Origin of the sequence: Kitasatospora phosalacinea, from assembly GCF_000717185.1 — a bacterium.
Taxonomy (GTDB): domain Bacteria; phylum Actinomycetota; class Actinomycetes; order Streptomycetales; family Streptomycetaceae; genus Kitasatospora; species Kitasatospora phosalacinea_A.
Genome location: NZ_JNYE01000110.1, coordinates 1 through 43,503, shown reverse-complemented (window position 1 = coordinate 43,503; position 43,503 = coordinate 1). Strand labels below are relative to the sequence as shown.

At 73.3% G+C, this 43,503-nt stretch carries 38 protein-coding genes; 19 read left to right on the top strand and 19 right to left on the bottom strand.

Annotated elements, in window-relative coordinates:
- Positions 1–135 precede the first annotated feature (135 nt).
- Together OO57_RS32715 and OO57_RS32710 are read right to left on the bottom strand one after the other, a co-directional pair.
- Positions 136–1,038: a deoxyribonuclease IV gene (locus OO57_RS32715; RefSeq protein ID WP_033256387.1), complete on the bottom strand. Its 903-nt coding sequence runs from the start codon at positions 1,036–1,038 to the stop codon at positions 136–138.
- A gap of 414 nt (positions 1,039–1,452) precedes the next feature.
- Positions 1,453–2,649, bottom strand: coding sequence for an MFS transporter (locus OO57_RS32710; RefSeq protein ID WP_033256371.1), 1,197 nt, complete (start codon positions 2,647–2,649; stop codon positions 1,453–1,455).
- 85 nt (positions 2,650–2,734) lie between these two features.
- Here OO57_RS32710 and OO57_RS32705 point away from each other — a divergent pair, with 85 nt between their 5' ends.
- From OO57_RS32705 to OO57_RS32690, 4 genes are all read left to right on the top strand, one after another.
- A complete protein-coding gene (locus tag OO57_RS32705; protein WP_033256370.1) occupies positions 2,735–4,042 on the top strand; it encodes an ROK family transcriptional regulator in 1,308 nt (435 codons plus the stop codon).
- Between the two features lie 292 nt (positions 4,043–4,334).
- Positions 4,335–4,748 carry a TOBE domain-containing protein gene (locus tag OO57_RS32700; RefSeq protein ID WP_033256369.1) on the top strand — a complete coding sequence of 138 codons (414 nt, stop codon included), beginning with the start codon at positions 4,335–4,337 and terminating at the stop codon, positions 4,746–4,748.
- A gap of 203 nt (positions 4,749–4,951) precedes the next feature.
- Entirely contained in the window at positions 4,952–5,653 is a 702-nt protein-coding gene (locus OO57_RS32695; RefSeq protein WP_324606812.1) for a glycerophosphodiester phosphodiesterase, read from the top strand.
- 377 nt (positions 5,654–6,030) lie between these two features.
- The gene (locus tag OO57_RS32690; RefSeq protein WP_234337607.1) at positions 6,031–7,053 is read left to right on the top strand and encodes an AI-2E family transporter; all 1,023 of its coding nucleotides are present in this window, start codon (positions 6,031–6,033) and stop codon (positions 7,051–7,053) included.
- A 68-nt stretch (positions 7,054–7,121) separates the two neighbouring features.
- Here the strand turns inward: OO57_RS32690 and OO57_RS32685 are convergent, their stop codons facing one another.
- The gene (locus tag OO57_RS32685; protein WP_234337606.1) at positions 7,122–8,075 is read right to left on the bottom strand and encodes an alpha/beta hydrolase; all 954 of its coding nucleotides are present in this window, start codon (positions 8,073–8,075) and stop codon (positions 7,122–7,124) included.
- 187 nt (positions 8,076–8,262) lie between these two features.
- Between OO57_RS32685 and OO57_RS32680 the strand changes: the two genes are divergently transcribed.
- The gene (locus OO57_RS32680; protein WP_051778545.1) at positions 8,263–9,108 is read left to right on the top strand and encodes a spermidine synthase; all 846 of its coding nucleotides are present in this window, start codon (positions 8,263–8,265) and stop codon (positions 9,106–9,108) included.
- A gap of 73 nt (positions 9,109–9,181) precedes the next feature.
- Here the strand turns inward: OO57_RS32680 and OO57_RS32675 are convergent, their stop codons facing one another.
- Complete coding sequence (locus OO57_RS32675) at positions 9,182–10,189, bottom strand: GNAT family N-acetyltransferase (RefSeq protein ID WP_051778544.1); 1,008 nt, start codon at positions 10,187–10,189, stop codon at positions 9,182–9,184.
- A gap of 653 nt (positions 10,190–10,842) precedes the next feature.
- Entirely contained in the window at positions 10,843–11,058 is a 216-nt protein-coding gene (locus tag OO57_RS32670) for a heavy-metal-associated domain-containing protein (protein WP_033256367.1), read from the bottom strand.
- A 376-nt stretch (positions 11,059–11,434) separates the two neighbouring features.
- Here OO57_RS32670 and OO57_RS32665 point away from each other — a divergent pair, with 376 nt between their 5' ends.
- The gene (locus OO57_RS32665) at positions 11,435–12,760 is read left to right on the top strand and encodes an MATE family efflux transporter (RefSeq protein WP_158715306.1); all 1,326 of its coding nucleotides are present in this window, start codon (positions 11,435–11,437) and stop codon (positions 12,758–12,760) included.
- 119 nt (positions 12,761–12,879) lie between these two features.
- Here the strand turns inward: OO57_RS32665 and OO57_RS32660 are convergent, their stop codons facing one another.
- Positions 12,880–13,440 carry a GNAT family N-acetyltransferase gene (locus tag OO57_RS32660; protein WP_033256365.1) on the bottom strand — a complete coding sequence of 187 codons (561 nt, stop codon included), beginning with the start codon at positions 13,438–13,440 and terminating at the stop codon, positions 12,880–12,882.
- Positions 13,441–13,727: 287 nt separating this feature from the next.
- Here OO57_RS32660 and OO57_RS32655 point away from each other — a divergent pair, with 287 nt between their 5' ends.
- The gene (locus OO57_RS32655) at positions 13,728–15,893 is read left to right on the top strand and encodes an NB-ARC domain-containing protein (protein ID WP_234337605.1); all 2,166 of its coding nucleotides are present in this window, start codon (positions 13,728–13,730) and stop codon (positions 15,891–15,893) included.
- Positions 15,894–16,018: 125 nt separating this feature from the next.
- Here OO57_RS32655 and OO57_RS32650 read toward each other — a convergent pair whose 3' ends face one another.
- Positions 16,019–17,722 carry a hypothetical protein gene (locus OO57_RS32650; protein ID WP_033256364.1) on the bottom strand — a complete coding sequence of 568 codons (1,704 nt, stop codon included), beginning with the start codon at positions 17,720–17,722 and terminating at the stop codon, positions 16,019–16,021.
- Positions 17,723–18,021: 299 nt separating this feature from the next.
- Between OO57_RS32650 and OO57_RS32645 the strand changes: the two genes are divergently transcribed.
- Positions 18,022–18,738, top strand: coding sequence for a carbon-nitrogen hydrolase family protein (locus OO57_RS32645; RefSeq protein ID WP_081974126.1), 717 nt, complete (start codon positions 18,022–18,024; stop codon positions 18,736–18,738).
- A gap of 31 nt (positions 18,739–18,769) precedes the next feature.
- Here OO57_RS32645 and OO57_RS32640 read toward each other — a convergent pair whose 3' ends face one another.
- Positions 18,770–19,264 carry a DUF5709 domain-containing protein gene (locus tag OO57_RS32640; protein WP_063737690.1) on the bottom strand — a complete coding sequence of 165 codons (495 nt, stop codon included), beginning with the start codon at positions 19,262–19,264 and terminating at the stop codon, positions 18,770–18,772.
- A 238-nt stretch (positions 19,265–19,502) separates the two neighbouring features.
- Between OO57_RS32640 and OO57_RS32635 the strand changes: the two genes are divergently transcribed.
- A complete protein-coding gene (locus OO57_RS32635) occupies positions 19,503–22,550 on the top strand; it encodes an AAA family ATPase (protein WP_418909933.1) in 3,048 nt (1,015 codons plus the stop codon).
- 323 nt (positions 22,551–22,873) lie between these two features.
- Here OO57_RS32635 and OO57_RS32630 read toward each other — a convergent pair whose 3' ends face one another.
- Both OO57_RS32630 and OO57_RS44310 read right to left on the bottom strand, forming a co-directional pair.
- Positions 22,874–23,140, bottom strand: a complete 267-nt coding sequence (locus OO57_RS32630) for a hypothetical protein (RefSeq protein ID WP_033256362.1) — start codon at positions 23,138–23,140, stop codon at positions 22,874–22,876.
- Positions 23,141–23,154: 14 nt separating this feature from the next.
- Positions 23,155–23,313: a hypothetical protein gene (locus tag OO57_RS44310; RefSeq protein ID WP_158715305.1), complete on the bottom strand. Its 159-nt coding sequence runs from the start codon at positions 23,311–23,313 to the stop codon at positions 23,155–23,157.
- Between the two features lie 253 nt (positions 23,314–23,566).
- Between OO57_RS44310 and OO57_RS32625 the strand changes: the two genes are divergently transcribed.
- The gene (locus OO57_RS32625; RefSeq protein WP_033256361.1) at positions 23,567–23,851 is read left to right on the top strand and encodes a hypothetical protein; all 285 of its coding nucleotides are present in this window, start codon (positions 23,567–23,569) and stop codon (positions 23,849–23,851) included.
- An 80-nt stretch (positions 23,852–23,931) separates the two neighbouring features.
- On the opposite strand, the gene OO57_RS32620 is transcribed toward OO57_RS32625, so the two are convergent.
- Both OO57_RS32620 and OO57_RS32615 read right to left on the bottom strand, forming a co-directional pair.
- A complete protein-coding gene (locus tag OO57_RS32620) occupies positions 23,932–25,161 on the bottom strand; it encodes a glutathionylspermidine synthase family protein (RefSeq protein WP_033256360.1) in 1,230 nt (409 codons plus the stop codon).
- 4 nt (positions 25,162–25,165) lie between these two features.
- Positions 25,166–25,504, bottom strand: a complete 339-nt coding sequence (locus OO57_RS32615) for a hypothetical protein (protein ID WP_063737688.1) — start codon at positions 25,502–25,504, stop codon at positions 25,166–25,168.
- Between the two features lie 149 nt (positions 25,505–25,653).
- On the opposite strand from OO57_RS32615, the gene OO57_RS32610 reads away from it, so the two are divergent.
- The gene (locus OO57_RS32610; RefSeq protein WP_033256358.1) at positions 25,654–26,076 is read left to right on the top strand and encodes a DUF350 domain-containing protein; all 423 of its coding nucleotides are present in this window, start codon (positions 25,654–25,656) and stop codon (positions 26,074–26,076) included.
- Positions 26,077–26,187: 111 nt separating this feature from the next.
- Here OO57_RS32610 and metX read toward each other — a convergent pair whose 3' ends face one another.
- The 3 genes from metX to OO57_RS32595 form a co-directional block, all read right to left on the bottom strand.
- Positions 26,188–27,342 (bottom strand): homoserine O-acetyltransferase MetX, encoded by a 1,155-nt coding sequence (gene metX / locus OO57_RS32605; protein ID WP_081974125.1) that lies wholly within the window; start codon positions 27,340–27,342, stop codon positions 26,188–26,190.
- On the bottom strand, positions 27,339–28,658 hold the full coding sequence (locus tag OO57_RS32600) for a bifunctional o-acetylhomoserine/o-acetylserine sulfhydrylase (protein ID WP_033256357.1): 1,320 nt from the start codon (positions 28,656–28,658) through the stop codon (positions 27,339–27,341). The genes metX and OO57_RS32600 overlap by 4 nt, the downstream gene beginning before the upstream one ends.
- A gap of 289 nt (positions 28,659–28,947) precedes the next feature.
- On the bottom strand, positions 28,948–29,832 hold the full coding sequence (locus tag OO57_RS32595) for a LysR family transcriptional regulator (protein WP_033256356.1): 885 nt from the start codon (positions 29,830–29,832) through the stop codon (positions 28,948–28,950).
- Between the two features lie 81 nt (positions 29,833–29,913).
- Here OO57_RS32595 and OO57_RS32590 point away from each other — a divergent pair, with 81 nt between their 5' ends.
- Complete coding sequence (locus OO57_RS32590) at positions 29,914–30,885, top strand: EamA family transporter (RefSeq protein ID WP_033256355.1); 972 nt, start codon at positions 29,914–29,916, stop codon at positions 30,883–30,885.
- Between the two features lie 48 nt (positions 30,886–30,933).
- On the opposite strand, the gene OO57_RS32585 is transcribed toward OO57_RS32590, so the two are convergent.
- Positions 30,934–31,980 (bottom strand): C40 family peptidase, encoded by a 1,047-nt coding sequence (locus OO57_RS32585; RefSeq protein ID WP_033256354.1) that lies wholly within the window; start codon positions 31,978–31,980, stop codon positions 30,934–30,936.
- A 270-nt stretch (positions 31,981–32,250) separates the two neighbouring features.
- Here OO57_RS32585 and OO57_RS32580 point away from each other — a divergent pair, with 270 nt between their 5' ends.
- From OO57_RS32580 to OO57_RS32570, 3 genes are all read left to right on the top strand, one after another.
- Entirely contained in the window at positions 32,251–33,099 is an 849-nt protein-coding gene (locus OO57_RS32580; RefSeq protein ID WP_051778541.1) for a GNAT family N-acetyltransferase, read from the top strand.
- 126 nt (positions 33,100–33,225) lie between these two features.
- Positions 33,226–34,104: a DUF4253 domain-containing protein gene (locus OO57_RS32575; protein WP_051778540.1), complete on the top strand. Its 879-nt coding sequence runs from the start codon at positions 33,226–33,228 to the stop codon at positions 34,102–34,104.
- Positions 34,105–34,339: 235 nt separating this feature from the next.
- Positions 34,340–35,797, top strand: a complete 1,458-nt coding sequence (locus OO57_RS32570; RefSeq protein WP_081974124.1) for an oxygenase MpaB family protein — start codon at positions 34,340–34,342, stop codon at positions 35,795–35,797.
- 55 nt (positions 35,798–35,852) lie between these two features.
- On the opposite strand, the gene OO57_RS47050 is transcribed toward OO57_RS32570, so the two are convergent.
- On the bottom strand, positions 35,853–36,575 hold the full coding sequence (locus OO57_RS47050; RefSeq protein WP_051778539.1) for an ABC transporter permease: 723 nt from the start codon (positions 36,573–36,575) through the stop codon (positions 35,853–35,855).
- A 353-nt stretch (positions 36,576–36,928) separates the two neighbouring features.
- On the bottom strand, positions 36,929–37,981 hold the full coding sequence (locus OO57_RS43110) for a hypothetical protein (RefSeq protein WP_063737687.1): 1,053 nt from the start codon (positions 37,979–37,981) through the stop codon (positions 36,929–36,931).
- A gap of 109 nt (positions 37,982–38,090) precedes the next feature.
- Here OO57_RS43110 and OO57_RS32550 point away from each other — a divergent pair, with 109 nt between their 5' ends.
- Positions 38,091–38,441 carry a 5-carboxymethyl-2-hydroxymuconate Delta-isomerase gene (locus tag OO57_RS32550; protein ID WP_033256352.1) on the top strand — a complete coding sequence of 117 codons (351 nt, stop codon included), beginning with the start codon at positions 38,091–38,093 and terminating at the stop codon, positions 38,439–38,441.
- 178 nt (positions 38,442–38,619) lie between these two features.
- On the opposite strand, the gene OO57_RS32545 is transcribed toward OO57_RS32550, so the two are convergent.
- Positions 38,620–39,168, bottom strand: coding sequence for a hypothetical protein (locus OO57_RS32545; protein WP_033256351.1), 549 nt, complete (start codon positions 39,166–39,168; stop codon positions 38,620–38,622).
- A gap of 576 nt (positions 39,169–39,744) precedes the next feature.
- Here OO57_RS32545 and OO57_RS32540 point away from each other — a divergent pair.
- The 3 genes from OO57_RS32540 to tpg form a co-directional block, all read left to right on the top strand.
- A complete protein-coding gene (locus OO57_RS32540; RefSeq protein WP_033256350.1) occupies positions 39,745–40,206 on the top strand; it encodes a hypothetical protein in 462 nt (153 codons plus the stop codon).
- Positions 40,207–40,392: 186 nt separating this feature from the next.
- Positions 40,393–42,723: a telomere-associated protein Tap gene (gene tap / locus OO57_RS32535; protein ID WP_063737686.1), complete on the top strand. Its 2,331-nt coding sequence runs from the start codon at positions 40,393–40,395 to the stop codon at positions 42,721–42,723.
- A gap of 141 nt (positions 42,724–42,864) precedes the next feature.
- On the top strand, positions 42,865–43,503 hold a 639-nt coding region (gene tpg, locus OO57_RS32530; RefSeq protein WP_063737685.1), incomplete at its 3' end, for a telomere-protecting terminal protein Tpg.

Here is a 43,503-nt window from a genome sequence, read left to right as displayed (position 1 = left end):
GGGGCGGGGGCGGGGCTGGTCGCCTCGGCGGTGGCGGTGGCGGTGGCGGGGCTGATGGCGGTGGGCGCGGCTATCGGCTGCGGGGCGGACACCCCGGGAGCTTAACCGGCGCGGGGCGGGCGCGGGGAGGACGTCTCAGGAGACGGGGCGGCGCAGCCGCTTGAGCAGGGCGATGTCGGCGGAGTGGCGGGCGCCCTCGACCCGGGCGGGGTCGTGGCGGCCGTCCGGGGTCTCGATGATCAGCGGGACGCCCTCGGTGGCCGGGTGCGCGAGCAGTGCCTCGAACGCGGCCGCGCCGATGTGGCCCGCGCCGATGTTCTCGTGGCGGTCCTTGCGGGCGCCCGCGACGTCCTGCGAGTCGTTGGCGTGGATCAGCCGCAGCCGGCCGGGGCCGACCGCCCGGTGCAGGGCGTCGAAGAGTTCCTCGACCCCGTCCGGTGCGGCCAGGTCGTGCCCGGCGGCGAAGGCGTGGCAGGTGTCCAGGCAGACGCCGACCAGCGGGTGGCGGTCGAGGGCCTCCAGGTAGGCGGCGAGGTCGTCCATCCGGGAGCAGAGCGAACTGCCCTGACCCGCGGTCGGCTCCAGCAGCAGCCACGGGGCGTCGGCGCCGTACCGGTCGAGGCCGTCCAGGATCGGTAGCACCTGCTCGCGGACCTGGGCGAGCGCCTCCGCCCGGGTGCCGCAGAGCGCGGACCCGGTGTGCACGACCGCCCCCAGGGCGCCGATCGCGGCCGAGCGGTGCAGCGAGTGCGTCAGCGACTCGGCGGAGCGCTCCCGGGTCGCGGCCGAGTCGGAGCCGAAGTTGATCAGGTACGGCGCGTGCACGTACGCCGGGACGCCCCGCTCGGCGCAGGCCGCCCGGAAGGCCAGGTCGTGCGCGGGGCTCCCGGCCGGAGTGGCCCACCCGCGCGGATTGGCGACGAACACCTGCACCGCCTCCGCCCCGACCTTCTCGGCGTAGGCCAGCCCCGTCCCGACCAGCCCCTTCCCGGCGACGGGAACGTGGGCACCGATCGGGTTGCGCGGGGCGAAATCCATGCCCAGGAGCATCGCACGCCAGGACGGAAGCGCAGACCACCAGGGTCGGCGCCCACCCGGGGCGCTGCGCCGCCGACGCCCCGGGGCCGGCGGGACGAGTCGGCGGGACGAGCCGATGGGACTGGGCGCCGACCGTGAAGCCGCGGCGGGCGGGGAGGAGGGCAAGCCGGTCCGTACGGTCGTCCGGGAGGTCCGTGAAGCGGTGTGCGTGCACACGCTGTCCCGTACGGCTCTGCCGGTCGCCGGACCGGAGTCGACCGGCGGGCGCGGCGGTTCCTGCGGTCCGGCGGCACCCGGTGGGGCGTTCGGACGGGACGTGCCGGGGACGGGGAGGAGGGGAAGGTGCCGAGGGGCGCGGGAATGGATTTCCCGCGCCCCTCGACGGACGTCCGTCCGCCCATTGTCCGGCGTCCGTCAGTGGGTCGGCTCCAGGGAGCCGTAGGTTGCGACGGGGGCGTCGACCGGCTTGCGGTGCCGCATCGCCGTCGCGAAGGGGATCAGGGCGGCGGCCAGCAGCGTGACCGCGATGAAGGAGACGGTCAGCGAACTGGCCTGTGCGATGCCGCCGACCACGGCCGGGGCCACCAGCCCGGAGGTGTAGGTGATGGTGGCGACACCGGCGATGGACTGGCTCGGGTTGCTGCCCGCCCGGCCCGCGGCGGCGAACGCGAGCGGGACGACCACGGCGATGCCGATGCCGATCAGGGCGAAGCCCGGAATGGCCACGTACGGGCTGCTCGCGAACACCACCAGCAGGCCGCCCGCGGTGGCGACCACGCCGCTCAGTCGGACGGCGCGCACCGGGCCGAGCCGACGGACGACCGCGTCACCAGCCAGGCGGGCCGCGGCCATGGTCGCGGCGAAGGCGGTGAAGCAGGCAGCAGCGACGGAGGAGGAGGCGCCGGTGATGTCGCGGAGGTAGACCCCGCTCCAGTCCATCGACGCGCCCTCGGCGAACACCGCGCAGAACCCGACCAGGCCGATGACCAGCGCTTCCTTCGGCGGCAGGGCGAACCGCGGCGGGGCCTCCTCACCGGCGGTCGGTCGGACGTCCAGCACCCCGAGGGAGACCACCTGGGCGAGCACCACCAGGATCGCGGCGGTCACCGCGTACTGGACGCGGGCGTCCACGTGCTGATGGGCGGCCAGGACACCGAAGGCGGAGGCCACCAGACCGCCGACGCTCCACATGCCGTGCAGACCGGACATGATCGACCGGCCGAGCCGTTCCTCGACCTCGACGCCCTGCGCGTTCATCGCGACGTCCGACATGCCCGCCGTGGCGCCGTAGAGGAACAGGGCCAGGCAGAACACCACCAGGTGCGGGGAGAGCGCGGGCAGCGCCAGCGACAGGCACCACAAGGTCAGCAGCCCCTGCAGCGCCGTCCGGGCGCCCAGGCGGTGCACGATCCGGCCGGCCAGCGGCATCGCCACCGACGCGCCGAAGGCCGGGAACACCAGAGCGAGGCCGAGCTGGCCCGGGCTCAGATCGAGGTGGTCCTTGATCCACGGGATGCGGGTGACGAAGGTGCCGGTGACGGCGCCGTGGACGGCGAAGACCAGCGCCACGCTCATCCTCGCGCGCTGGACGTCCTTGAGAGTCTCGCCCATGCTGGGCTCCCCCTTGAGGTCGGTCGGATGGCAATAAACTATCAGGGACCCTGCCTGATAGAAACCTCTGGAAGGATGCAGGCTCATGACGACCGCTCGCACCGCCACGCCGAGCACCGCCCGGGCCATCAATGACCGGCTCGCCCTCGACCTGCTGCTCGAACGGGGCCCGCTCACCGCATCCGACCTGCGCACACTCACCGGGCTCTCCCGGCCCACCGTCGCAGACCTGCTGGAGCGGCTCCAACGCAGCGGCCTGGTCGCCCACGCGGGCGAGAGCGCCGCACTGCGCCGCGGCCCCAACGCCCGCCTGTACGGCCTGGTCGCCGACCGCGCCCACCTCGCCGGGATCGACATCCGCTCCACCGGCGTCAGCCTGGTGGTCGCGGACCTGACCGGCCGGACCCTCGGCACGGCCACCATCGCCGCCTCCGACTCTGCCCCCGACACGGGCACGGGTACTGGGGCGGGTGTTGCGACGGGCGTCAAGGAGGACGTCGAGACCGGGGCCGGGGCGGACGACGGCGACCTGCTGGTGAAGCGGACCGTCGAGACGCTGCTCGCCACCGCGGCCGAGGCCGGGGCGGCGGAGTTGCACACCGTGGCCGTCGGCGCACCGGGCTTGGTCGACCCGATGACGGGCATGCTCAACAACTCCGGCAAGCTGCCCGAATGGCACACCAAGCTGCTCACCGCCCTGCGGTCGCGTCCCGGCACGGAGGTGATCCTGGAGAACGAGGTGAACCTGGCCGGGATCGCCGAACACCGCATCGGCGCGGCCCAGGGCCGCCGGGACTTCGCGCTGATCTGGCTCGGACACGGCGTCGGCGCCTCCGTGGTGCTGGACGGACGCCTGCGTCGCGGGGCCTCCGGCGGCACCGGGGAGATCGGCTTCCTGCCCGTGCCCGGGACCATCAGGCTCCCCGACTCCAAGAAGTGCGACGGCGGCTTCCACTCCATGGTGTCGAGCGCGGCCATCTGCGAACTCGCTGCTCGCCACGGGCTCACGACCGGGCCAGTGGCCGGGGCCGGGGGCAGGGGCAGGGGCAGGGGCGCCAGTGCGGCCGAGGAGCAGGAACCCGCGGCCGCGGCCGTGGTCCGTCGGGCCGTCGAGACCGGCGCCGACGACTTCCTGGACGAGCTGGCGCTGCGGATCGCCCTCGGAGCCTCCTCGATCTGCGTCGTGATCGACCCGGGCTGCGTGGTGCTGGGCGGTGAGATCGGGCAGGCCGGAGGCCCGGAGCTGGCCGAGCGGGTGGAACTGCACCTCTCCCGCCTCTCCCCGCTCGCCACCGAAGTGCGGGCGGGCGCCGCAGGCGGCGGCGCCGTCCTGGCCGGTGCGGTGCTGACCGCGGGGGACGCGGCGCGGCAGGAACTGTTCGGCGGAGACTGACGGCGCAGCCCTCAGCTCCCCGGCCCGCAGCGCACCGTGCCGAGTGCCGCGGCCGAGGACTGCCGTCGACGCCCCGTCAGCCGTGTCGAACCGTCGCCCTACCCGTCGGCGCCGTGCCACTGTGCGGCACCCGTTCCGCCGTCGAGCGGTGCGTTCCGCTGCGGTGGCGGTCCGTTCCCCGTGCAGGTGGCTGCCTGTCGGCCGGTGGTGGGGTGTGCATGGGGACGAGCACCGGTACGGCAGGATGGCGGGGTCCGCCAGTCCGTTCTTGAATCGCCCGGGAGCCGCATCGATGGTCATGTCCGACCGGCCCGTCCACCCGTACCGCATCGGCGAGGCTGCCTCGATGCTCGGGGTGAGCGCCGACACCATGCGGCGGTGGGTGGACGCGGGCCGGCTGCCGGCGATGCGTGACGAGCACGGCCACCGGATCATCGCCGGGGCGGAGCTCGCGGCCTTCGCCCGGGAACTGGCCCGTCCGGAGAACAACGAGGTGGAGGGGCGCTCGTCGGCCCGGAACCGGTTCCCCGGGATCGTGACCGCAGTCGTCCTGGGGGACGTCGCCGCACAGGTGGAGATCCAGGCCGGCCCGTTCCGGGTGGTCTCCCTGATCAGCCGCGACTCGGCCGAAGAACTCGGCCTCGTCCCCGGAGCACCCGCCACCGCGGTGATCAAGTCGACCAACGTCGTGGTCGAGCGGCGCTGAGGCCGGGCCCGGCCGTACCCTCCTCGTCCTGCCCCCGGAGCCGGTCCGACCCGGAGCGGCTCCGCTGCCCGGCTGTCCGGGCGGTACCGGTGGCCGGGAGCGGGAGGCGAACTGACGCCGCCTAGGATGCGGAGGCCCGCGGCCGAGCGGTGGCGAGGCGGCCAGTGCTGTGAGTATCCCGACCGTGTGAGAGGACGATTCCGTTGAAGAGCCGCGTGCGCGCCGTTGCCCACCGTGGCGACCCCTACCTGCACCGCGAGAACACCCTGCCTGCGGTCAGGGCGGCCCTCGCCGCAGGAGCCGACGTCGTCGAGGTCGACGTCCAGCTCACCCGGGACGGGGTGCCCGTGCTGCTGCACGACCACACCCTCGAGCGCCTGTGGAACGACCAGCGCCGGATCGACCGCGTGACGCTCGATCAACTGGAGGAAGTGGCCGTCTCCGGGATCCGGATCCCCACCCTCGCCGAGGCCCTGCAGGCCGTTGCCGCCGCGGACGGCGCGAGGCTGATGATCGACCTGGACGAAGCCCGCCCCGCTGCTGCTACCTGGCAGGTCGTCAGCGATCTCGGGGCAGCGGACCGGGTTGCCTTCTGCGGACCGGTCGCCGCCATGCTCGCGGTGCGCGAACTGGCTCCCGAAGCGGAGATCTCCCTGACCTGGAACCGCCTCCAACTGCCCAAGCAGCGGTTGCTCGCCGAACTGCGCCCCAGCTACCTCAACCCGCCCTTCGGCCTGGTCGACGAACGGCTGGTGGACTCCGTCCACGATGCCGGGATGGGCCTGGCGACCTGGACGGTGGACCTGCGCCGCACCATGCGGCGGATGCTCGCCCTCGGCGTGGATTCGTTGACCTCCAACCGCATCGCACTGCTGCGCCGGACGATCGACCAGCATCAGGCCTGAACCACCGGGAGCGGGGCGGTCGACCCGGGCGCCACGCCACGCCCACAGCCCTTCCCTGCCGGTGGGACCGTCATCTGTTGGAATAAACCGATCATGGTGGTGCGTCGGCTGCGGAGGTGGCGGTGACGGCAGAGGGCTCCCCGAATCCGCAGGACCCGGGCGACCGCCCAGACCCCTCCACGCCCACGAAGGGCGGAGACGGGGGAGGAACCGGAACAGGGCGACAAGGAACATCAAGTGGGGATCCCTCCTCGGGGAGTGGTGCCGCGTCAGGAACGGTCTCCGTGACGAGCGCGACCGGTGGGGACCCGGACGACCGGAGGCCGTCCCAACTGCTCCCGGTGCCGGTCCGGTCCGCCGCGGCCTGGTCGGCCGCGGTGATCCTCTTCATCACCGTCGCCGCATTCGTCGTCTTCGTGGTGGTGGAACTGCGGGCCGCGACGATCCCGATGGTGATCGCGCTGCTGGCCACGGCTCTGCTCTACCCGGTGATGCCCTGGCTGGTGCGCCGGGGCGTCAAACGAGGTGCTGCCGCCGGGCTGACCTGCACGATCCTGGTGCTGGCGGTCACCGGGGGGATCGCACTACTGGTCAATTCCCTGGTGAACAGCGCGCCGCAGATCGCTTCAGGACTCCAGCAGGCGGGCGACCGCATCGCCTCCTGGCTGGGTCCGCTCGGAGACAAGATCCAGTACGCGCTGAAGGAGAGCTCCGGCTCAGGGAGCACCCTGGTGGACTCGCTGGCCAACGGCGTCTTGTCCGGGCTGGGACTGGTCACCCAACTGCTGACCGGAGGAGTGCTCTCCCTCGCGCTGGTCTTCTTCTTCCTCCGGGACGGGCACCGCTTCGGCGACGCGATGCGCGAGCTGATTCCCGGTCGGCACTCCGAGACGGTGATCGCGTGCGGTCAGCAGGCGTTCACCGCGATGGCGGGCTTCATGCGGGGCACCACCCTGATCGCACTGATCGATGCCACGTTCATCTCCATCGGGCTGCTGGTCCTGGGAGTTCCGGGCGCGGCCGGGCTCGGCGCGCTCGTCTTCATGGGTGCCTACATCCCTTTCGTCGGTGCCTTCCTCTCGGGAACGGTGGCCGTGCTGGTGGCCCTGGCGAACGGCGGGTTGGGTACTGCTCTGTGGGCCCTCGGGGTGGTGCTGGCGGTGCAGGCGATCGAGGGGAACATCCTGCAGCCCCTCATCCAGAGCCGGACCGTCGAGCTCCACCCGGCCACCATCATGATCGCGGTGGTGGCCGGATCCGGGATCGCCGGAATCATCGGTGCCCTGCTCGCCGTGCCCGTCAGTGCCGCCGGACTCGGTGTGGTCTCCGTCCTCCGGGGCACCGCAGGGAGCCCGGACCTGCTGGGCGGCCGTCGAAAGCGCCACCGGATCGAGTCCTGAGCAATCGCGGACCCCGGCCCGTCGAACCTCGTTCCTGCGGCCCCGTACCGGGGCCTTCGGGCGGAGGGTCAGGGGGCGGGGAAATACGCGGTCGTCCAGCGGTCCAACTCGGCGAACACCTCGGCCCGGACCGGGTCGGCCGACAGGATCAGGTCGTGCAGGCCGCCCTCGATCCGGACGGTGGTGACGTGGCGGCCGAGACGCGGTGCGAGTGCGGCGATGTCGTCGGTGCGCAGTACCGCATCGGTGCGGGTCAGGGCCGGGTCCCACCGGTTGGTGACGGTGGAGGCGGTCGAGGCCATCAGCAGGACCGGGCAGTCGATCGGGAGCCCGCGGCGCACCTGTCGGTGGCCGCGTTGGATCGCCGCCAGCCATCCGGCGAACAGCGGGAAGCCCTCGGCCGGCTTCAGGGCCAGGTCGAACTCCCAACTACCGCGGTGGCTGCGGTGGAGGCTGTGGACGTAGTGCGGGTTGAGCGGTGCGGGCAGCCTCCGAGTGGGTGCGGCCCGCCCGATGGCGTCGAGCGCGGGAGCACCGAGAGTCCGTACGGCCAGGGCTGCAGGCATCGAGAGGAAGGGACTGTTGAGGAACAGGCCGTCCACCAACCCGTGCCCCGCCCGACGGGCAGCCCACAGGGCAGCCACCAGTCCGCCCGTCGAGTGTCCGTTCACCAGGAGCCGGGTGTGGCCGTCGAGCTCCCGGATGATCCGGACCGCTTCGTCCAACTCCTCGTCGTACGCGACGAGGTCCCTGACGAAGTTGGGGGAGTGGTGCGGACGGAGCGACCTGCCGTACTTGCGGAGGTCCAACGCGTAGAAGGAGAAACCTGCAGTCGTGAAGTGGTCCGCCAGGTGGGTCTGGAAGAAGTAGTCGTTGTAGCCGTGCAGGTACAGCACGGCCTGACGGGACCCCTCGACCAGCCGACGGACCAGGGTCGCGCTGACCTCCCCCTCCTCGTCCGGGAGCAGCGGAAGCTCCGCCGCCTCGTACGGGGCACCTAGGATGTCTTCACGGAATTCCACGCCAGCCACATCCATTTCCCGCTCCGTCGCGTCGTCCGGGCCCATCCCGGGCGGTACCACCTCGGCGACCATACCGGTCGGTAGCCGCCTTCGTTTGGGAAGACTGCCCTGAGGGGGCCTAAGCTGCCCGCATGGCTGTCCCTTCGTCGATCGTTCTTCGCCCCGGCACCTCACGGAGGCCGGCCCGATGAGCGGCATCGCTGCCGACGGCTCGGAACCGCGACCGGTGGAGCGCCGGGTGGCGCTGGGAACCGCCAAACTGATGCCCGACATCGACCTCGACGGTGGCTGGCTGCTCACCCTCGACGGGACTCCGCAGTCGTACGTCGACCTTCAGGACCCGACGCACCTCGAGTTCGAGTACGTGCAGCGGATCGCGCACCTGCTGGACGTGGTCGCCAGCCCGGGCGAGCCGTTGGACGTGCTGCACCTGGGCGGTGGCGGGCTCACCCTGCCCCGCTACCTGGCGGAGACCCGGCCGGGCTCGCAGCAGCAGGTGGTCGAACTGGACGGCCCGCTGACCGAGTTCGTCGCCGAGCACCTCCCCTGGCCGTCCGGCATCGACGTGACGGTGGGGGACGCCCGGGCTGCGCTCGCGGCCGTGGCGCCCGCCAGCGTCGACGTGGTGGTGGCCGACGTGTTCCGGGGCTCGCGGACACCGGCGCACCTCACCAGCGTCGAGTTCGTGAGGCTGGCAGCCGCAGTGCTCCGCCCCGGGGGCTGCTACGCGGCGAACCTGGCGGACGGCCCGCCGCTCGCCTTCGCCAAGGCCCAGACCGCCACGGTCGCGGACGTGTTCGCCCACGTCTGCCTGGTGGCCGAGCCCGCGGTGCTGCGGGGGCGGCGCTACGGGAACGTGCTGCTGATCGGTTCCGACGTGCCACTCCCCACCGGGGAGTTGACCCGACTGCTGGCCTCCGATCCGTTCCCCGCCAGGCTGACGGAAACGCCGGAGCGGGCGGCAGAACCGATCACGGATGCGACGGCCGAGGACTCGCCACCCCCTCCCAGCGGAGCCTTTTCGCTGGGCTGAGGCAGCTCGACCGGGCAGTGGGGTGCTGTGCTGGAAGTCGTACCTGATGGGAGGTTCTCCTCTCGGGTGCGGGTCAGGTGGCGGAGAAGACCAACCGGCGGGTGCCGTCGCGGTAGCCGACCAACTCGAGGGCGGCGACCGCGGGGTGGTTCGAGAGGTCGGTTTCGGCTCGGATCACATCGGCCCGGGTTTCGGCAGCCAGGATCCGGGTGCTCTCGGCGAGGATCTCTGCCGCGAAACCCCGGCCCCGGAACTCGGGCAGGACCCCGAGGTATCCGACCACCGGCACGACGGAGTTGTGCGAGGGGATGGCGAAGCCGACGACCTGCCCCGCTGCGGTTCGAGCTATTCGCCACCAGGAGCGTCGGCCGCGCATCTCCCAGTGGTGGAACGCGACCTCGCTCCGGGCGTGCGTCTCCGCGCCGACGAGCAGTGCCTCGCGGATGGACATCACGTCCAGGCTCCTCGGCAGGGACCGGCGGAAGAGGTCGACGAAGACTTCGTCGTCCGGCTCCGGGGCGAAGGACAGCCGGTCCGACAGGGCGGGAACGGGCCGGTCCGTCGGCCGCTCGAATCGGAGCCGTTCGGCGGTGAGGCGTAGACCGGCAGCTTCGGCGGCCCTGCGGCGCCAGGCGACCGAAGCGGCGACCTCTGGGCGGTCACGCCAGTCGGACGGCAGGAAGAGGTGGTAGTCGGGTGCCGGGACCAGCCCGTCGGCGGCGAACACCTGGTGGGCGGCCGTGAGCAGGGCGGCCGCGACTGCACTGCGCGGGTCGGTGATCGGCCGGGCCGGGGAGAGCGTTCCCCGACGGGAGCCGCTGGGAGCCCAGATCGGATCGGAGCGGGCGAACAGGGCGTCCAGATTGCTCGGATGGACGTCGGCGGGGCTGCCCCACCAGATGGCGACGGCCAAAGGCGCCTGGCCGGGAGTGGGTTCCGCCACCCAGATCCAGCCGGGGCGGTACTCGCCGTCGGCCAGGCGGGCGCGGACCGTGTCTGCCGAGACCGCGGTGGACGGGTCGGGCCGAACCTGGGCCAGTACGGAGTTGAGTTCCTGCAGGACGATCGGACGGAAGATCACAGTGCCTCCGGAGAAGGGAACGGGAGACGCTGAACCCGATCGTGGTGGTCCGCCGCAACTAGTGTGCGGGAGGGGACCAGCGGCAAAGACCGGCGATCGGGAGCGCCACGGGACGGCTGCGGATTATCGGAACCATCGCGGAACTCCTCTCGGAACAAGGCGCTGCGAGAACTCGGACGGGCAGCAGTGGGACCGCGTCCGCTGCCATCGATGGCCAAAGAGTAGGAGGACCGGCGGATCGCCTGCAAATTATTATTTCGGGCGGTGATTCTCCGGCCATGTCGGCGGGTGCCACCGACCGCCTCGTACGCGTACCGGCGGGTCTTCCCGGTCCTCGCGGCCCCTGAACTTCGGCCTCGTCGACGGCTTTGCGGGCATGTGAAGAGCTGCCGTGACAGGCGTGCGCCCGGGTGGTCCGCAGGGGCGCGGACCACCCGGGCGCAGGTTACGCACAATCGCCCGAAAGAGCGGATGCGTGGATTCTGAGTCCAGGGACGATTATTCGAACCGCGTGGCGGCAATGGAGAGGGCAGCGGCGGAAAGTCGGGAGGGGAGGAGGGCGAGCCGTGGTGTGAAGAGGAAGAAGGAAGCGGCGAGACCGTGCGACCGGTGGCCGCCGCGGAGTTTCGAGAGTTCGCGGCCCGTCAATGCCCTCAGGCCCGGCCGACCAGCGCGAAACCGGCGCCGGTGACAGCGGAGCGGATCTGGTCGTCCTGGAGGGGCTCGGTGGATTCGATGGTCACCCGGCCGGCCTTCGCGTCGGCGGTGACGTTGGTGACTCCGCTCAGTGCGGTCAATCCGGCGGTGACGGTCCGCTCGCAGTGGCCGCAGCTCATTCCCTCGACAGTGAAGACAGCAGTGGTGGACATGGATACCTCCGTTGAACGGGCAGGACTGGTCGGGCGACCGCGCAGGGCCGTGGGACGCCGTCCAGCACAACGCACCCGATCGGGGAGCGGCATCGGGACACGCCGAGGGATGCCCCCAACGAGTGGCGCCCTGAAAGGGAGTTCACCACGGTCCGGGCGCTGGTGGCCGGCGGGGACGGGGCAGGGCGGGTGTCCGTCGGCCGGCCGGGCTGCTGCCCTCGTCGCCCCGGCGGTCACCAGGATTTCGGATCAAACCTTGACAAGGGTGGAGGAATTTCATTTGTTGAATTCTTAAAAATGTCCCGCTACGGTCGGCCGCATCGATATCCCCGGTGGCCGGTGGACGGTCCCCGGTGCAGCAGGAGGGGGAGCCGTGATGGGGGACTCTGTGGCGACGGCCGAGCAGCGGAAACCCGCGCCCGCATCGTTGGATGCTTCGGCCGGGCGGTTCGCCGTCTCCATTCTGCTCGGCCTGCTGGCCGGGCTGGTGTTGCAGGCGTGGACGGTGGCTTTCCTGGGCCGGCTCGGTCCCGAGGCGCTCTACGTCCGTTCGGTGTATACACCCGTCGGTTACCTCGTGCTGGCGGTGACGGAGGGGCTGGTGGTGGCCACCCAGGTTTCCGCCGGGATTGCCGCCCGGAACGGCCGGAGCCGGGACGCGCTCAGGTCCGTACCGACGTTCTTCGCCGTGGGCGCGGGGTTGCTGGTGCTGCAAGCCGTTGTTGCGCTGGTGGCGTCCGGCCCGATCCTGACCGCTCTCGGGGCGGCCCCCGAAGCCCGGCACACGGTACTGGTCTTCATCGTGACTCTCGCCCTGGCCAGCGTGCCCGGGCTGATCCCCTACCTCGGGACGGGGGTGCTGCGCGGCCTGGGCCACACCGGCCCGGCCGCCTGGCTCGGAGTGGTGTTCACCGTGCTGTCCATCGCCGGAACGGTCGTGCTCCACGCGGTCACGGGGCTCGGTGTGCTGGCGGTGCCGATCGGGGGACTGCCCGCCACCGTGATCGTCGGTGCGGCCGTCGCGGCCGTCCTCCGGAAGAAGCAGGTCACCCGGCCCCTACTGGTCGGTGACCGGACGGCAGCGCGCGAACTCCTGAGCCTCGGTGCGCCGGTGGCGGGCACCTTCCTGCTGCTGTCCACGGTGACCTTCGGCTATCTGCGGGTGCTGCACGAGGCAGGGCCGACCGAGGTCGCGGGATTCTCCCTCGGACAGATGGTCGTCGGCCTGCTGATGGTCGTCGCGATGGCCGTCGGCTCGGGCGCGGCGATCGCCGTCACCCTGCAGCCGGGCGAGAGCCGACGGGCTCTCAACCACACCGGTCTGATCACCGCCTTGCGGCTCTCCCCCCCCCCGTACCTGCTGCTCGGCGCGGCGACGTTGCTCCTGAGGGGGCCGATCACCGAAGCCCTCACCACGGACCGGGCCGCGGCTCCCGTCGCAGCCGGGTACTTCGCCTGGGTCGCCCCCACCCTCGTGTTCTTCGGCGGTTCGCTCGCACTGCTCAGCTACCTGGAACAGATCGGCCGCGCGGGAGTGGCCTTCCTGCTGAACGTCGTGTACTTCGCGGTGATGCTGGCCGCCGCGTTCCTCATACCCGGGCCCGTGGACGCAGGAGACCTGGCGAAGTTGATGGCAGCGGGCAACGTCATCGGATTCGTCAGCCTGTGGTTCAGCGCCCGCTACCTCGTCCTGCGCCGATGACGCGTTGAGGTCGCGGCGGCAGCGATGCGGCACCGCGGACGGTGCAGCCCCAGTTCGACGGGCGCGGCCAGGAGGGAGAGGGGCCGTGGGCTGCATCCGGGCGGCGCCGGTACGGCAGGTCAGTTCCCAGTCAAGTCACCGGGCACGAGGGAGAAGACGAACAGGTCCACGCGGCCGCCATGGACGTAACCGGCGTTCCGGAGGATGCCCTCCCGCTGGAACCCGGCCTTCTCGGCGACCCGTTGGGAAGCGGTGTTGCCGGTGGCGGCGAACAACTGCAGCCGTTGGAAGCCCTGCTCGCCCAGCAGCCATTCGCCGAGGGCCCGGGTCGCCTCGGCCGTCACCCCGCGGCCGCGGGCCCACGGCGCGCTCCAGTAACCGACCTCGCTCACCCGGGCCGGCCAATCGGTCTTCTTGAGTCCGACCGTCCCGAGCAGTTGTCCCGAACCGGCGTCGGTGACGGCGAAGTGGATGCCGTCACCGGACGTACGCAGACGGTGGGACACCTCGGTGCACCACGACGTCGCGTGCTCGATGGTGTAGGGGGAGGGCAGCGGAAGCCACTGCTGGGTCAGTTCGTCCGAGCAGGCGATCCTGGTGTCGTCCGCGTCCTTCGAGGTGAAGGGTCGGAGCAGCAACCGATCGGTGTGCAGAACGGTTTCGGGAAAGACGGGTGGCACGTGGAACTCCCGGTGGCAGCCGGAACCGGCGGGTTCGGGCGCCCAGTGTGTCGGTGAGTCGAAGTTTCGAATGTGTCCTGACGCTGGATCGTCGGCAGGCGGCCTGCTGTCGTGAGTCCGCAGACCGCGGCAGCGCCCGTGGCCGCCCACCCTACTGGGTGCGGAAAGCCGACTTCCACCGAGGACGAACCAGTGCCCCGTACCGTCGAATCCAACGTCCGGCAGGGTGGTTTCCAGTACCGTGGCAGCCGAGAGCCGGTGCGGAGAGAGCGGGGACGATCGGCGTGGTGGACGACGCGGAGACCTCGGCGATGCGGGTCGGCAACACGATGTCGGGCACCGTGCAGGGCACTTCGATGCAGGTCGGAAGCGTCCACGGGGGCATCGCCTTCCACTACGCGGCAGCCCCGACCGCCGGCACCAGGCCCGACCAGGTGCCGAAGCCGCCCCGCCGCTTCGTCAACCGCCGCGCCGACCTGGCCCGCCTGGACGGACTGCGCGCCGAAGGAGCGAGCGCCGTGCTCAACGGCATGCCCGGCATCGGCAAGACCTCCACGCTCTACCGCTGGGCGCACGACAACCAGCAGCATTTCCCGGACGGCCAACTCTTCGTCGACTTCGCCAAACTGCGCTCCACCACCGGCGCGGACCTGTCCGAGGCGCTCGTGATGTGCCTGCGCGCCCTCGGAGTGCCCGAGGAACGGATCGGCAGTGGAACGGCCGAACTGGAGAGCGCCTTCCGTAGCGAATCCGCGAAACGGCGACTTCTGGTGGTGCTCGACGAAGTCACCGAACCCGGCCACGTACGGAGCCTGATCCCCAAGGGCGAAGGCAGCATCGTCCTGGCCACCTCGAAGCGGAGGCTCGGCGAACTCGTCCTGGACGACGTCGAACTGGTCGAACTCGACGTCTTCGACCCGGCCGCGGCCAAGGAACTCCTCGGCGAGCTCTGCGGACGTGCGGCTGTCGACGCCGATCCCCGTTCCGCGGAGCGCCTCGCCGAACTCTGCGGCGGACTCCCGATCGCGCTGCGCATCGCCGCCGCCCGCCTGCACAGCGACCGGCTCACCCTCGCCCAACTGGCCGACGAACTCGCCGACGAGCGTCAACGCCTCGGCCGACTCACCGTCCAAGGGGCCGACACCACCGGCGTCTCCGCGACCCTGCACCTCGCCTACCGGGACCAGAGCAAACCCGCGGCACGGCTGTACCGCGTTCTGGGCGACCTGCCCGGAGTCAGTTTCGACTCCGGCGTCGTCGCCGCGGCGGCCGCGCTCGACACCGCTGCCAGCACCAGGCTGCTGGCCGACCTCGTCGACGCGCACCTCGTCCACCGCACCGACGACGGGCGCTACCAGCTGCACAGCCTGGTACGACTGCACGCGCAGGAGACCGCGAGGGAGACCGACCCGCCGGAGACCGAGCGGCAGATCGTCCAGCGCGTGACCACCCACTACCTGGCGCTCACCACCCTCGCCGACCTGACCGTCCGGGCCGATCGGCTGCGCATCCTCGAACTCGACGAGGTACTGCACCAGCCGGCGGACCGAATCGACGCAACGGTGCGCCGCTCGCCCTTCGCCGCCTCCGAGGCACCCGGCCGGGACGCGATCGGATGGCTGGAGGCCGAACGGCCGAACCTGATGGCGGTGCTGCGCGCGGCGGTCCGGTTCGGTTTCGACCGCCAGGCGTGGCAGCTCGCCGAAGTCCTGACCGTGCTGTTCCTGCACCACCGCCACCTCGCCGACTGGCGCGAATCCCTCACCCTCGGCGCGGACGCTGCCCACCGCGACCACCACCCCGCAGCCGAGGCGCGCCTGCGCAGCATGCTCTCCCGCCCGCTGCTGGACCTGCGGCAGGACGACCGGGCGCTGGCGGAACTGGAGGCCGCGATCGCACTGGCGGACGGCTCAGGGCACCCGGTGCTGCCAGGTTCGGTCCGCGAGCTCCTCGGACGCTACTGGGACAGACGGGACCCGGAACGGGCGGCCGCTGTCTACCGGGAGTCGCTGGAGATCAACGAACGGGCCGGAGAAGCGCGCGGCGCGGCCCTCGCCAGGTACTTCCTCGGACGGGCGCTGCTGGTGGCTGCCGAGGAGACGGACGAGGCGGAGCGGCAACTGCGGGCCGTGTACGAGGAGTTCCTCGGCCTCGTCGGGAAGGACGGGGAGCCGGCGCCGGACCGGCGGATGGCCGCCCGGGCCCTGGCCGACCTGGGGCGCGCTCAGGCGCGGTGCGGCGCGGAGCAGGAAGCTCGGGCGACGCTCGGGCGGGCGATCGAAGAACTCGAGGAACAGCAGGCGTTCCACTACCAGGGGGAGGCGCTCGAAGCGCTTGTGGAACTGGTCGAGGACGACGGCGAACGGCGACGGCTGCTCGAACGGGCCCTGAAGATCCACCGGAAGAGCGGAAATCCGCGGGCGGCGGAAATCCAGGCACGGCTTGAGGGATGAAACCCGGGAACTGCCCGTTCACGGGGAAATCGTGTTGATGGTGGACAGCAGGATCAACCAGTCGGGATTCGAGAAATGTCCAATTGGTTGGTTTGGTATCCATTTCTCCTTAATGGGGTGTCGGCTCAGTGAGGCTCGGGCACCTTCTGGATCGTCAGCTCGCGGCAGTGCGAGCCCAGGTCCAGCAGGAGGGCGGAATGATCGAGCAGTTCGGGTCGGAGCTTGACGCGCAGCGCGCTGTAGAACGCGGCGGCAGCAGGTCCGGGAGCCAGCAGCCCTCCGTCGGCGGGGCGGACTGCGAACCGGGGTCCGTCCAGCAGGTCGACGAGGACGCCGTCGGGCAGCGGCACCGCGACCAGGCGAGCGCTGTAGTGGGCGCGGAGTTCGGCGATCCGGCGGTGGGCCGAGCCGGACGATGCGGACGGACGCTGACAGACCAGGACGGAGGCACTGTCGGTCAGATGCGTGTCAGGCTCCTCGGCATCGCTCGCGAGGTGCCAGAACACGTTGTCCGCCTCCTCGCCGGGCTCGCTCACCGAGGCCGGGTAGCGGCGCACCGAGACGCGGAAGGGCGGGGCGTCAGAGGAAGCGAGAGCCGTCTCCACGTGGAAGGAGGTGGCCGGCCACGCCTCGCTCCGAGATACGGGCGGGAAGGCCCTCGGTCGCCCGTTCGTGCCCGGAGGCGGGTCCAGTTCCAGCAGTTGGTACAGCAGTTGGCGAAGCTTCGGAAAGGCCGACCCCTGTTCCGCGAAAGCGCGGGCGGTGACGGCTGCGAGCAGTTCGGGACGGTGTTCGGAGAGCGCCGCGTCGATCTGCGGACGCAGTGGCGCGGACCGGTCGAGCAGTGGCGCGGACCGGTGGAGCAGGTGCCCGGCCGTACCGGGCACGGCCTCCTCCCCGAAGGCCGCCAACAGGACGGGCTTGCCGAGCGCGGCTCCGTAGAGGGTCACCGAACCGTGGTCACCGACCACGACGTCGGAGGCGGTCAGTGCCTGCTGCCAGCCCTCCGTCGGATCGATCAGCAGGGCACCGGCAGCCAGCGCTGCACGCTCCACTACCCGTACCTGCCACGCCCCGTGACCGGACCAGACATTCGGATGCAGCACCAGGGCGAGCCGGTACTCGTCCGCGGGGAGTGCCGCCAGCAGCCTGGCGGGAAGGTCGGGGCAGCGGCCGATCAGCGAACCGGTGCCCCAGGTGGAGGAGAGGAAGACCAACCGCTGGCCGGGCTCCACCCCGAGGGAGGCACGGTAGCGCTCCCGCCAGCGCAGACCTGCGCGCAACCGGTCCAGGCACGGGTCGCCCACCAGTACGGTCCGGTCGACGGTGGCCGGATGAGCAGCGGCGAGCTGGCGTTCCTGATCGGGGTGCGACACGGCGAGCCAAGCCCGACGGGCGGTCAGCAGCTCGTCCGAGACCAGACCGGAGAGCCGCGTGCCCGAAGAGGCCGAGTCCGGAACGAACTTCTGGAAACCCACACCGTGCGGAAGGACGAGCACCGGATAGTCGCCGACCGGAACACCGATGTTCTCGCTCGCCGAAATCATCAGATCGGGCTTCGCCTCGCCGAGTTGATCCCACGGCAGAGTGCGACAGCGCAACGAACGGAGCAGCTCCGGAACGCCTTCGCCAAAGGCGGAAGTGGGGTCATGGGCGAACACGACCGTCAACCGGGGGTCGTCACCCACCAGATCCGGCAGGACCTCCAGGACGCGGACGAGGGAGGTCACCGTCCGGGCCGCGACCGCCACGGTGCGCTCGCTGTCGAAGGTGCGCCAGCGCCAAGCGTCCGGACCGACCGGGACGAGGATGCGCCTATCGAAGTCCACCGGACACCTCGGTTCGCGGTTCGCGGTTCGCGGTTCGCGGTTCGCGGTTCGCGGTTCGCGGTTCGCGGTTCGCGGTTCGCGGTTCGCGGTTCGCGGTTCGCGGTGAGGATGGGTAGCGGATCGGAGGGGGTGTGACAAGGCATTCACCACCTGATTCTCCGGGGCCGTCGGTTTCCCCGTGAAGGCTACTGGAGGGTGGGAAAGGGCGGTGACGGGACTGGTGCGGGACGCGTCCGGAGAACGACAGTAGCGTCCGGGGGACGGTGCGGCAGAGAGGGATTGCATTGGTGCGGGTACGGGTGGCAGCAGCCCAGTTCGAGTGCGTCGAGGGTGACGTGGAGTCCAACGTGCGGCAGATCGCCGATCTGGCATTGGAAGCGCGGGAGGTCGGTAGCGCGGTGATGGTCTGTCCGGAGTTGGCGCTCACCGGATACGTGCCCGAGCTGATCGGTGCGGATCGCACCCTGTGGACCGAGGCGGAGGACGTGCGTCTCGACCCGCTGCGCGCCACGGGGATCACCGTCGTGGTGAACGGGGCGACAGCGGGGCCGGGCGGTCGGCCGCAGATCGTCAGCACCGTGTACGGTCCGGACGGCACCGTGGTGGCGGTGTACGCGAAGGAGCACCTGTACGAGAACGAGCAGGAGGTGTTCGAGCCGGGCAGAGGTGGCGGCCGCTTCTGGGCGGACGGCATCGGTTATTCGTTGGCGACGTGCTTCGACAACCACTTTCCCGAGGTGTCTGCGCGGAACGCAGCCGGGGGCTGCCGGATCCATCTCGCGAGTTCGCTCTACGGGACCGGAGGCGGGCGCGAGGAGCGCGTCACCGTTCACCCGGCGATCGCCAAGGCCACCGGGATGTACGTGGTGCTCGCCAACCACGTCGGCCCCGCCGGGCCGTGGACGGGCTGCGGAGGCAGCGCTGCGTGGGCACCCGACGGAGCCGTGATGGTCGAGGCCGACGAGAGCGGGCCCCGGCTGCTGGTGGCCGACCTGGAGGTGGAGATGAACGACTGAGACCTGGAGGCTCGGGGCGCCGGGCCCGGGCTCAGCGGTAGTCGTCGTCGGGCACTCGGTCGGCCAGGTCGTCGAGCACGGTGAACCGGACCGCCTCACGGAGCGGCTCGTCCGGTTCGGCGTCGTCGAACTCGGCCTCGCTGTCCTCGTCCGGGTACACCAGGTGCACGGCAGCCTCTTCTGCGGTCGCGGCACCGGCATCCGGGCCGACGTCGGTGCCCTCGGTGTCGATGCCGTCCTCGACCAGGCGACCGGCCCGCGGCGAAGGCCCGTCGGCCCAGCGGTCGTCGACCGCCTCGGGGCTGTCGTCGGGTTCCTCCTCCGCCAGCAGCTGGTCCAGGGACTCGCCGCGTTCGGCTTCCTCGGGGGTGGTGCCGTACGCGGTGGCGCCCCGGTAGCCGTCCGGTGGGATGACTCCGGTGTCGAGTGGGTCGTCGTCCAGCCGGTCCGTGAGCAGTGAGTCGGCAGGTTCGAGAACGCCGTCGTCCTCGGCGGGTTCCGGGTCCTGGGCGTCCCAGTCGGTCATGACAGCACCTGTCCTCGTCACTCGGGTGAGGTCACACGCAGTTTCTTCATGCTCGCCAGGGAGCGACCCGGCCCGCAACACGGCGCGGTGGCGAGGGCCTGGTGCGACAGCGGGAGGAGAGGCTCCCGGAGGCGGGGTGCGGGGGTGAGGAGGGAGTCGTGCAGGTGCCAGGGAATCCCGTCAGGAACCGTGCTGACGGGGCGGGAAAACGGCTCCGGGCGGCCGGGGCCTGGAGGGGATGGTGTGGGGTTTCGGTGTCAGGGTGACCTGGGTGGAGACGTCGGAGGGAAGGAGGCCGGTGGTCGGGGTTCGGGGCGTCAGGGTGGCACGGCATGATGGGGCTCATGGAACGTACGTGCTCTCGCCGGTTGGTGCGGTCGGGTCGGGTGTGCGGATGGGGCCTGCGGTGACGGGGCGGGCCGGTGGGGTGCCGGGGTTCGTCGGGCGGCGGCGCGAAGTGGCGTGGCTGGTGGAGGCACTGCGGTCCGCTCCGGCGGTGGTGCTGGTGGAGGGCGACGCCGGGGTCGGGAAGTCCGCGCTGGTCGGGCGGGCACTGGCGGAGTCCGGGGTGCCGCAGGAGCGGGTGCTGACCGGCCGGTGCCACCCGGTCGCCGCGCCGGCACCCTACGGCCCGCTGCTGGACGCGCTGCGGCGCAGCCGCCCGCTGCTGGCGGCCGCGGACCAGCTGCCCCCGAGCACCGGTGCGCTCCGGACGCGGCTCCCCGACCTGGCCGATCTGCTGCCGGAGGACGTCGCCGCGGCGGGGGACGACGAGCGGTACCGGCTGGTCCAGGGCCTGCGGGCACTGCTCGACGCGCTGGGCGAAGTGGTGCTGCTGGTCGAGGACGCCCAGTGGGCCGATCGGGCGACCAGGGAACTGCTGCTGCTACTGGCGAGGGACCCGCACCCAGGCCTGTCGCTGGTGGTGACCTACCGGGCGGAGGAACTGGCGGACGGAGCGTCCGTGCTGGGAGCCGCCTACCGCTGTCCGCCCGGAACCGCGGGCGGCTTGCTCCGGGTCGGCCCCCTGGAGCGGGCGGAGGTGCTGGACCTGGCCCGAGCACTCCTCGGCAGCAGCGCGAGCGGCCCGGCCGCGGGCCCCGCGGCCGGTACCGCGTCCGCGCTCGCCGCCCTGCTGCACGAACGCTCCGGAGGGCTCCCGGCCGGGATCGTCGAGGACCTGGCGTTCCTGCGCGAGGACGGCCGACGGGCGGACCCTGTCGCGGCCCTGGCCGGGGCGGACCTGGCGCGAGGCCTGCGGGACGCCGTGACCGAACGGCTGGCGGGCCTCGGCGCGCAGGCGCGGGCGGTCACCGAGACGGCCGCCGTGCTGGACGAGCCCGCCGGCGAGGAACTGATCGCCGAGGTCTCCGCGCTGCCCGCCGACCAGGTCTCCTCCGGCCTGGTGGAGGCCCTGCACGCAGCCGTGCTGGACGAGCCCGCCCCGGCCCGGTACGCGTTCCGATGGGAGCCCGCCCGACAGGTGGCGTACCGGCGGATACCGGGCCCGACCCGGTCCGCGTTGCACCGCCGGGCCATCGAGGCGCTGCGCACCAGGCAACCGCAGCCGCTCGCCCGGATCGCCGCCCACACCCTCGCCCTCGGCGACCGGGACGCCTGGCAGCAGGCCGCCGAAGCCGCAGCCGAACAGGCCGGAGAACAGGGCGACACCGCGGCGGCCGGGGCGTTGCTGCGCGAACTGCTCGCCGAGACCGACCTCGCCCCCGAACGTCGCGGACGGGCCGCCCGGGCACTGGCCGGGCTCGCCGCGAACGCCGCCTACGACGCCGCCAGCACCGACGTACTGGCCGACATCATCGCCGACCCCCGGCTGCCGGTCGCCGACCGCGGGGAGGTCCGGCTGACCCTCGGGCTGAGGGTGGCGGTCCAGGGCGGCGACCGGGACGGCTTCGCGCTGATCGAGCAGGCCGCCGACGAACTCATCGCAGAACGGCCCGCCCGCGCCGCCCGGGCCCTGGTCGCGCTCGCCATGAACGAACGCGACGGCGAGGGATCAGCCGCCTGGGAAAGGATGGCCAAAGCCGCCGCAGCCCTGGAGATCGAACCCGACGAGGAGGTCGCCGCCGCTTACCGCGCCACCCGGCTCACCTTCCAGGCCCGCGAGGGCGACCCCGAGCTGTGGCCCGAACTCGACCGGCTGCCGCGCGACGCCTCCAGCCCCGAACTCGTTCGGCAGACCACCCGGGCCCTGTTCAACGTCGGCGACATCGCCATGGAGACCGGCCACGACCAGCGGGCCGGACGGCTGCTCACCGAGAGCCGCGCCCTGGCCCGGCAGGCCGCGATCTCCTACCTGGAGTGCTACAGCCGGATCGGCCTGCTACGCCTCGACGGCCTGGCCGGGCGCTGGCAGGGGCTGGAGGAACGGTTCGAGGCACTCGGCACCGAGTACCCGGACGTGGCGATGGCCCGGGTCGAGCGCGCCATGCTGTTCGGGCGGATGGCCGCCTCGCGGGGCAGGCTGGCGGTGGCCCGGGCCGAGTTCGAGTCCGCCGCCAGGTACGGGGAGCGGGAGTCGCAGGTCACCGCGGCGATCAGGGCCGCCGCCGGGCTGGGCGCGGTGGAACTGGCGGAGCACGGTGCGGAGGCCGCCGCCGTCGTGCTGGGGCCCGCCGTCACGATCCTGCGCCAGGCCGGGGCGTGGGCCCGCGGCGGGGAGCTGTTGCCGATCGCCGTGGAAGTCGCGCGGGGCACCGGAGACGAGGGTGCGGCCCGGCACCTCACCGAAGAGGCCGCGGAGGCACTCGACGGGCTGGACGCGCCCGCTGCGCAGGCGGGGCTCCACCAGGCGCGCGGCGTCCTGCTGGACGGCACGGACCCGGGCGGTGCGATCGAGTCCTACCGCCAGGCACGGGACGCCTGGCGGAACATCGGCCGCCCCTACGAGGCCGCGAGGGCGGAGGAACGGCTGGCACGGGCGCTCGCGGACCGGGACCCGCAGACCGCGGCGGAGCGGCTGGCCGCCGCCGAAGCCACCTACACCACCCTGGGGGCGACCTCCGACGCGGCCCGCTGCCAGCACGTCCGGCGGGACTTGGGGCTGGGGCGGATGGCCTCGCCGGGGCGGCGGGGCTACGGCGAGGCGCTCTCGCCGCGCGAGCGGCAGGTGGCGGAGCTGGTGGGGCAGGGCGTCAGCAACCAGGACATCGCGCAGGCCCTGTTCCTGTCACCGCGTACGGTCGAGCACCACGTGGCCAGTGTGCTGCGGAAACTGGGAGTGGGGCGGAAGGAGGTGGCGGAGGCGCTCGCCGAGAGCGAGGGCTGACGGGCCCCGGGGCGGACACCCGGCAGGGCCGCCCCCACCGGGTTGCACCGGGCTGCAGCGGGGTGACGGCCGATCGGGCCGGACCGGCGGTTCAGCCCGAGCAGGGTCGGCGCGGCCCCGCAGCGCGGGCCGCAGTTCTTCCGGCGCGGTGATGACCGGTGCCTTCATCTGCCTCGCGGCGTCGGTGCGTTGACACACCGACACACCGCGCTGCTGGGGTGTTCCGGTTTGGCGGGTGGACGGGGCGGACCTTCCCGGGGAACCGCTCACGGACATCCTCGCTGTCAGTGGTGGAGGTCAGTGGTGGAGGTCAGTGGCGGAGGTCAGTGGTGGAGGGTGGCGCGGGCGGCGGTGGTGTCGATGCGGGCGCCGCGGCGGTGGCGGAGGGCCGGGTGGGCGTGCGCGGTGGCGGCGGCCGTGGTGAGGGCCTCGCCGTGGGTGAGGGCGCGGACGGCGAAGGTCTGCTCGCCACGGGCGCCGGTGGGGCTGCTGGTGGGCATGGTGACCAGCCAGAGCGGGAGGTGCGTCGCGAGGAGGAACCGCGGGGCGGGGGTCGGGGCGGGGGTCGGGACGGTGGCGGTGAGGGTCATGGTGGCGGCCTGGGTCAGGGGCGGGGGTGGTGGGCGAGCCGGGAGAGCCGGGAGAGGGTGGCGCGGCGGGTCTGGCGTTCGACGGTGCCGCGGCGCCGATCGGCCGCGGGCTGGTCGGCGAGGGCGGTGAAGTGCGCGCTGGCGTACAGGCGGAAGCGTTCGCGGCGGGTCATCCGGACCTCCGGGGCGAGGGTGGGAGGGAACGGGTACCAGCTAATCGGTGGGGGAGTGCGGTGATCAATGCGTAGTGGTACCCATCGCGGTGGGCGAAGGGTGGGTAGTGGCCGGGCAGGGGCGGGGGATACCCAGGGTTCGGCGCGGATGTTGGGTAGGGGATACGCATTGTTCGGTCCGCGGCGGCGGGGCTTTGCTTGGGGTGTTCCCGATGACGGCAGCCAGCCGGCCCCGGCCGCCCAGGAGGTTTCGATGACCCGCCGTGAACTCTTCCGCCGTTACGCCGCCGAGCACTTCACCGCCCCGGACGCGTCGGCCGACGGCCGGGCCCGCTGTCGGGGGCGGGGGGAGCGGCAGACCAGCCGCGCCCGGCTGGCCTCGCTGGCGCGGATCACCCCCCGGTACCCGGTGCCGACGGGGAGCGGCCCGCTGCCCGGTCGGCAGCGGGGCCTGGAACCGCTGTCCGCGGACGGTCCGCTCGTGCGGATCCCGGCGCAGCGGTCGTACGGGGGCCGCCCGGCCTCCCTGGACGGGTGAGGTCCAGCGGGCCCGGTCAGGGCCTGACGGCCCGGCGGCCCGGCGGCCCGGCGGCCCGGCGGCTCAGCGGATCAGGTGGCTCAGCGGATCAGGTGAGGGAGGAAGCGGGCGCCCTGGTGGGTGATGGGGCTGTCGTCCGTCTCGCGGATGCCCAGGCCGGCGGACTCGCCGTCGACGACCCAGGTGCCGAGGACGGGGCGGTTGCCGTCGAAGTCGGGCAGCGGGTGGTACTGCTGGTAGCAGTAGCCCTCGGCGCCGTAGCGGTCGGGGTCGCCGGCCCAGTCGGCGAGCCGGGTCTGGTGGCCGTCGGGTTCGATGATGCGGATGCCGGCGCCCTCCCGGCCGAGCAGCGGCTTGGCCGCGTAGCCGGGGCCGTCGGGGTCGGCGAGTTCGCGCGGGCCGTCGAGGTAGGCGGGCAGCAGGTTGGGGTGGCCCGGGTTGAGCTCCCACAGGACGGCGAGCAGGGCCTTGTTGGAGAGCAGCATCTTCCAGGCGGGCTCGATCCACAGGGTGGAGCCGGTGCTGCCGCCGAGGTCGATGGCGTTCAGCAGGTGGTCGGCGAACTCGTCGTCGACCAGCCACTCCCAGGGGTAGAGCTTGAACGCGGAGCGGATGAAGCGGTGCTCCAGGTCGACGAAGCGGCCGGACAGCTCGTCCCAGCCGATGTCCTCCATCGCGATGCCGATCGTCTGCAGGCCGGCCTGCTCGGCGCACTCCTGCAGGTAGAGGGTGGTGAGCCAGTCCTCACCCTCGGTGTCGCCGCGGGAGTGGGCGAAGTGGACGGGGCCGGGCGGCAGGAGGTGCTTCTGGCCGGCCCAGGAGTCGATCAGCCGCTCGTGCAGCGAGTTCCACTGGTCGGCCTCGGGGAAGCGCTCCTCCATCCAGAACCACTGCGGCCCGGCGGCCTCGATCAGCGAGGTCGGGGTGTCGGCGTTGTACTCGAAGAGCTTGGCGGGGCCGGTGCCGTCGTAGGCGAGGTCGAAGCGGCCGTACACGCTGGGCTGTTCGTCGCGGCGCCGCCAGGACTCGGCGACGACGGCGGCCAGGCGCGGGTCGGTGATGCCGAAGTCGGCGAAGCGGCCGGTGCGCACCACGTGCTCGGCGGCGGCCAGCGAGAGTTCGTGGAGCTCCTCGACGACCTCCTCCAGGGCCTCGACCTCGGGCAGCGAGAACTCGTAGTAGGCGCTCTCGTCCCAGTAGGCGTGCGGGCCGCCCTGGTTGCAGGGGTCGGAGCACATCGCGTAGACGAGGCCCTGGGACTCGACGGTGGCCAGCCAGTCGGGGCGCGGGGTGATGGTGTGGCGGCGCACGGGGTCAGCCCCCGCCCGAGCCGCTGCTGCTGCCCTTGGGGCAGCCGAAGCCGCCGCGCTTGGCGGCCGACTTGCTGAAGGTGCCGCCGCTGGCGGTGGTGGTGCCGTAGCCGCAGTAGTACCACTGGCCCGCGCCCGAGCCGCCCGCCGAGCAGGAGTGCGCGTCGAGGACCTTGAGGGTGCCCGGGTCGACGCAGCGGCTGGGCGTCTTGGTGGACGAGGAGCAGCCGGAGAGGGTCAGGGCGAGGGTGCCGACCATTCCCAGGGCGACGAAGCCCGAGCGGCGGCGGGAACCCGGCGTCGACCGGTCGGGTTCGCTGGTGGGAGGAGGCGGCGGTGTCATGGCGGATCATCGTACGCGTGCCGCCGAATGATAGGGGAGGTGCCCCGGGAAACTGACGTGACGCCAGGGGAATGGGATATCTTTTGCCGATCCTTGACCACGGCTGCGGCCCGCACGGCCGTCCGACCGACCCCCGGGAGCCCCCGCAGATGAACGACATACTCCACGGCCTCGGTGCGGCCGCGGTCTACGGCCTGGTCGGCCTGCTCCTGCTGCTGCTCGGCTACCTGCTGATCGACGTCCTCACACCGGGCAAGCTCGGGCGGCTGATCTGGGCCGAGGGCAACCGCAACGCTGCCGTGCTGCTCAGCTCGGCGCTGCTCGGCGTCGGCGGCATCGTGTACACCGCGATCCGGTACACCTACGAGGACTTCGGCAAGGGCCTGCTGTCCACCCTGTGCTTCGGCGTCCTCGGCCTGCTGCTGATGGCGCTCGCGTTCTGGCTGCTCGACCTGCTCACCCCCGGGCGGCTCGGCGCGATCCTGGTCTCCACCGAGCCGCACCCGGCGGTGTGGGTGTCGGCCAGTTGCAACCTGGCCGCCGCCGCGATCGTGGCCGCCTCGATCGCCTGACGGCCCGAGCAGGAGGACGGCCCCGAGCAGGAGGACCGTCCGACCGGCAGGACCGTCCGACCGGCAGGACCGTCTGAGCAGCAGGACCGTCCGACCGGTAGGAAGGCCGGGTCAGCGGCGTGCGCTCGGCAGCAGTTCGGCGAGCAGCGGCGCCACCTGCGCGCTCTCCAGCAGGAACCCGTCGTGGCCGTACGGCGAGGAGAGCACCCGCAGCGCGTCGGCGTCCGGCAGCAGGGCGGCCAGTTCGGCCTGCTGCCGGGGCGGGTAGAGCCGGTCGGAGTCGACCGCGGCGACCAGCGCCGGGACGGCGGCCCGGCGCAGTGCCGCGGCGGTGCCGCCCCGGCCGCGGCCGAGGTCGTGCGCGTTCATGGCCTCGTTGAGGACGACGTAGCTGCCCGCGTCGAAGCGGTGGGCGAGCTTCGCGGCGTGGTGGTCGAGGTACGACTCGACGGCGAACCGCCCGCCCCGCCAGGGGTGTTCGCCGCGCTGCGGGGTGCGGCCGAAGCGGGCGGCGAGCTCGGGCTCGCTGCGGTAGGTGATCTGGGCCAGGCGGCGGGCCAGGCCCAGGCCCCGGTGCGGTCCGCGGCCCGGGGGCAGGTGGTGGTAGTCGCCGCCGTGCCACCCCCGGTCCGCGCGGATCGCGTGCAACTGCGCGGAGGCGTGCGCGATCTGCTCGGCCGAGGCGGCCGCCGCGGTGGCCAGCACCAGCAGCGCCCCGACCCGCCGCGGGTGGGCCACCGCCCACTCCAGCGCCCGCATCCCGCCCATCGACCCGCCGACCACCAGCGCCCAGCGGTCGATCCCGAGGGCGTCGGCGAGCAGCACCTCGGCGGCGACCTGGTCGCGCTGGGTGAGGAACGGGAACCTGCTGCCCCAGGGCCGCCCGTCCGGCGCGGCCGAGGACGGCCCGGTGGAGCCCTGGCAGCCGCCGAGCACGTTCGGCGCGACCACGAACCAGCGGTCGGTGTCCATAGCCCGCCCCGGTCCGACCAGTTCCGCCCACCAGCCCGCCGTCGGGTGCCCGGGCCCGGCCGGGCCGGTGAGGTGGCTGTCGCCGGTCAGCGCGTGCAGCACCAGCACCGCGTTGGAGCCGTCCGGCCGCGGCGAGCCCCAGGTCTGGTACGCCAGCCGGGCCCCGGGCAGGGTGCCGCCCGCCTCCAGGGCGAGCGGCCCGGGCAGCGCGAACCAGCGCCGCCCGCCGACCGGGTCGCCGTCCCGCCAGGCCCCGGAGGCCGGCGGGACGGCGTGCCGAGCCGGGCCGTTCAGGACGCGCCCTTCGCCGAACGGAAACCCGCCTCCAGGTCGGCCCGCAGGTCCGTGACGCTCTCCAGCCCGACCGACAGCCGCACCAGGCCCGGCGCCGTCCCGGTCGCGGCCAACTGCTCGGCGTCCAGCTGGCTGTGCGTGGTCGAGGCCGGGTGGATCACCAGGCTGCGCACGTCCCCGATGTTGGCCAGGTGGCTGAACAGCTCCAGCCCGTCCACGAACCGCCGCCCCGCCGCGACGCCGTCGCGCAGCTCGAAGGAGAGCACCGCCCCCGCGCCGCGCGGCAGGTAGTGCTGCGCCGCGCCGTACCAGCGGCTGGAAGGCAGCCCCGGGTAGTGGACGACGGCGACCTCGTCGCGCTGCTCCAGCCAGCGGGCCAGCTCCAGGGCGTTCGCGGTGTGCCGCTCCAGCCGCAGCGACAGCGTCTCCACGCCCTGCAGCAGCAGGAACGCCGAGTGCGGGGAGAGCGCCGGGCCGAGGTCGCGCAGCAGTTGCACCCGCAGCTTGGCGGCGAACGCGCCCGGGCCGAGGGCGTCCCAGAAGCGCAGGCCGTGGTAGCTCGGGTCGGGCTCGTTGAAACCGGGGAAGCGCTCCGGGTGCGCGCCGAAGTCGAAGCCGCCGCCGTCCACGACCACGCCGCCGATGGTGGTGCCGTGCCCGCCGAGGAACTTGGTGGCCGAGTGCACCACGACGTCCGCGCCGTGCTCCAGCGGCCGCAGCAGGTACGGGGTCGGCACGGTGTTGTCGACGATCAGCGGCACCCCGGCGGCGTGCGCCACGTCCGCGACGCCGCGCACGTCCAGCACGTTGCCGCGCGGGTTGCCCAGCGACTCCGCGAACAGCGCCTTGGTGTTCGGACGGATCGCCGCCCGCCACGCGTCCAGGTCGTCCGTGTCCTCGACGAAGCCCACCTCGACGCCGAACCGCGGCAGCGTGTGCCGCAGCAGGTTGTAGGTGCCGCCGTACAGCGAGGCCGAGGAGACCAGGTGGTCGCCCGCCTGCGCCACCGTCAGCAGCGCCAGCGTCTCGGCGGCCTGCCCGGAAGCCAGCGCGACCGCCGCCACGCCGCCCTCCAGCGAGGCCAGGCGCTGCTCCAGCACGTCGGTGGTCGGGTTGTGGATGCGGGTGTAGATGTTGCCCGGCTCGGCGAGCGCGAACAGGTCCGCGGCGTGCGCGGTGTCCCGGAAGGCGAACGAGGTGGTCTGGTAGATCGGCACCGCCCGCGCCCCGGTCGCCGGGTCGGGCCGGGCACCCGCGTGGACCTGCCGGGTCTCGAACGACCAGCCGGGGACGGCCGCGGGGTTCTGCTCGGACATGCTGCTCCTGTACGGGATCACGGGCGCGACGCGGGCACGGCGGAGCCGCCGTTCGGACGCGGGAGGGCAGGGAGGGGCGCCGTCCGCGGGCCTCCACGGCCCGGGGCGCCTCGCGCACCGGCGGTGCTGCGGCGCCGCCGGACGGTCACGGCGTCAGGTAAGCACAGGCCGCGAAGGCCCCGCCAGCGGATCGCGGAAGCAGCAACGGGAGGAAACGGGGCGCAATGTTCCGTAGACCTGACGGATCATCATCTGATGATCGGAATACCGGAGTTGGGGGCGGGACGTTTCAGGCCGGGGCGGTGTCCGGGATGCCGAGCAGGGCGAGGAAGGCCGCGGTGGCGGGGGAGGGCCCGGTGCGCGGCCAGACCACCGTCTCGATCCGGGTCGGCGCGTCCGTGACCTCGACGACGGCGATGCCGGTCAGCTGCGGGACGTACGCGGCGGGCAGCATCGCCACCGCCAGGCCCGGGCCGACCAGCCGCGGGATGTAGGAGGCCTCGTCCACTTCGAAGGCCACGTCGCGCACCAGCCCGGCGGCGGCGAACGCCAGGTCGGTCTGGGCCCGCCCCGCGGTGCCCGCCGGGAGGTCGACGAAGGGCTCGGCGGCCAGCTCGCGCAGCGGCACCCGCTCCCGGGAGGCCAGCGGGTGGTCGGGGGCGACCGCGGCGACCAGGCGGCCGCGGGCCAGCTCGCGGGCCGTGACCCCCTCCGGCCGGAACGTGGTGGGCAGCCCCAGGAAGGCCACGTCCAGCGCGCCCTGGCGGACCTGCTCGACCAGGTCCTTGCTGGCGCCCACCCGCAGGCTGATCCGCACCTGCGGGTGGCGGCCGCGGAACTCGCGCAGCCCGACCGGGATGTCCACCGCGGTGACCGTCGAGATCAGCCCGACCGCCAGCCGTCCGCGCACCTCGCCGACCGCCGCCGCGACCTCGGCCGCTGCCCGCTCGGCCGCCTCCAGGCACTGCCGGGCGGCGGGCAGGAAGGCCTCCCCGGCCGCGGTCAGCCGGACCCGGCGGCTGGTGCGCTCGAACAGGCGGGCGCCCAGCTCCTGTTCGAGCCGGGCGACCTGGTGGCTGAGCGCCGACTGCACGACCAGGCAGCGCTCGGCGGCCCGGGTGAAGCTCAGCGTCTCGGCCACCGCGAGGACGTAGCGCACCTGCTGGAGTTCCATGCGATCCATCATGGAACGAGATCGATGAGCTGACAAACATGTGTTGGACTCATCGATCGGGCCGGGGCCAGACTGCTGGACATGAGAGCGAACCCCGGCACCACCCCGACCGCCAGCCCGCTCGACACCCCTGCTCCGTCCGGCGGTTCGCCCGCTCACGGGGGCGGCGGCAGGGGCGGCGGCAGCGGCGTCCTCGCCCGCACGGCGCTCACCGCGCTCGCCCCGGCGGTGTGGGGCACCACCTACGTGGTCACCACCGAACTGCTGCCCCCCGGCCACCCGATGTTCGCCGCCCTGCTGCGCGCCCTGCCCGCCGGACTGATCGCCCTGGCCCTCACCCGGACGCTGCCGCGCGGCAACTGGTGGGGCAAGGCCGCCGTGCTCGGCGTGCTGAACATCGGACTGTTCCTGCCGCTGCTGTTCACCGCCGCCGAACGCCTCCCCGGCGGCGTGGCCGCCACCCTCGGCGCCGCCCAGCCGATGGTCGTCGCCCTGCTGGCCGTTCCGGTGCTCCGCCAGCGGCTGTCCGCCCGGCGGCTCGGCTGGGGACTGGTCGGCGTGCTCGGCGTCGGACTGGTGGTGATCGGCCCGTCCGCCGCACTGGACGCCGTCGGCGTGGCCGCCGGACTGGGCGGCGCCGCCACCATGGCCCTGGGCGTCACGCTCACCAAGCGCTGGGGCCGCCCCGAGGGCGTCGGCCCGCTCGCCCTCACCGGCTGGCAGCTCACCGCGGGCGGTCTGTTCCTGCTCCCCGCCACCCTCCTGTTCGAGGGCGCGCCCCCCGCGGTCGACGGCCGGGCCGCGCTCGGCTACCTGTGGCTCGGCCTGGTCGGCGGACTGCTCACGTACGCGCTCTGGTTCCAGGGCATCGGCCGCCTCCCGGTCACCGGCGTCGCGGTGCTGGGCCTGCTGTCGCCACTGGTCGCGGCGGTGCTCGGCGCGCTGCTGCTGGACCAGACCCTCGGAGCGGTGCAACTGCTGGGCTTCGCGCTCGCGCTCGCCTCGATCGTGGCCGGTCAACTGCCCGAGCGCGGCGGGGCCGCCCGCAGCTGAAGGACCGTCAGCGGCCGTGGCCCGAGCGGGTGCCGACGGCCGGACGGGTCAGATCCGGCGGATGGTGCTGATCGTCAGGGCGTCGACCGCCATGGTGCGGACCGGGGCGCCGGGCTTCGGCGCGTGCACCACGGTGCCGTTGCCGATGTACATGCCGACGTGGTCCTGGGCGCCGTGCACGCTGTAGATCACCAGGTCGCCGGGCTGGGCGTTGTGCCAGTCGCGGCCCACGCCGCTGCCGGCGCCGGCCTGCTCCTGGGAGGTGCGCGGCAGGTGGATGCCCGCCTGCGCGTACGCGTACACCATCAGCCCGGAGCAGTCGAAGTTGTTCGGCCCGGTGGCGCCCCAGACGTACATCTTGCCGCGCTGGGCGAGCGCCACGCTCACGGCGGTCCGGGCGGCGGCGCTGCTGGCCTCCGGGAGCGAGCCGATGTCCAGCCGGTCCGAGCCGCGCGAGGCGGTGCCCTCGTTGTCCGCGAGGATCGCGGCGCGGTCGGCGGCGCTGAGCTGGTTGAGCAGCCGGCGCGACTCGGCGAGCTTGGACTGCACCTGGGTCTTGGTGTCGTTCAGCGTGCGGGTCTCGCCGTCCAGCTCGGCCAGCACCGCGGTGGCCTCCTGCTTCTGCTGGTCCAGGCGGCGCTGCTGGTCCTTGAGCGCCCTGAGGACGTCGCTCTGGGTGCTGGCCGCCTGGTCGAAGGAGGACGCCTTGGCGAGGTACTGGTCCGGGTCGGAGGAGAGCATCAGCTGCATCGACGGGTCGACGCCGCCCTGCCGGTACTCGTCGGCGGCCACCACCGCGAGCCCGGAGGCCAGCTCGGTCAGCTGCTCCTGGCCGCGGGCCACCTGGTCCTGCAACTGGCCGGCCTGCTGGCGCAACTGGTCGGCCCGCTCCTTGGCGCCGTTGTACTTCTCGGTGGCCTGCTCCATCTCCTCGGACAGCTTGTCGACCTGGGCCTTGACCTCGTCCTTGGACGGCTTGGCGGGCGCCGCGTGGGCACCGGCCTGGGCCGTCAGGGCGACCGCGGTCGCGGCGGCACCGGTGAGGACGGCCACCCGGGCGCGACTCGGCTGCTTGGGACGGCGGTGGGAGGCCATCGAGGCTCCTTCTTCGGGACGGACGCATCCGTTCAAGTGATCGACCGAGTATGCGTTTGACGCCAGACCGTAATGAAATACCGCCCCCGCGTCCACTCCCGCACCTCCGAACCCCGCCGCGGGGGAGCGCGCTGAGTGCGCGTCAGCCAGGACCGGGCCACACCCCGACGCGTCGCCGTCCACCGGCCGGTGCAGTGCCGAACAGCCCTGCCGCAGCGCTACGACGACCCCGGTCCGGGGGCGGGCCGGGGCCCGGCGCAGAATGAATACGTGTTCGAACTGACCGCGGAAGGGCAACTCCGCACCGCCGCCGACGACGACGCCCTGCTCCTCTGGGCCGCCCAGGGCCTCACCGGCGGCGCCCGCGCCTGGACCTCCGGCCGGGCCGTCGCCGTCGCCTCCCCCGCACTCTCCGGCCGCGACCGGATCGCCGTCCGCGGCCCCGTCGCGGAACTGCTGCCGCTGCTGGACGAGGTGACGGCCCTCGTCGGCCCGAGCTACCGCCCGTTCGGCGACGCCGACCTGCTCGCCGAACTCTGCGCCCGCCACGACGGACTGGAGGCGCTCGGACGCTTCGGCTGGATGCAGCGGACCGCGACCGGCCTGCCGCCGCTCGACACCGGCGGTGGGAGCGGCGCCGGGAGCGGCGGCAGGGGCGGGGGCGAGCGACCGGTGGCGCACTGGCTGGCTTCCGACGAACTGGACGAGGCCGCCGACCTGATCGACCGCCACTTCCCCACCTCGCACGCCCACCCGCACCGGCCGGGCGTCCGGGCCTGGGCGGGCGTCCGCGACGGGGCGGGACGGCTCACCGCCCTCGTCGCCGACGCCTGGCCCGCCCCGACCGTCGGCCTGCTCGCCGGAGTCGTCAGCGACCCCGTGCACGGGCGCGGACGCGGGCACGCGGAGGCGGCCTGCCGGCTGGCGCTTGCCGGGATCCTCGAGCGTTCCCCGCGCGCGGCGCTGATGGTGGACGCCTGGAACGAACCCGCGATCGGGCTCTACCGGCGGCTCGGCCTCGACCACCGGCAGCTGGCCGCGGCCGCACAGCGCAGGGCGGACGGGGCGGACGAGGCGGATGGGGCGGACAGGGCGGACGGGGCAGTGCGGAACCGCTGACCGGATGGCGGCTGGCGGCTGGCAGCGGGCGGTGGGTCGGTGGTGCTGAGGTGACGGGCGGGCGGTGCAGCGAGGTGCGGCGGTGCGGTGGCCGGGATCGTCACCGGCGGTCGCTAGCGTGTTCGCATGACCGATGCCGAGCGCGATCTGCGCCGTCTGATGCCCGGCGGCGATCCGAGTGCCGTGGCCGATCTGCTGCCGACCGGACGACTGGTCAGCACCCGGGAGGACGAGGAGGGCGCGGCCCCCGTCCTCTGGCTGAGCGACGGGCCCGCGCCGCTCGGGCTGTGGGAGGAGCTCCACCGCGCGCACCCGCGCAGCGGGCTGTGGCCGCTGCTGCTCGCGCCGCTGCGGGCGGGGGACGAGGAGTTCCGGCCCTGGGGGACGGGTGAGCTCAGCAGGCTCCACGCGGGCGAGCCCGACTGGTACGACCCGGCCGCGGTGCTGCGCACCGGGTGGGAGTACTCCACGAGCGTGGAGACCGACGGGGAGGTGCTCGACCCGGAGGAGGTGTCCGAACTCGGCCGGTCCGTCGCGCCGTTCCTGGACGGCTGGCCCGGCATCGCGCCCGCCACCACCACCGTCACCGGTGCCGCCGGACCGGCCGGGGATCCGGACGGGGCGGCCCGGGCGCTCGCGCGGGAACTGCTCGCGGGCGACGGGCAGTTGCGGATCGGCCTGGTCGCGGCGGGCAGCGGGGCCGAGGCGCTGACCGTCTGCGGGTGGTCCGGTCCGGAGAACCACGAGGCGGACATCGCCAAGGTGTCCGCCGTCCTGCTGGACTGGGAGCGTCGCTACGGCGCCCGGTTGGTGCAGGTCGGCTTCGCGGAGTTGGAGCTGAGCGTGGCCGCCCCGCCGGGCGACGGGCGGGCCGCGCTCCGGGTCGCCGCCGAGCACTTCGCGCTCTGCCCCGACAACGTGTTCCAGGGCACGCGCACGGGCACGCTCGCCGAGTACGCGCCCCGGCTGGTCGGGGCGGCGCGGTGGTCCTTCTGGTGGGACTGACCGGCCCCCGCGGCCGGGCGGTTCCCGGGGCTGCCGCGGTGGGAGGCCGAGGGGGCGTCAACTCCGGTTGACCGCGGCCCGCTCGGGCGAGTGAAGAATCGCACAAAGATTCGCTCTGGCGGGTGGTTTGGCTTCCGTACGACGCGGTTCCCGCTCTCGCGGCTCCTAGGGTTGCCGACGAGACGGGGAACGAAGCAGTACGGATCGGGCCGAACTGCCCAGTGGGGATCGAACCATGACGGAAACGACCGGGACGCACACCGGAGCCACCGGCGCTGTCGGTACCACCGGAGGGGCGGTGCGGGCCGGAGCCGGTTCGGCGCTGCGCCGCACCCTGGGCGAGCGGCGGATCGCGCTGGTCGCCTGGCGACTGCTGGTCCTGCAGAACGCGCACCCGGCGGTCGCCGCCGGAGTCAGCCAGCTCTCCACCTACCGCAACCATCCGTGGCGACGGATCGAACACACCATGGACAGCGGCCGCCGCCTGTTCTTCTCCGACCGGGAGGCGCTGCACCGGGAGATCCAACGACTCGAACGGAGCCACCGCCGGATCGCCGGGACGGACGACCAGGGCCGTTCCTACACCGCCCTCGACCCGACCGTCCGGGTCTGGGTGCTGGTGACCCTGTACGAAGCGATGACTGCTCTCCGCGCCCTCTCCGGCCGCCCACTGCGGCCGACCCAACTCGACCGGCTCTACCGGGAGTTCCGCGAGGTCTGCACCGCCTTCGAACTCCCCGACGAGCTGTTCCCGCCCACCGCCGCCGACGTGCCCGGATACATCCGCGCCACCATCCGGGACACCCTGGAGCTCACCGAGGCCGCCCAGGACATGCTGTACACCGTCCTGACCCGGGCCCCGGCCCCGCGCCGCCTCGGCCGACTGCGCCCCGCCTGGCCGCTGCTGCGCCGACTCGTGGCCCGGTTCCTCACCACGCTCACCCTGGCCGACCTGCCGGCGGAGTTCCGCGCCAAGTTCGGCCTGCCGCGCAGCCGGAGCGCGGCCGCGCTCTCCTGGGTCGTCCACCACGGGGCCCGGGCGGTGGCGGTGCAACTGCCCGACCGGCTGCGCTACCGCACACCGCCGAGCGGCGGCCGGGCCCGACCACGGCAGGCCGAGGCGCCGCGCCAGGCACGGGCGCCACGACCACGCCGGGACAACCGGCCGGGGCGGATCGCCGCGTTCTACCGCCAGGTGATGGACCAGACCGGGGACGGCCGGCTGACCTCCGCCGACTTCGCGGCGATGGCGCACAACGTCTGCTGGCCGCTGGAGCTCGACCAGGCGGGCGAGTCCGCCGTGTACGCCGCCTTCGACAGTTGGTGGCACCAGCTGTCGGCCACCACGGGCACCAACGGCGACGGGGGGATCTCCTGCGAGGAGTTCGTCACCGCGATGCTCGCGGGCATCGACCGCGACCCGGACTACCTCGACCAGGGCCTGCACACAGCCGTCCGCGCCATGTTCCGCGCCGCCGACCTCGACCACAGCGGGCTGCTGGACGCCGAGGAGTACCGCACCCTGTTCGGCGGATCCCGGGTCCACCCCGCCGAACTGACCCACGGCTTCCGCCAACTGGACACCGACGGGGACGGACAGATCACCGAGGAGGAGTTCGTGAGGGGATTCACCGAGTTCTTCACCGCCAGGACGGAGAGCGTCGCCGGTACGCAACTGCTCGGCCGACCATGACGACGTGACCCCGGGCTCCCGGGCCGCTGCTCCGCGGGGGGAACGCCCCGGGCGTTCAGCTCCTTGACAACTCGACAGTGCAGACGGGCAGGCCGCGCGGCCGGAGGACGCGGTGCGGGCCGCCTCCCCGGGAGGGGGAGGCGGCCCCGGACGGGGTGGGTCGTGCGCCGTCAGTGGGTGGGGGTGGTGGGGGCGGGAGCGGAGGAGGGCGCGGCCCGGGAGGGCGGTGGCGGCCGGGCAGAGCGGGGCTGCTCCGGCGGCGGAGTGGGAGGGCCGTACCGAGGAGGACGTGGGGAGAGGCGGAGGTGAGGGCGCGGATGAGTGGGGCGAGGGTGGTCCAGGCAATGGCGGCGCCGGTGGCCAGACCGATGGCGGCGGTCAGCAGGGCCTCCCAGCGGAGCATCGTGCGGACCTGGCGGTGGGTGGTGCCGGCGAGCCGCAGCAGGGCGATCTCGCGGCGGCGGTCCAGCACCGTCATCACCAGGGTGTCGGCGGCGGTCAGCGCCGCGAAACCGGCCAGTACGGCGGCCATCACGTCGTTGGCCCAGCCGCTCAGCTCGCGCTGCCGGTCGGCCTGCGCCGCGTAGCCCTGGCGGTCCGTCACCGACAGCTCGCCGGGGGCGAGTGCGGAGAGGGCCTCGGCGGTGGCGGCCCGGTCCGCGCCGGAGTCCTCCGCGACCAGGAGCCGGGCCGGGTAGGGGGAAGTGCTGTGCGCGGCGACGGTGGCACCGGGGAGGAGCGCCTCGCCGAGGCCGAGGCCCCGGCTGTAGATGGCCACCACCGTCGGCGCCGCCGAGCGCGTGCACCGTGTCCGCGCCGCGCCCGTAACTGCGGCGCACCGCGCGGAGTTCCACGGCGGGCACCCCGATCGGGGGCGGGGCGGCGTACGAGGTGGGCCGGCCGGAGGCGGAACGGCGGAGGCGGGGCGACACGGTGGAGCCTTCCTCGGAGACGGCGCCCCGGCGGTCTCACTCCAGCGGCACCGTCAACGCTAGGAAACTCGCAGGTCACCCACCATGGAGGCGACCGGTGGCTTCATGGTGGGCTATCCCCACCCCCCACCGGGCGGCGAACTCCCGCTCGGAGCGCCCACCTCCCGCCCGGGGACGGCCGGCTCCGACCGGGCCCCGGTCAGACCGGCTTCGCGACGGGCTGCGGGAGCTGGTTGGTGGCCGCCAGCACCTCACCGTGCAGCCGTGTGCCCAGGGTGCGGCGCAGTTCGGCGACCTCGGGGTCGGCGATCGACACCGTGAGGGTGTAGGGGGCGGGCCCGTTGATGGTGTGGTTGGCGTCGGTCGACGGGGACAGGCCCGCGGCCACCGCCTGCTCGTCGACACCCGGGCAGAGGGCGGCGGTCGGCAGCACCACGTGGGCGGACGTGCCGTTCCCGGTGACCAGCCAGCCCTGCCCGTCGGGGGTGTGCACGGCGCCCTCCACCGTGCTGGGCAGCCCGTACGCGGCGGCCACCACGCCGTTCGGCCCCTCGATCTCGACCGCGACGCCCCCGCTCCCCAGCGGGGCGGAGAGCGCCAGCGGGGCGCCGGAGCCGAGCTCCAGGTCGAACAGGAACTCGCCGGGCTCGTCGGCCCCCGACCGCTGGTAGCCGTAGGAGGCGAAGCGCAGCCAGGGGCCGGTGGACTCCTCGGCGGGGAGCGAGTCGGCCGTGGCCGCGAAACGGTGGTAGCCCTGCTGCCCGCACTTGCTCCCGGCGAACGTGCCGCCGCCCGGGAGCGCCCGGTCGCCGGTGGGGCGGGGGCTGCCCGGCTGGGCGCCCGGGGCCGCGATCTGCGGGGTGTGCGCCCGGTTCGGGCCGAACAGCAGCCCGCCCACCACCAGCAGGACGATCAGCGCACCGAGCACGGCCGTCCAGCGCTCGCCCCGGCTGAGCGTGCGGAACCGGGGGCCCGGCCGGGTGCCACCCGGCCGACGGCGCAGTCCGCCGAAGCGGGGGAACCGCTCGGAGCGCGCGGCCGAACGGCCCCGGCGGGAGCGGCCCGGTCCGTCCGGGGACCAGCGGCGGCCGCCCGGGTCGACCGGGGGTTCGCGGCGCCAGCGCTCGGCGAGCATCCGGGCCCGGGCGGACGGCTCGTTCACGGTGGCGGAGCGGACGAAGTCCTCGTCCAGGACCAGTCCTTCGAAGGGGTCCGGGGGTTCGAGGGCATCGGGCTGGGGGCGCTCGGGCATTGCGCCAGTATGCCCGCCGGGAGTGTCGTCGCGGGGCTATGTTCTGGATCACGGACACGGAGACCCGGGAAGGCCCCGGTGGGCCCGCCGTCCGGGAAGGACGACCGTTGTGCCGCAGATCCTGATCGACCACTCGCCGGGCCTGGACTTCGACGTGCTGGGCTTCGCCAAGGAGGTGCACCAGCTGGTCCCCGAGGTCATCGGGGCAAGGACGGACGACTGCAAGACGCTGGTGCGCCCGGCCGCGCAGCACCTGGTCGGTGACGGGGCCACGACGGACGCCGTGGTGTTCGTGGAGATCAAGATCCTGGCCGGTCGCAGCGCCGAGGCCAGGAGCACGCTGACCGCCCGGGTGACCGAGTTGCTGCGTGGGTACGTCCGGGTACCGGCCGAGTTCTGCGTGGAGGTCACCGAACTCGACCGGGAGACCTACGTGTTCGTCCACCATTCCGGACGGTGAGGGCGGGCGCTGCGCGGCGGGCCCGCCGTCGGCGCACCGGTTCGGTGGTTCAGCCGGTTCAGCTGGTTCAGCCGGTTCAGCTGGGGTGAACTGTTCGGGAGAATCGTTTCAGCTCAGCTCGGCCCGGCTCCCGCCGGACGGTGGTGGCAGGAGCCGGGACGGGCCCTGTCGGCGGGTGTCACAGCCCGGGGGTGGACTCGTCGAAGAGCAGGCAGCGGGCCCGGTTGTCCAGGTTGACGGTGCGTCCGGAGATCACCTGGCGCCCCTGTTCGTCCACCTCCCGCGCGGTGTGGTGGATGCCCTTGGCCTTGCCCAGGTCGGGAACGCGGGCGGTGCGCTCCGGGTAGCCGCTGTTCGGGAGGAAGATCAGGTACTCCCAGTCGCGGGCCGGATTGTGGACCGTGGAGCAGGTGTTCGGGGAGAGCCGGATGGTGACGAAGTCCTTGTCGTTGGCCACGGCGGAGCGCCCGAAGCCGAGCACGCCCGAACGGGTCAGGTCCAGTCGCGGGGTGCTGGTGCCGCGCTTCTCCTGCTGGAACACCCAGATCCGGCCGCTCTCCTGTTCGTTGTAGTTCTCGTGCTCGTAGAGGCAGAACGCGTCGCCCGGGCAGGACGCGACACCGTGCCCGTGCACCAGGTGGGCGCCGGAGTGCTGGACGGTGGCCGCACCCGCCGGGCCCGCGGCGGCGGCCAGCAGGAGCAGTCCGACCGAGGCGCAAGTGATCATCTTTTCCATGCCCCGCCCAACGAGACCCGGGCAGGCCGGGTACGCGGGCGCCCGCCTTTCATGACGGACCGTCACTCGGGCGGCGGCTTTCTGTACTTAGCGTGACTATTTGGTGTTGAAGCGTCGCCTTCGGGTCGTGGATTTCACCCGATGAACAGGTGAGCGAGCAGTTTGACCGGTGGCGGGGGCAGGGTCGGGACGGCCCGGGACGGTGGCAGACCGGGTCAGGGCTTGCGGAGTAGGAGTTGCACGCCCACCGGGGTGAACTCCCCTGCAGCAGGAGGTCGCTGACGTACAGCAACCCGCCCGGTGCGAGCAGGCGGAGCAGTTCCGCCGTCACCCGGCCGTACCCGCAGCCGTAGTCCAGCGCCCGGGCGTTCCGGTCGAGCTCCGCGAGTCAGGGCAGGTGCAGCGGGTGCGCGAAGGTCTTCCGGGAACCGATGCCGTCCCAGTGGGCGAGTCGGGGATCGGACGGGGAGAGGGGATCGGTCATGCTCCGGCAGCGTACGGTCCGGTGCCGGGCGGGGCGGGGAAAACGGCGTGCGGGGCGAACGGTCGGCTGAGGACACTTGCCGGATGCTGCTGACCTGGATCGCCGAAGTGGCGGACGAGCCGCTCGTCCTCGAGCCCGACCGTCCGCCGGAGGAGTGGGAGACCAACACCTGGTGGCTCGGTCCGGACGACGGGCCCGCACCGTCGGTCGCCGAGGTGGTCGCGGCGTTCCGGGGCACCGCGGACGGGATCCGGCGGCGGATCGTGGACATGCCCTACGACGGGCCCGCCACCTTCTACGTCTGGCGCGACGAGCAGGCCCGTCAACTGCATTGCTCCACCGGCTCGGTGGGCCCGGAGCAGTTGCCCTTCGGCGGCCCGTACTACCCGACGGAGGAACTGGAGCCGATCGTCGAGAGCTACCTGACCGACCAGTACCCGGGTCTCGTGCGCCGGGAGGAGGGGGAGGAGGTCGACGACGAGGCCGGGGGGAGCGGAGCGGAGGTGAGGCGGTTCCCGGTGTGGGTCGCTCGGGTCGGAGCGTAGTCGGAGCGGGGCCGGGGCGGGCTTGCTTGTGCCGCTGGTCGGGGCGTGTCTATGTTGGGCGGGAGTTCGACCGTTCGGCAGGATGCAAGAAGAGGTGCAGCGGCGCGATGTGTGGCCCCCGCCCGGCAGAGTGGTACGGGAGCGGAAGCGGTTCGACCGGCGCTCCGCGGGTGAAGGAGGCGTGAGGTGACCGGTACCCCCGACGCCATCGGCGCCCTGCTCGGATCAGGACCCCGGCGGCCCGTCCCGCTGCCCGAACCCGCCGAACGCGAACGCCTGCGCGTGCAGTACGGACTGGGGAAGACCGAGACCGCGCAGGCCCTCGGCATCAGCACCAGCACCCTCACCGCCTGGGAACAGGGCCGCCGCGACCCGCAGGGCGAGGGGCGCGCCGCGTACGCGCGCCTGTTGGAGGGCATCGCCGCGCAGCTCGGGGAGGAAGGCGTTCCCCCGGCGCCGGAGCCGGAGTCGGAGCCGGAACCGGAGGTCGCAGCAGAGCCGGAACCGGAAGCGGAGTTGGAGGTCGTAGCAGAGCCGGAGCCTGAGTCGGCGTCCGAGCCGGGGCTGCTGTCGGGGGTGATGCTCGATCAGCATCCGGACGGTTCGCTGGTGATGGCGGTGGCCGCGCCGTGCGTGCAGTGCGGGCAGCCGTCGGTCTACCGCGCGCAGGGCAGGCCGATGCACCTGGGGGGCTTCTGCCGTCCGGCCGTGCCCGTCGCTGGGCCCGGGCCCGTCGCCGGGTCCGGGCCCGCGCCCGCGTCCGTCGCCGCGCCGGTGGCGAAGGCCCGGGGCGGGAAGGTGCGCAGGGCAGCCGTGGCGGAGGAGGACTGGGAGCAGGCGGCCGCGGCGCGTTTCCCGGGCGGGCCGTTGGCCGTGGTGGACGTGGCGGCGGACGGGCGCGGGCTGGTGGCGTACGGCGCGGACGGGGCGGAGTCGGCCGGGGAGGCGCCGTCCGGGCCGGGGGTGGCCGGGCTGCTGGAGTGGGCGCTGCGGGCGCGTCTCGGATCGGCGCGGCTGCACCGGTACGGCAAGGACGGCGACCCGCTGGTGGTGCTGACCGGGGCCGCTGCCACCGAGCTCGGCCTGCCGCCCGCCGGGCGCGACGAGAAGACCCAGTACGTGGCCCGGCTCGGTCGGCTGGCCGACACCCACCGGCAGGTCAAGTCGCTGGCGAAGGACGGCTGGCAGCTGACCCGGCGCGGTTTCGGCCCCTGGGCCCGGATCTACCGCGAGCCCGAGGCGGGCCGTCGGCAGTGCGTGCAGCTGTGCGTGCTGCCGTGGGGCGCGCTGGACGGCGGCGGCTGGAAGGTCCCGGAGGGCCTCGCCGCGCCCGAACTCGCCCGCCTGCTCGGCACGTACGCCACCCGGGTGCACACCCCGCGCGGCTCCACCGCGGTCTCCGGGCTGGAGCTGGTCACCGCGCTGCGCCCGCCGACCCGGCCGGTCCGCACCGGCAGCGGCTGGACGTCGGGGCCGGTGGAGGGCTCCCGGGCCCGGGCGTTCGACGCCGCGCCGCCCGAGGTGCCCGACGAGCACCCGCTGGCCGCCGAGCGCGAGGACGACGCCGTCCTGGTCACCGAGGCCTGGGACTGGCACCGCCCGCTCACCGACCGGGAGCGGGCCGCGCCGTTCGCCGTCGGGCTCGACGTCAACATGGCCTTCCTCGCCGCCGCCGGGCGCCTCAACCTGCCGCTCTCCGGGCCCGTCCACGAGCTGGAGCCGGTCTTCGACAAGAAGGTCCCGGGGAGCTGGCGCGCCGACCTCAGCGGCCTGGCCCTCGACCCGCTGCTGCCCAACCCGTTCACCCCCGACGGCAGCGCCCCCACCGGCCCCGCCTGGTACAGCACCGCCAAACTCGCGTACGCCGTCGAGCTCGGCGCGGACGTCCGCCCCAGCGAGGGCTGGCTGCGCCACGAGTCCGGCCCGTACCTCGACCCGTGGCACAAGCGGCTGCGGCAGGCGTACGTCGACACCATGGCCGCGCTCGGCGTCCCGCTCGACCTCGCCGACCACGACCCGGAGGCCTTCCTGGCGGCGATGGCCGCGCTCGGCGAGGGAGACCCGGCGGAACTGGCCGTGCTCGGTGCGATCAAGCAGACCGCCAAGGGCACCATCGGCAAGTTCCGGGAGCGCCCGCGCGGCTTCGGCTACCGCCCCGGCCAGCGCTGGGCCGCGCTCGACCGCCCGACCTGGGACCCGCTGGTGCGCGCCCTGGTCGTCGACACCGCCACCGTCAACCTGCACCGCAAACTCACCCGGCTGCACGCCGAACTCGGCACCCCGCCGCTCGCCGTGCTCTCCGACTGCGCGGTCTTCGCCGCTCCCGGGCCCTCGGCGCCGGACGTGCTGCGCCGCCCCGACGGCAGCCTCAGCACCGCGCTGCGGCTCGGCGTCTCGCCCGGGCACGTCAAGTTCGAGGGCAGCCGGCCGCTCGCCGAGATCCGCGAACTGCTCGCCGACGGGGCCAACCCGGCCCGCCACATCAAGACCGGCGGCCTGGTCTCCGCCGACGAGTGAACCGTCCCGGGTGAGGGAACCGTTCCGGGCGGGCCAGCCGTTCCGGGTGGGTCGGCCGCTCGGGCGGGCCAACCGTTCCGGGCGGATCGGCCGCTCGGGCGGGTCAGCCGTTCCAGCACAGCAGCGAGGAAGTGACGCCCCGTGGGGGAGATCGACGAAGGACTCGAACGGGTCGAGCGGACCCGGCCGATCCCGCAGGGCGTGCCCGCCCGGGTCAGGTACCTGGTCAAGCGGGCCAAGGGGTCGACCCGGGCCGTCGCCGCCGAGCTCGGCGTCTCCCAGCGCACCGTGCAGCGCTGGCTCAAGGGCGCCATCGCCCCCAAGCCGGACGCCGCCCGCCGGATCGAGGAACGCGTCCGCGCCACCTGGCAGCCAGGGGTCCGCCGCCGGGTCCGCCGCCGCGCCGAGGAGCAGGGCTTCATGCTGCACATCCAGGCCCGCTTCGGCTACACCGCCGCCGGGGGCTCCACCGACGACCCGCGCGAACGCCTGATCACCCAGCACCTGCCCGGCACCGTCGCCCGCGAGCTCTACGCGGCCCGCGACGCCGGGGCCGGCGAGGCCGAGCAGCAGCGCATCCTGGCCGACGCCCTCCAGGACCACTACTTCAAGGACCGCGGCCGCCGTGCCGAGGGCCTCACCACCGAGATCAACGACCTCGGCTGGCTGGAACTGGAGGTCTGGCTCTGTCCCGTAATCGGTGGTAGCGCTCTGTGGTGGTCACTGGAGGAGGATGCGGTGGCGGAGCAGAGGGAACCTGGCTCGGCCGTGCATTTGCCT

Coding starts and splice junctions, on each gene's coding strand:
- OO57_RS32700 (WP_033256369.1), top strand. CDS start 4,335: ATGGTCATGTCCGACCGGCCCGTCCACCCGTACCGCATCGGCGAGGCT.
- OO57_RS32640 (WP_063737690.1), bottom strand. CDS start 19,264: ATGACCGACTGGGACGCCCAGGACCCGGAACCCGCCGAGGACGACGGC.
- OO57_RS32710 (WP_033256371.1), bottom strand. CDS start 2,649: ATGGGCGAGACTCTCAAGGACGTCCAGCGCGCGAGGATGAGCGTGGCG.
- OO57_RS32570 (WP_081974124.1), top strand. CDS start 34,340: ATGACGGAAACGACCGGGACGCACACCGGAGCCACCGGCGCTGTCGGT.
- OO57_RS43110 (WP_063737687.1), bottom strand. CDS start 37,981: ATGCCCGAGCGCCCCCAGCCCGATGCCCTCGAACCCCCGGACCCCTTC.
- OO57_RS32680 (WP_051778545.1), top strand. CDS start 8,263: ATGAGCGGCATCGCTGCCGACGGCTCGGAACCGCGACCGGTGGAGCGC.
- OO57_RS32670 (WP_033256367.1), bottom strand. CDS start 11,058: ATGTCCACCACTGCTGTCTTCACTGTCGAGGGAATGAGCTGCGGCCAC.
- OO57_RS32715 (WP_033256387.1), bottom strand. CDS start 1,038: ATGGATTTCGCCCCGCGCAACCCGATCGGTGCCCACGTTCCCGTCGCC.
- OO57_RS32705 (WP_033256370.1), top strand. CDS start 2,735: ATGACGACCGCTCGCACCGCCACGCCGAGCACCGCCCGGGCCATCAAT.
- OO57_RS32545 (WP_033256351.1), bottom strand. CDS start 39,168: ATGATCACTTGCGCCTCGGTCGGACTGCTCCTGCTGGCCGCCGCCGCG.
- OO57_RS32625 (WP_033256361.1), top strand. CDS start 23,567: ATGACCCGCCGTGAACTCTTCCGCCGTTACGCCGCCGAGCACTTCACC.
- OO57_RS32665 (WP_158715306.1), top strand. CDS start 11,435: ATGGGGGACTCTGTGGCGACGGCCGAGCAGCGGAAACCCGCGCCCGCA.
- OO57_RS32615 (WP_063737688.1), bottom strand. CDS start 25,504: ATGACACCGCCGCCTCCTCCCACCAGCGAACCCGACCGGTCGACGCCG.
- OO57_RS32630 (WP_033256362.1), bottom strand. CDS start 23,140: ATGACCCTCACCGCCACCGTCCCGACCCCCGCCCCGACCCCCGCCCCG.
- OO57_RS32540 (WP_033256350.1), top strand. CDS start 39,745: ATGCTGCTGACCTGGATCGCCGAAGTGGCGGACGAGCCGCTCGTCCTC.
- OO57_RS32635 (WP_418909933.1), top strand. CDS start 19,503: ATGGTGTGGGGTTTCGGTGTCAGGGTGACCTGGGTGGAGACGTCGGAG.
- OO57_RS32595 (WP_033256356.1), bottom strand. CDS start 29,832: ATGGAACTCCAGCAGGTGCGCTACGTCCTCGCGGTGGCCGAGACGCTG.
- OO57_RS32585 (WP_033256354.1), bottom strand. CDS start 31,980: ATGGCCTCCCACCGCCGTCCCAAGCAGCCGAGTCGCGCCCGGGTGGCC.
- OO57_RS32590 (WP_033256355.1), top strand. CDS start 29,914: ATGAGAGCGAACCCCGGCACCACCCCGACCGCCAGCCCGCTCGACACC.
- OO57_RS32575 (WP_051778540.1), top strand. CDS start 33,226: ATGACCGATGCCGAGCGCGATCTGCGCCGTCTGATGCCCGGCGGCGAT.
- OO57_RS32610 (WP_033256358.1), top strand. CDS start 25,654: ATGAACGACATACTCCACGGCCTCGGTGCGGCCGCGGTCTACGGCCTG.
- OO57_RS44310 (WP_158715305.1), bottom strand. CDS start 23,313: ATGACCCGCCGCGAACGCTTCCGCCTGTACGCCAGCGCGCACTTCACC.
- OO57_RS32600 (WP_033256357.1), bottom strand. CDS start 28,658: ATGTCCGAGCAGAACCCCGCGGCCGTCCCCGGCTGGTCGTTCGAGACC.